Genomic DNA, 50,759 nt, shown 5'->3' on the forward strand with positions numbered 1-50,759 from the left:
CGCCCAGTCCTCCACCTTGATCACCCTCCAGAGTGACTGAAGGGGGGTCAGTTTTCGGCCGTCGCCACAGGGTCAGTTTTCACCCGTCGTCGACAACATCCTCAGCCCTGAAAAGCCCCAGCCTCAACACGTGATACCCACGGATGGTTCTCTGTGTGAGACCGCGTTGCCGTGTCCCGCTGCCGCACGGACAGGAAAGAGGCTTTCCGGAGGGTGCAGAGGGCTCCGACCTGCTGCGCGGCCGAGAAAACGCCTTCTGATCCGTAGCCGGTCCGAGAACGTCCGCCCGCGTCTACCAGTGTCAGAAACGCCTGCTCATTGATGCCTTCGCCGCAATCACGTTCTACGAACGTCCATCAGTGTCCAGGCCCGTCGTTGGCAACCGCGCCGGCGGGAGCGGCCGTCATCGTGGCGCGCATGCTCCGACTGAGGGCGCGGGCGGTGGAACTCGGCCGACAAACGCGAGACATCGGACTGCGCGCGCACGATAAGCACCGCCAACGATGCGAAATGCCCCTTCATCTACTGAGGAAGGCAAGGTCAGCCCGTGGGAGAGATTGGGTTAACCGAAAACACGAGAGCGGACGCAAGAACCACCCCGACCGCCTTCATCGAGGGCCGTCACCGCTTGGTGATCACCGTCCTGCAAAGATTGTTACATCATATCCCTTGTCTCATCTGCACCACCCTCTACTCTTTTCCCTGCTGTATCCCCCTAAGCAAGGACGTTGATGAAACTCTTCTTCGCAGGCCTCGTGGCGACAGCCGCGGCCGTGGGCACGGTGGCCGTACCCGCTCAGGCGGCATCCGCCACAACCGTGCAGGCCGCTCCGGTGGACCCGGTGAAAGCCCTGAAGGCCCAACTGGTCCCGGGCAAGGGCGTAAAGATCACCGAATCAGGTGGCATCACCCTCGATTTCACCGTCGACGACCAGGCCATGCAAGTACAGGTGAACACCAGCTCGACCGGCACCGTGGCTTTCGGCAAAGGCAACATAGCCGCTGCCGACCTCCGTGTCCGCACGTCCTCACGCCTGAAAGGGTCCAAACCTCCCTACCGCGTCATCACCGAAGGCAGAAACGCCTACGTGACCAACGCCGACATCGCCAAGGCACTGCCCTCCGGTCGTTCCTGGATCCAGTCGAAGACCAGTGAGCGCGAGAACACCATCCTTAATTTGGGCGTCACCCCAGCGGAATTGAAGTTCATGCTGGACAACGCATCAGAAGTGGCGACCGGCGAATATCAGGGCACCGCCAAACTCACCGACTTCCGGCACGACAAGTCCGCCGGGGAAGGCGACGTCGAGTTCCACCTGTACTTCGACGAACACAACCTGCTCACCCGCACGGTCGTCGACACGACGGCCTACCCGGACAGCGGCAGCTCGGCCTATGACCAGATGGCCTTCCACACCGACACCAGGTATTCGGGCTGGGGCGCCAAGGTGAAGATCTCCGCACCGGCAGCCGGCAAGGTCATCAGCGAAAAGAAACTCAACGCGAAGACCCGCAAGGCCGTCACAAAGGCCGGCTACCCGGAGGACGGCCCCTTCTGACCTACGCCAAGAAGGAGCCGACGTCGCCAGGCGAACCCGTGTACGTCCTTCCCATCTGAGCGGCGCCCCCTTCGGAGAGGCACTGAGCCTCCTCATCCATGGCTGAGCCAGTCCCTGCGGATCCGGCGAAGGTCAGCGAGACGACTCGGGGTACCGAGGACCACGCCTCACTGCCTGCCTCTCCGCATGGCTCAACGCGGGCATTCCGTCGAAGCAGGTCGGAGCGGACAGGCAACAGCTGGAGGCTCTTCATGGGGTTCCAGACAGGTCGGCCCGATCCCGTTGAAGCGGTGAATCACATCGCGGACAGTGTCGTCATCGGCGGCCACCAGGCGGGCGATGACCGAGACGGTGTTGCCGCCGGCCGAGGCTGGCAGCATCATCGCCCACCGGTAGCGCACCGAGCTGGTACTGCCCCGGCGCACGACCTGCTGGAGCTTCCACCCTTCCTGGTCGGTCAGCTTGTGGTTCTGCCGCTGCGCTCCCTGCGCCGAGCCGGAGCTGACGACTAACATCCAATCCGCTCAGGCTCAGCGACCGCGAGCAGCGACCCGATGACCCTTCCCTGTCACCACACCAGAGATGCTCGGAGAACGTCGTCCGCCTCACGACGTTGTGCTGGATGACCTCGCGCGTCTTCCGCTCAATGAACCAGTGCAACGCCTTGCGGCAAGACCACGCGGATCCCATCGCCCAAGACGCGAAGGCGCTCAACCGACTGAACAGCAACTGGACGGTGACGGCTGAACCCGTAGCTGTACGGACATGAAAGAGGCCCTCCGGGACGATCCCGGAGGGCCTCTGATCTACTGCGCGGCCCAGAGGACTCGAACCCCTAACCTTCTGATCCGTAGACCTAGGCACAGGGGTCGCCGACGCTCACCGGAGTACGTTTTCCCAGCTCACGGACTTCGGTGAACGTCGGTGGATAACGGTGAACCTCGCCGCGTTGCTACACGCGTTGCTACACGAAACCGCGCCCTGTACTGGGGAAACGTCACGCTTCCTGAAGGCGATCGGCGCGTCGATCAGACCCAGAAGATTCCCTTGAAAGAGGTCTCCAATGACCGCTCCCCGACACGCTGGACGTGTCACCGAGCCCGCCGAGCTGGCAGCCAGCCTCGCCCGCTTCTTCAAGACGATGGAGAACCACGCCGCCGACGACCCGGCGAACTTGGTCCTCATCGACGAGCTGACCGAGGCGCTCCGCCAGACGAAGCTGAGGGCCATCGCCCGCGCGGCCTCGGCCGCCAAGGAGGGCGGCGACTACTCGATCAACCACATCGCCGGAATCCTCGGCATCCGGAAGCAGTCACTGCACGAGCTGATGCGCAAGGGCCAGGCGCTCCTCGACGCCCAGCGCGCTCGGCTCGGCGTCATCGTCCTTCGGGAGCGGCGTCGGGCTCGTCTGGTCGAGGCGGGTGTGCCGGAGCGCCCGGCCGAGCGCCGCGCGAGCTGACCCCTGAACGCCGCAGCCCCGCGTCCCAGCTTGGGACGCGGGGCTGTGACGTATCCAGTCCACTTTTGGCTATATTGGATCGGGTTTTTGTCCGTCCTATATAGGCAGAATTACCGATGTCGTAATTCGCTCATCGCCCTACGGTTTTCTTGGCGAGGACGTACGAGCCGCGGCCGGACATGCCCAGGTGCCCCGGCCACGGACTCGTCGTCAGGCGTCGAAGACGCCCGTGCTCACTCGGCCGACGAACGAACGCCACTGGGCGGGGGTGAACGCCAGCACCGGGCCGGACTGGTCCTTGCTGTCGCGGACGGCGACGACGCCGGAGAGGTTGGTGGCGACCTCGACGCAGTTGTTGTTCGCCCCGCTCAGGCTCGACTTGCGAAACTCGGCACGATTCAGGTCAGGGGACATACTCGCTCCTCGCCGCAGCGATAAGCGCCGCGGACTCCTCGGGGGACAGGCACGCGCCGACGAGGCGCTCGAAGGTCAGCATAAGTCGCTGGATCTGCTCCTCGTCCTCCACGTACACCTCCCCGGCCGGGCACTCGGCGTATCCCAGGTCCGGATCGTCACCGTCGAAGAGCAACACTGAGAAGGCGCCCTCCATACCGCCATGCGCTCCGACGGTCAGCGGAAGGACCTGGACCGTGATGTTCGATTGCGCCACGGCACGAAGGATGTCGTCGAGCTGCTGGGCCATGATGCTCGGTGATCCCACGGGATGCCGCAGGACGGCCTCGGCGATGATGACGTGCAACGTCGGCGCCTGGGCACCAAGCAGGCTCGTCTTGCGCTGCATGCGCGCATCGACGCGCCGCGTCAACTCAACCTCTGCCCGATCAGGGTGGCCTGCCCGGATGACCGTGCGAGCGTAGTCCTCGGTTTGGAGAAGGCCCGGCACCAGCAGCGGTTCCCAGACGTAGATCTCCTTGGCCGCTGCCTCGAATTCGACGTACGAACCGGTGAAGATATCCGAGTAGGCCGTCCACCAGCCGCGCCGAGCTACTTCCCGCGTGAGCTGGACCATGGCCTCGGTCGTTGACTCTGTCACGCAGTACAGGTGACAGATCGCCGCCACATCGGTAGTCGTCGGCGCGCCCTTGCCGGTCTCGAAGCGGTTGAGTTTGGATCTGCTCCAGCCGAGTTGTTCAGCGGCGGCCTCCGTCGTCAGGCCAGTAGCCGCTCGCAACGTCCGCAGCTCACGAGCCAGACGGCGGAGCCGAACTGTCGAGTGCTTCATGTGGACAGTGTGCCGCACAGCTCCCCCTAAGATCTGGACTTATCGGCCATTCGCGAGATGGGATTGTCAGCGTGAGATTCTCACGACATCATAGGAGATCCGAATGATGCAGCCCTGAAAGGGGGTGCCATGCCTTGCTATGGGATCTCGATCTCCGTGTCGTATCCCGACAGGACACGTGTTTCTCCGTCGTCCACGACCAAGACAGGCATCCCCTCCGCCAGCCGTAGGCGCTTCCGTTCCGACAAGGTCGGGAGCCGTACCCGGATACGCGCCGGCCCTTCAACACGGACCACAACCGGCTCCACCTCTTCTCGGACATAAGAACCTTCACGGCTCACAGTCCGGACGAGGCCCTCGCTCCGGAGCACTGCAAGAGCATCACGCAGCGCGTCAATCCCCACGCCGTACTCATGCGCCAGGTCAGGCTCTGACGAAAGTCTCTGGCCAGGAGCCAGAGCACCGCTCGTTATCCGTTCACGCAGGTCACCCGCAACCTGTCGATACAGGGGCTCGTAAGAGTCAGGGTCTATGGGCACCGCACCATGCCACTAGGCCAATACGCCAGTCTCCCTACTGGCCAGCAACGCAGCAGGCCAGTACGCCAACAGAAATTGAACCCGCCATCGGTCGCACCAACGCATTGGTTCGCACACCAATGCACCGGATACCGCGTGCCGATGACGGGTCCTTGATCAGGAAGGTTCCTCCTGACATGAATAAGCGTAGTGCTCCGGCCCTTGACCGGAACACACCGCTCAACTGCGGTTGTTTCGCCGACGCCGCGCCCCTCCCGATGGGATGCGCCCTCTGCGGCCACTCCCCCTACGCCCACGGCTGCCCCGGCCAGAACGCGGATCACGAGTACGTCCAGCCGGACGGCGCGTTGATGAACGCCCGCCTGGAGGCCCGCCGTCACGGCGGCCCGGTCCGGCTGCCCGCGCCCCGACCCCCGGCGGAGGTCGCGCCCATCGAGGTCATCCCGCTGGTGCCCGCCCAGCGTCGTCCCGGCGTCGAGGTCGAGCTGCCCGTGAGCGCTCCGGTCGTGCCCTTCCCGGAACCGGTTCCTGCCGAACCGCCCGTCGAGGACGAGCCCGCTGTCGAGCCCGAGCAGCAGCCCGCCATCCGGCCCGCCCGTCCGCCGCTTCCCCGGAGAACCCGGCGTCCCCTGCTGCCGCCTGCCGCCACCAGGCCGCCGCGGCGCCGAGACGGTGACCGTCCCGCACCTGGTGGAGTCCGCGGCGCCGGCCGTACGGCTCCGCGACCTGCGCGCCCGCCGGTTGGCGCGCTCCAGAGTCTTCTCTCCCACCACATAGGGCGGACCTGCCCGACGTTCACGGCGCCGGAACAGGTCCTTGATCGCAAAAGAGGTGCGATCGTGAACGATGGTAAGGCCACCGAGCCTTCCCCGACCATCCCGGGCTGGCGCCTGCTCATCAGTGACAGGGGCCGGTTCTGGGCCTTCCGCAAGGAAGCCTTCCCCGACGAGGCGAAGCGGGCCGGTGCCGAGCCGGACGTGGTCGCCGACACCTTCGACGAGATCCAGGCCCTCACTGAGCGCCAGGAGGAGATCGCCCGCCAGGCTGCCGACCGAGGAGCGGCGTCGTGATCGGGCTGCCCCGCCGGTGCGGACGCCACCGCGACGGCCAGCCGTACACCCCGGTGTACCGGCGCGTCTGGGACGGCCCCGCCCGCGCCGAGGCCGAGCGCCTCGACCAGACGTGGGCGAACTGGACCGTCCTCTACAGCCTGGGACGACGCTCCTTCTACGCCGTCGCCGCCTGGGACGGCCCCCGGCCGGTGATGGTCGAGGACGCCACCGCCGACGGGCTGGAGCAGCGGATGCACGAGGCGGAGACGACCCGGATGATCCGGATCCGCACCGAGGCCGAGAGCCTCGCCACGAACAGGCGCGGCGGAAGCCACTCCCAGGTGTCAGCCGCCGCGCCGTCCTACTCCCCTCACCGGCCCGGGAGAAGAAGGAGGGCGGCATGACCCCACCGCCTTCTGCTCCGTCGCCCGGTCCGGACGCCGTCCAGCAGGACCATCCCGATTGGTTGGTGTTCTGCTCGCGGACCGGCCTGTGGAGCGCCTACCGCCGTTCCCTCCCGTGCGGAGACACGGCGCTGGTGCGGGCCATCTCGATCGAGGAGCTGGACCGCAAGCTGACCGCCCAGGACTGCGACCGGACCAAGACCCGGTCGCGGGCCTCGGGCGCCCTGCCCCGGCACCACCGCCGGGACACGGCCCGATGAGCCGGTACGGCGGGCGGGGAACTCATCCCGCCCCCGCCCGCCGTACCTCATGAACGTGCGGCTCAGGAAGGAGGGGCCTGAGCCGCACACCCACGACGGCTCCCGCGCGATCGGGGAAGGGGAGCCCGTCTGCGCCGGTCACAACGGAGTGACCGGCCCCCTTCAGGCGCCCGACCAGGCATCCCCGCTGGCCGGGCGCCCTCCATGCCATCCGCGTCATCCGTCACTGACAGGAGCCATGTGAACCCGTTGAGCACTCTGCTCGATCTGCTCTCCACGTTCCTGCCGGGCCTGCCGGGCTCCGGCTCTGTGGAACCACCACCTCCGAGGGAGCCATTGCGGCCTACGGAGCCCCCGCACGCGACGTCGCCGGAGAAGTGATCGTGTCCGACTTCCTCTCCGTACTCTTCGCGGTGTACGTCTTCATTGCGGCCCTCGGCGGCGGTGCGTTCCTGCTCAAGGCTGCCGCCGCCCCTCAGGTCGCCAAGCACTACTTCGAGCACGTGACACGAAACGCCCCGGGCACGCCCTGGAGCAGGTTCTTCAGGGAGCTTTCCTGGATGAGCATCCTGTGGCCCCTCCACCTGGTGATCATTGCCGCTCGAATATGGCGGCGGGCCAGGCTGGTGCAATCAGAGCAGATGCGGACTGACCCGCCGGGCTCCGAGATCGAACCGTCCCCGGCGAAACCTCCGCACGCGACGTCGCCGGAGCAGGACCATGTCTGACCTACTCTCCACGCTCTTCGCGGTATACGTCTTCATTGCGGCCCTCGGCGGGGGCTCGTTCCTGGTGAAAGTCGCCGCTACTCCGCAAGTGGCCAAGCACTACTTCGAGTCCACGACGCAGGGCACCGGCGTACAGCCCTGGACCAAGTTCTTCATCGAGCTGATGATGATCAGCCTGCTGTGGCCGCTCGGGCTGCCGATCATGGCCACCAGGAAATGGTGGGTTCCCAAGCTGGAAGAACAGATACGGAAGGAGCGGCTACGGAAGGAGCGGGCGCAGTCCGAGCAGGTGCAGACCGACCCGCCAGGCTCCGGGATCGAACCGCCCCTGGCGGAACCTTCGCACGTGGCGCCGGAGGAGCGGGACCGTGTCTGATCTGTTCTCCACGATCTTCGCGGTGTACGTCTTCATTGCGGCCCTCGGCGGGGGCTCGTTCCTGCTAGCGTCCGCCGTCAATCCGAGTGCCAATCTCCATTACTTCAAGCACGAGATAAAGGACAAGTTTCCGCCCTGGGTCCGGTATCTCATCGGTTTATCCATGATTAGCCTGCTGTGGCCAATCGTGGTGCTCGTCTTTTCCACTGAAAGATGGTGGTCACCCGAGAAGCGCAGGCGGAGGGACTCCTGACGTGGCCACCCTCTGCATATACGCCCTCGTCGGCGCGGACCTGGCGCCGATCACCGTGACCCGGGCCATCGCGCTCACCCCCGACATCGGGCCTCGCGCCACGGTCGCCGTCATCGTCGGATGCATCCTGCTGTGGCCGCTGGCGCCGGGCCTGATCCTCCTCTCACGGAGGTGGAGATGACCGCGCTCGACGAGTTGCTCACCTTCGCCTGCCTGTACGGCGCGGGCCTGCTCGCCTGCCTGGCCACGTGCGGCATGTACGTGGCCACCACCCCTGACGTCAACCGGTTCGTCCCGCAGGAGTTCGGCGTGCGCCCTGGCGTACTCGTCGCCCTGGCCGTGATCGGGTGCTCCGCCGTCTGGCCGGTGACCGCCGCCCTGGTGGGGGCCGACCAGCTACGAAGGGTCCGCCCATGACATATCCCGGGTACGAGCGTGAGCAGCAGCTCATCGAACTGCTGGGGTCGATCCATCGCGGCTGGAGGTATGAGGCCCGCGATGTGCCCGGCCTGCCTCGGTGGTGGGCGCACCGTTACCAACCGGTCACCCCCGCCCAGCACGCAGCGGGAGCGCGCGACGTCGTCGCCCGGACCAGCGTCTACCGCCTGGCCGAAGCCCTCGGCCTCCAGGACGAGATCACCGACACCATCCGCAACTAGCCGCAGGGACCCTCATGACCAGCATCATCGGCCCCAACGGCGCGTTCACCACCGAGACCGGCGTCACCGACCGCCTTCTCACCCCCGGCGAGGTCGCCCGGATCTTCGGCGTGGACCCCAAGACCGTCAACCGATGGGCGTTGACCGGAAGGATCTCGTCCGTCCGCACCCCCAGCGGGCAGCGCCGCTACCTAGAGTCCACCATCCGCGCCCTGCTGAACGGTTAGCCCATCTTCCCAAACGCGAGAGCGCCCCGCCGCACGATGCGACGGGGCGCTCTGCTGTCCGAACCATTGAGTGCAGCCCGAGAAACGAATAACCATAATTCGATTTAAATCGAAACCGAAAAATAAATTTAGTGGCGCATTGAATGTAAATTAAGTGACCACCTAACACTGCAACCGGTCACCAAAGGGGCACGAAAGGTAGGGGGCAACGCCCCCTTTAAAGAAATTCGGTCCCCAATTTCCAGGCAACACCCTTACGTCCTATGCCATAAGCGACATAGAGCAATCAGTACCCAGGGCGTAGCAGTCCGTAAAATTTCGCAGGTCAGACGGCCACAAATAAAAAATGGCCATCGATTCGTTCGACGGCCAAATACGGATACCATTCGACTTACTCGGGTCACGTATCATAAGACCCTAATCCATACAAGTCTTGAGTTGAATCATTGGGCATTGCCATGATTTATCTGCGGACGGAGAAATCCCTGGCAGGCTCATCCGCCCGCAGAGCACCGTTTCGATGCAAAAGGAGTATACTGCATGCACGCTCGATCCGCTCCATCTTCTGCGCCCAAAGGGGCACAAGGGGAAACACATCAGCGCAGCTCACGTCTGCGCACAGTTCGACGCTTCGGCGTCGGTCTTGTCGCGGCACTAGGGATCGTCCTCACGGCCGGCGTCCCTTCTGCCAACGCGGCTAGCCCTCAGAACGTAGACCCTGAGCTGTTCGTGGATATTAGTTGCGACAAGAACGCCAACACGTACAAGTACAAGATCTGGGGAGTGGACTTCCCTCACGGAGGGAAAGTCGAGATTGACTGGAAGATCACTGAGCAGCATAGCAACGGCACAGTTTTCCTCTTCTCAGGCGACAACGCTCTCTATGCAACTGGTTCTGGCTCCTGGAGCACTCCGACCTACGGCCCCGAATCCGCAGGTAGTGGATCCGGAACAGCTAAAATCAATGTAACAGTCAATTACGGTCTGTCCAACGTCAAGGGCTCCGACACTTGCACCTGGTAGCTGGTTAGCAAGAAGGGGTGTCTACTTAGACTAGACTGTATCAGGACTGAGTAGACGCCCCTTCCGGAGAAAATATGTCAAACCAGGCAGGGCTTTCTAAGCCATGGACATTAAACGAAGATTCAATCGGCGACGCAGCACTTCTATTCAAGCACTGTGGGCGCATCCCTTACGCCCAGGTAATCCTACACATCCTTGCGGACCACCCTGATCAGATATATTCGCTGCCCCAACTTGCGCGCGAAGCTGAAACCGATACGGACGGGATCTCGGAAGCGATCCGACTTGTTGACCGAGCAATCGATGCCTATGGCCGGGCGCCCCTCATCCAGAAAGTAGACGACGGATACTGGATCGCCGAGGGGGCGGCAAACGTATTGAAAGCCGCCTGGGAATCTTGGTCCTCATAGGACACCTTCGGAGGTCATCTGCCGACCTGAGCATCAAGGCTCTTGTCGTCCGTAGGAGGACGGGAGCTCTCTTTGCAGCAGAAGCTGAACGATGCAGCCTCGGTTCTCCGAAAAGAATCGGGGCTGCATCGTTCAGTCTGCTGGCCTACGACAAAGGTTGCGCAGCATCAACCGCGCGGACGGTTCGTGCGTTCTGGTAGACCGGCTGGAACTTGCTCCACAGCAGGAGCTGGCCGAGCCACGGATATCGACGCTCCGCCCATCGGGCTACAACGTAGTAGACGATCTGGGCGAGTATCACCACGGCGCCGGAGACCGCCACCGTGGCGGGCTCGGACAAGTCCGCGGGGACGGCGACGCCGACCGCGGCCCCGGCGCCGATCAGGCCGCCGACGAGCTTGGATGCGATGGTCCGGGCGATCGAGGTGAGCACGTTGGACATGACCCCTCCTTCGAGGATCAGACGTAGCGGTGCAAGATGGCCTTGAAGGCGGAGGTCGTCTCCATGGTCACCGTGCCCGAGCTGGCGTGCCGGACCGTGACCCGGCCGCGATTGGCCGCCGACAGCTTGAAGTGGCCGCCGATGTTGACCTCCACGCGGCCGTCGGCGTCGGCTCGGACGGCCATGAGCTGGCCGTTCGGCCAGGCCACGTCCACCAGGGAGCCGTCAGCCAGGTGCCGGGTGAACCCGACCTCGACCTTCTCGCCGGGGGTCAGACCGCGCAGCGCGATGAACGCCACCAGGTCGGCCCACACGTCGGCGTCCGGCGCGATGCTCTGCCCTCCGGCTGGGTGCCAGCCCGCGGTGTCCCGGTACTCCTCGGTCCACCAGGGCTGATGGGTGATGTTCGGCTTGACGGTAGCCTCGGCGGTCAGGCCGAGCGAGACGATCTCTGGCACTTCTTCCTCCTCGGTGGGCGGGACAGCAGGCGGGACGGTCGTCGTCGGACGGGGTGCTCCGGCCTGGACCCAGGCGTACAGCGCCTCTCCCGGGCAGTCGGTCGAGTAGCCGTCGCGGTGGCCCTTGATCTCGATTCCGGCGTCGCCCTCGGCGCGCAGGTACTCGATCGCGTCGCGGATGCCGTGCAGCATCGCGTCCGGCGGCGTGACCACGCCGGAGGTGCCGACGAGGCCGAGGACGGCATAGTGGCCGCTGTTGAGACCCGCGCCGTTGGCGGCGGGCAGGTGATGCAGGCCGCGACCGACGAAGACCTTCCGATGCGAGCAGACGACCAGCGAGTATCCGATGTCGATCCAGCCGTTGCCGTCCATGTGGCCACGCTGAATTCCCCGCACCGCAGCCACGCATCGGCTGTGATCGGTCAGGGTCTCCGGATCGACCCGGCCCCCGGTGTAATGGACCTTCACGCCCCGGGTCGAGGTGAGCTTGCCGTAGGAACCGCGCGGCTCCCGGGCACCCCACTCTCGGCGGGTAACAAGATCGATGGCCATGTCAGCCTCCAGGGTGGTTGCGAAGGTGATCGTCGAACCGCTGCGTCAACATGTCGATCTTTAATTCGGTGCGATTGACCGTGTCCTTGAGCGACTGTCCGTGGTTCGGACTGACCTCGGCGTGCACCTTGTCGGCGGTCTCCTGAACGGCGGCGGTGCTTTCCCGCACCGTGCCGACCTGCTCGGCCACCCACTTCTTCAGCGGGCGGACAACAGCCCAGCGGACAACCACACCGATCGCGGCCAGGGCAGCGGCCACGGCACCGAGGTAGACGACGAGGTCACCGAGGGCTCGGATCGTCACGACGCCTCGTAGAACCCGGAGATGGACAACTCATCCGGGGACGCCCAGGTGAACGGGGTGGTGTTGCTGTTCAGGACCCAGGAGCGGTTGGTGTTGCTCGCGTCTCCGTCAGCGGAGTCCACAAAGATCCGGTCGATCTGACCAGAGGAGCTAAGCGCGCGGAACGAGCCGGTCCACAGGCGTCCGGCGGAGCTGTCGAACACCGACGCTGAGCCGACGAAGTTCCGGGCTGCGGCCACCGGGATGGAGAACTGCCACTGTGAGCCCGGCGCCGTGGTGGTGCTACCCCAGGTGAGGAGGATCTGGAAGACGATCAGGCGGCCCGCCAGGCGCGTGTACCGGGCCGAGATTGTGCCGTTGCCGATCGCGCCGTTCCAGCCGGGGGCGTAGCTGGCCCAGGAGCCCATGGTCATCATCTCCGACCAGGCGCCGTTGGTGTAGCTGACGTACCGGTCGGTGTCGGTCTCGTAGACCGTCATACCCTCGACCGGGGACGCGGGCCGGGTGCCCGAGGTGCAGACGATGACGGCTTGGGCCATCAGGTAGTTGTTGACGTCGGCCGACGTCAGGACGTCTCCGGCGTTGAAGGTCTTGAAGACCACGTTCCCCCCTCAGTAGGCCAGGGCGTTGAAGTCCAGGCGGCCGGTGGTCGCGTTGTCGAGCGTCAGGAAGGAGCTGATCTTGGTTGCGGACTGGAGATACCACGTGGTCTTCCAGCGCTGGCCGTCCACCTCGTGCTCGATGCCGCGGATGAAGCTGTCGCGGATCACCGAGGGTCCGCCGGTCGGCGGGACGCGCACGCAGGTGATGCGGTCGCCGATCTCCCGGCCAAGGACCTGCGGCCACAACGCGGCCGGGTCGCGCCGCGGATAGATCACGATCTTGTCGAAGCGGGCTTCGGGCTCGGCCGAGATGTAGAGAATCCAGGCGGCGTAGTCGGCCGCTTCGGCGTCGGTGGCCATGAGCAGGTCTGAGCGCTCGAAGGTGTGCGGCAGGAACTCGTCCATGCTGCCGGGGTCGGTCGCGATCTGTTCGACGCCGTCCACCCGCGTGATCTTCACTTCGTTGTAGAGCTGGGCGTCGTCGGTGCTGATGGGCAGCTCGATCACGCCGGGCGTGGAACCGAACGTGGCCTGACTGGTCGCCGAACGGGCGTCGGTCAGTAGGGCCATGCGCCCCCGGAAGCGCACCCGCCCCTCGGCGTCGGCGTACAGCTCGCCGATCTCGGTGTCCGCGGCGAGCTGCGCCTCGGACAGCGGGTCCCCCTCCAGGGTGGTGGCCTGCAATGTGGTGCTGCCCGAGCCGATCAGCCGGTCCTCGGCCGGCCAGCTCGCCGAGTCGAGGATGCGGTGGATGCGGTCTTCGACCGTTTCCCCCGCTCCGACGGGAACGCCTTCGCCGCGCCGTTTGGCGGCCAGTGCCTTGAAGGCGTCCGTACACGGCACGGACACCGTGGCCGTCGTCGGTCCCCAGTCCAGATCCCAGGAGTCGGCGAAGCCCCGGAACAGCGGGTAGGCCACGCCGTCCCAGACGGCCCGGACGCGGACCGCCCGCATCGGGGTGACCTGACTCCGGCCGCCGGAGACGTACGGCCCGCTGGTGTTGGTCGGGTCGAACCTCCGGTCAGGGTCGTCCAGCACCACCGTGGCGGTGCCCGCTTCGTAGCGGACCAGCGGGGACTCCACGCGGGTGGAGCCGCGCCGGGTCGTGACGGAAGGAATCCGGATGCCGGCCGAGACCTCCACCCAGGTGTCGGCGGCGGCCAAGGTGCCGGTGTCCAGCCGTCCCCGGCTCGCGTCGTCCAGGTGAAACGCGGTCCCCAGGTTCGCGCCCAAGGTGAACGCCACCTCGACGATGATCCGCGGCATGTCCGGTGCCTGGGTCATGGCGTGGGCAGCTTCCCGCCGCGCTTCTTGTACTCGCGCAGGCCCTCGGCGAACTCGCGGCCCTTCTCGTACATGTTGCGGTCGTCGGCGAAGCGCAGTTCCAGCTTCTCGATCACGACGGTGCCGCCCATGCTGGCCATCTGCCGCTGGGTGAACACGTACTCGGGCCGCCGGGTGCCGTTGTAGACGGGAGTCACCCCGGGCGGCAGCACGCCGCCGGAGTCGTAGCCGACCCAGCTCTTGGGCGGCATCCCCCAGAACGGCGTGGGCCGCATCGGCACCTCGCGGACCCGCGCGCCGGTGTAGGGCGCCTCGATGATCCGGCCGTTCCCGGCGTACAGGTAGGTGTGGCCCGGGTGCGGCTGGCCGATCGCGCCGGGCACTGGCGAGGAGATCCTGGTCAGCCACGGCCGCTGCGTGTAGGTGGTGCGCGGCATCCCACCGTGGCCCACCGCTCGCTGCCACGCGCCCTGGGTCAGGCCCGAGCAGTCCAGTCCGCTGCCCCAGGCGGTGCCGCCCCACACGTACGGCACGCCGAGCTGCGTGCGGGCGAGCTGCACGGCGCGACGACCTGGCCCGCCGACCTCGTTCTCCAATGGCAGGAACTTCCGCAGGACGCCCTCGACCGTGTTCCGGACGACGCCGACGGCGAGCTTGCCGAACCCGGTCTGGCCGACCGTCCGATCCGCCAGGTCGATCATCGGGTTCAGGGCGACGCGGGCGGCCTTCTGCAGGCCCTGGAGGAAGAAGTCCTTGCCCTTCTTGATGAAACCGCTGACCCAGCCAACGATGCCGCCCTGTTCGAAGCCAGGGATACCGAGGGCGCCGGGGTCTCCGGCGATGCCGAGGAGCTGCGCGGCGCGGCCCTTGAGCCGGTTGGCGCGATGGACGAAGCCCTCGCCAAGGGAGCGGACGGCCTCAGGGACGAGGATTCCCTCGCCGGAGCGGGCCATGATGAGCTGGTCGTCGCGGCGGGAGTAGCCGGGCAGGATGCCTCCTCGTGCGAAGCCTTTGATCTCCGGGAGTTGGCCGAGCCCGACCTTGTCGGCCACCCAGTTCCAGACGCGCCTGATCCCGCCGTTGTAGATGGTGTTGACGACGAAGGAGACGGGCTTCTTGGCGACGTCCTGCACCTTGTCCCAGAACCGGCCGATGGCCGCGACTCCGGACTTGAAGGCGTTCGGCACGGTCTGGGTGATCGTCTTGACGAGGAAGTCGAACACCGGCTTCAGCACGTTGTTCCACATCCACTTTCCGGCCGCCGCGACGCCGCGCAGCGCGCCATCCACGATCGCGCGGAAGGTGGCGCTCTTCTTATAGGCCAGGACGAGGGCCGCGCCGATCGCGATCAGCAGGGTGATGACGATGCCGATGGGGTTGGCTCTCATGGCGGCGTTGACCAGCCACGTCGCGGCGGCCAGTGCCTTGGAGCCGACCGCCGCCGCCTTCTGCGCCACGGTGAAGGCCGCCGTCTTGATGGCGGCTCCCGCAGCCTGGAGGCCGGTCAGGATGTACTGGCCGACCATCTGCGACAGGTGGGCCACCATCTGCGCCGTGGCCGTGATGCCCTGCCAGAGGAACATGCCGAAGGAGCGGACGGCGGCCCCGGCACGGGCTGCGGCCGAGGCGTTCTCGCCCAGGGCTGCCCCGCCCTTGAGCAGACCGGCGCCGAACTGGATCGCCGCACCGCCCGCGCTGATCATCGCGCCGCCGACGCTCGTGACCACCCGGAACAGGAACGACAGTTTGCCGCCCAGTACGACGGCGACGACGGAGAAGGCCAGGAGTTGGACGGCCACGCCGCGCACCGGCTCCGGCAGCGCCGTCACGATCTTCAGGGTGGCGCCCAGCGGCCCGAGGAAGATCGGCAGGACACCGGCCACGGCGCGCAGGATGTCCAGCAGCAGCCGGAAACCCTCCGCCATCCGGGCCTGACCGCCCGCCGACTGGGAGAAGGTCGCCATGCGAGCGGTGATCTGCTCGATCGTGACGAGGACGCCGTCACCGACTCCTTGGGTGGACCGAAACACGCCGCCGAGGAACCTGCCGAGGTTGGCGGCGATGCGGCCGAGCTGGGCAAGGGTGTCGCCCGCGCGTTGCGCCCAGTCCGCCAGCTTGGCCGCGCCCCGCTCCGACGACAGGAAAGCACCTGCGGCCTTGACCCCGTTGATCGCCCACCCGGCCATACGCTCAGCCAGGGGCAGGCTCTTGACCGTCAGGGTCGTGACGCCGCGCAGCGCGGGCTGCACGGCCGTGGACACGTTCCCCATGACACGCGCGGTCGTACTGAAGACCTTGTTGACCAGGCCCTTGGCCATGGGTGTCTGGGCGAAGGTCGTCGCTTCCCGGGCGCCCGCGTTGAAGCCACCGGCCACGTCTTTCATGCCTCGGCTGACGCTCGGCAGGAGGTTGCGTGAGACCGGGCCGATCTGCTTGGCCAGGCCGTCGAACAGCTTGTCCTGGACGGCTGTCCGAACCGACTGGAATTTGATCTTGCTGGTCTCGCGGACCACGGCGCGGGCATTCGGGGAAAGCTTCTCCAGGGCCTCGTTCAGGGCCTTGGCGTCTCCTTCGGCCACGGCCGACATGGCGTCACCCATGCCGTACACGCCGACCTTGACCACGCCAGTAGCGATCTTGATGGTGCCCAGCACCGCGGGCATGGCCACCAGGGCGGCCGACGCCGGAGCCAGCGCGGCGCCCAGGGCGGTCACCCCACCGGCCAGGGACGCCAGACCGGCGCCCTTGGCCGCGACCCCGCTCACCCCGACGAGCCGCTTCTCGAAGCGGCCGATCGCCCGCTCGGCCTTCTTCAACCCCTTCTCGCTGAAGTCGATCCCGAGCCGGACAAGGAGATTACGGAACGTCGCCATCGTCGTCTCCTTCCGGCTCCCACTCGATCGGTGCGGGGGCGTCCCAGCGCGGCATGAAGTCGGCGACCTCGGGGGCTTTGCCCTTGGTCTCGGTGAGGCTGTTGGTGATGCGCTCGGCGATCAACGCCGCGGCGCCGTCCAGGCGCTCACGCGGGTCGATCGGGCCGGTGACCCGCTCGAAGGCCATCCACTGGCGTAGCTCCCGCGCCGAGATGCGCGCGAGCAGCTCGGCGGCGGTGCAGCCGAGGGCGAGCGCTAGTCGGAAGGCAAAGACCCGCTCGGGTCGTCGCTGAAATCCTCGACCAGCTCCCGCATGTCGTCATCGGTCAGGCCGTTCAGCTTCTGAGCGACGGCGAACAGGCGCTGGAGGGCGACGGCGCTCTTGCTGCTGAGCTTGAGCAGGTCCTTCGGCTCGAACAGCGGAGCGCCGTCCTCGTCGATCGCGCACCGGGAAACGAGCTTGGCGGTGGCGTTGCGCAGGTTCGCCTTCTGCGTGCCGTCCCTGGTCTGCACGACCAGGGACGCCTGGTACTCGTCCAGCTCCGCGCCGGTCAGGCCACGCAGCCGGACCTCTCCCCTCCACTCGGGAACGGGGACGTCCTCCACGGGCAGGTCGTCGGCCTGGAGGATCTGCTCGCGGCCCAGAAGTGCCATGATCTCTCGCTCTCGTAGGTCTTCAAGGAATCGGCCCAGATGCCGCAGGTTGGCCCAGATGAGCCGCAGCAGCCCGCGCACTCAGGCGGGAACGGTGACGTCCTCAGCGGGCTCAGCCGTGATGGCGAACTGGAACTGGCAGACGGGAACCGCGTCCATCTCGAAGGGCTTGGACACCGCCCCGACCTCGACCGGGAAAACGTCCATCTTCCGGCCAGGCACGTCCCCACCGCCGAAGCGCACGACGTTGCCCTCCGTGCCGCGTGACATCAGGGTGCGCGCGTCATCACCCGAAGGGTCGGCATACATGGTGAGGCTGGAGTCCTCAGCCTCGATGTCGCCCGCCACCTTGGAGACGAACCGCGAGTTCACGTCCGGCGCGTTCTCGAAGTTGGAGCTGGTGGTCCACCCCTCGTAGGCGGCGACCTCGCGCGACAGGTCAACGCCTGCGTCCAGCTCCGCCCGCGTAGGGGCGGTGATGTCCGCGATGGTCGGCACCCAGTACCACTTGAGAGTGCCCTTCGGCCAGTACCTCGTGACCTTCGCAATGGGCGTGGCGGCCATTACTCATCCCCCCTGGGTGCGCGCCGACGCCGCGGCGGCTGTTCGGTGCCTTCCGATGACGAAGCCCCGGGCTCTGCCGGGGCTTCGGTGTCCTGCTCGGTCGTGGGTCCGCCGTCGGGCGGCGGATCGGTCGGGGCCGAGGCCGCGTCCTTGACGGGCACCCCGTCAGCGCCCTCGGTGACCTGCTCCCATCCGGAGCGCTGATAGTGGCTCAGCGCCGAAACCCGGACCTCGATCACTCGCTGACCATCGTCGATCCGCGGATGCCGGATACGGACCTTCTCCAGCTCTGCCATCTGCCGTCCTCCTTACGACGCCGCGCCGATGATGACCACGTCGTAGGTGGCCGCCGTGCCGCCGGAGTTGACCGCGTCGAGCAGGTCGCCCGTTCCTGCCGTCACCACCACGCCTGCGGCCGACGGGTCGAACCAGACGAAGAGCCCGCCGGGCGTGACCGGGATGTATCCCGCCGCCGACAGCAGTGGCACGGCGTTGCTGGCCGGACGGGTGATGCGCACGTCGGTGGTGTTCGTCGTGCGGGCGGCGACGATCAGGCCCTTGATCCGGGCGAAGGTGAGCGCCTGGCCGAACGGGTCGGTCAAGCTGCCCGCGAGGTCGAGGCTGTCGGTCGCGCTGCCCGCGACCGTCCTAGTGTCGGACCACAACCTGTTCGCCTGTCCCGCCCCGGCGCCGTCGGCCAGGTTGAGCTGCCGAGCCCAGTTCAGCGGAGCGCTGACCGTGGTCAGGTCCAGCGAGCTGGTCAGGTTGGCGGCGAGCTGGACCAGCAGCCGCGCGTCAAGGGTCATCGTGTGCGTCCTCTCATCGGAAGCCGTGCTTACGGGCGGCCGTGGACACGGCCGCCGCGATTTCGGCGTTGATCGGCCGCCATTCCGCCTGCGCGGCCGAGAACAGGAAGGGCCTCGCGCGCTGGCTCACCCACCGTTCGCGGTCGCCGAACAGCGGGTGGCGGAAGGTGCCCTGCTTGCCGAGGTTCTCCAGCGGCCGAGCGTTCGGGGCTCGCCGCCCATCGACCCTCAGCGCGACGCCGGGCCGCCGCTTCGTGAAGGAGACGCTCAGTCGGATCGCGCCAGGGATGCGCCGCGACCAGGAGGCGTTCGCCTTCGCCCGGGTGCGCGCCCGCGTCCCGGCCTTGCGCAGCACGGGCCGCAGTTCCTTACGCACCTCGGCGGGCAGCTTCCCCAGGTCGCGCACCAGCCGCCGCAGATCGTCAGTGCCGCTCTGCTGCTTGGCCATCAGTACGTCCAGGCGTCCACGGCGATCACGAACCGGACGACGGCCTGGGCGCCCTTGGTGGTCTGCTCCTGGGCCAGGTCCTCGGTGGTGAGCTGTGTGCGCCCGCACACTCCGCCGAGGGTCGGGTCGGTGGCCAGCTCGTCGGCCAGGACGTTGACCATCTCGTAGACCAGGGCACGCACAGTGGCGGTGTCGGTCTCACCGCGCAGGACGGCGGCCAGGCAGGTGATCTCGTAGGACTCCCGGTCAGGGTCCAGCGTCACCTGCTCGCGGGTCCGGGTGGACTCGACCGCAGGTTCGCCGGGCTCCCCCGTGAAGCCGATGCACAAGATGTCCGGGCTGGCCGCGAGGGGCTGGCCGTCCACTACCTGCACGTCCGGCAGCACCCGGTGGGCGGCGGCCACCAGAGCCTCCAGAACAGCCGGGACGGTGCTCATAGTCTGCGGCATGGCCTACGCTCCCGCCGCCGGTCCGAGGTCAGGTTGAACCTGACCTGTCGCGGGGTCAGGTTCAACCTGACCTCCGGGCGGCGTCCAGCCGATCCGGGTCAGTAGGTCCCGGGTCGCCTCCGGCAGGAGCACCTGGACCTCCTCGACGTCGAGACGCTCGATCTCGTGAACACGGATCTCCAGCTCCAACGTGGGCACCCTGCTCGGGTCCAGATCGAGCACCGCCCGCCGGAGGCCATGGGCCACGTTGTGCCCGTCCAGCTCCAGCCGGTAGTCCGTCCGATACGGCATCCCGGTGATCGACAGCTTCATGTCACCTCACGCGATTCCTGAGACCTGGTCGCCCAGCAGTTCCAGCGCCCGGCGAGGGACGGCGAACCCGGCCCGCGGGTCCCACACCTCGTCCTCGGCGCCGAGCCGCGGGGCCACGGTTCCGCGCTGGGTCTCCCACAGATGGCCAATGATGATCAGCGCAGCGAGACGGACGTTCGCCGCCACCTCGGTCCGGCCTGCGGCGTAGATGACCTGGACCGGCCCGGCGATCCATCGGCCGTCGGCCCGGCGGACCACACCGCCGGTCATGTCGGCCGCCAGCTCGCCCACCGCCTGATCCGGCACGCCCGGCTGCGCTCCCGTCATCGAGGTGACGGCCAGCACCGGCCAGTGCCGGAGCGCGAGGGCGTACCCACCTGGATGCTCCTCGGTGTAGGTCCTGCGCACCACCGCCCCGGCGTGCCGCTCGACGACCGGCGTCACCGCGCGGATCACCTCGACCAGCTCGGCGTCATCGGCCGTCGAGGTGATGTTCAGATGGTTCTTCGCCTTGGCCAGAGAGACGATTCCGGCGTCCCACATCGGGGCGACGTCGAACGGCTCTTCGGTCGCGCCGGGCGGGTCGGTGGTGGTCCAGCGGGCGATGTGCCGTCCGGCCTGGGAGGAGGCGTAGTCGTAGTGGTAGAGGCCGACGCCGTCCAAGACCGGCGTCAGCGGGCCGTCGGTGGTGCCGTCCGGCCGCCGGATCGTGAGGCTGATCGAGGCGGGCGTCACGAGCTGGCCGCTGGAGCGGACGGTCGTGGTCAGCCGGGCGGCTGCGCCGAAGGTGTAGGTCACGCCTCACCTCCTTGGAGAGTGGCCAGCGGCTCCGAGCCGCCCGCCAGGTCGGCGACCGGGCGGGAGTCAGAGGCCAGCCGGGCGGGCGGGCGGCCGATCACTCCGGACGGGGGCAGGACCCGCCCGGACAGGTCAGCGGTGAGCGCGGGAAGCCGAGCGACCAGCGCTCCCGGTAGAGTCGCCCGCCCCGTCGCGACCACGGTCAGGTGCGGCAGGGTCATGGCGAGGCGGCCGGGGTCCTTGGCCGTACCCACCAGGTCCGCAGTGAGCGCGGGAAGCGTCAGGTGGGCCGTACCGGAGACGACGTCGGCGAGCGTCGAGGAGGACAGACCTGGCACGCCGTCCCAGACGGCGGAGGCCGAATCCCCGTCGAAGTAGTCGAGCAGGCTCGACGTCTGTTCGATCAACGTCTCCGTGATGTCGGCCGGGGTGACTGAGAAGTTGATGCCGTCGAGGATGCCCCTGCACGCGACCGCGCCGGAGGGGGCGGTCGCGGTGACGCTGACGCGGGACACGACTCCGGCGGTCAGGGTGAAGGGTGCGCTCGGGTATCCGAAGCCCGAACCACCAGAGGTGAGCCACTCGATATAGATCGTGCCGCTGTGCACGGGGAAGACGTTGCTCCGGACGGCGACGGCCACGGTGAAGGGAAGCCCTTCCACGATGGCGCCCGTGTCGGTAGCCGCCGTGGATGCGAACGACCCCGCGGTGTACTGAGCAGCCGTAGAGCGCTCGAACCCGGTGACGCTGACCCGGGTCAGGGTCCCGCCACCCCATCCGCTGGCGTCAACGCTCACCGCTGGGTTCACGCACAGGTTGCTGCGCATCAGCTCGCGGGCATCGTCATCGACCCGGCCGTGATCTCCACGGTCAGGCCGGTGGCGATGCTGGTGGTGGCCAGCTCCAGGTCTCCGCCGCCGCCGGTCGCGCTCACGCTGCCGTCCATCACGGCGGATCCGGCCGAGTCCTTGATGCGGCACCATCCGGCCGTACCGGACCCTGTGGCGGTCGCCGTCAGCGGCGTCCCAGAGAGCGCGGCCGTACCGTTGGCCACCGCGTCGAACGCGGGATCTGCCAGCGGCACCGTGGCCAGCAGCGTCCCCGTGGCGGCGTCGGCCGGGCTCGCAGGCTGCGCTCCGGTGCGGATCTCCACGACTCCCGGCCCTGATCCGGCGTCGGCCAGGACCGCGATGGCGCTGGCAGCGGCGTTGCGGGCGGTGCCGGACAGGCGAAGCGGCATCGCGACCTCCTACGCCCGGCGGCGCGCGGCCCGCTGGGGTGACGGCGCGTCAGCGTTGGAGGCGTCGGCGGTCTGCTTTCCTCCCGCCGTACGCCCCTTGGGCACCTCGACGGCTTCGGTGTGGCCGTAGTAGGCGAGTTGCTCGTCCACCTGGACTACCCGATCGGCATGGCCAGCGGCGACGTAGACGGCACGCTCTCGCAACAGCCCAGCGATCATGTTCTCGTTGGCAGGGTTCTCCACGGTCATGGTGCTCCTCACAGTGAAGGGCCGACGGTGAGCACCTCCAGGCCCCCGGGTGGCTGGGGACCTGGAGGGCCGCATCAGGAGCCGGTGAAGGTCGGGGTGATCAGACCCGTCCCTGCGATCTTCCGGACCTGGGTGTACCGAGCGTGGGTGTAGGCGAAGTAGCCGAAGACCACGAACAGGATCTGCACGTTGGCGGCCTTGGTCTCCTCGGCCCGGATGAAGAACGGGGCGTCGGGGTCCTCCCACAGGTGGCACTCGTCCCGGCTGAGGATGTAGACCTCATCCTCGTTGGTGCCGACACCGAGGCCAGTGGGCACGTTGGCGTCCACGATGACCGGTGTGCCATCGGGTAGCAGGCCGCGGAAGCCGTTGCCGTAGGCCTCGCCGTAGTTGAGGCCGCCGGAGCGGGCGTCCATTCCGGGCTGCTGGATCAGCGGCCACTTGGTGGTGAGGGCCTGGTTCATCCACCGCCACCGGCGCGGGTGCATGAGCGAGACGAAGCTGTCCGGCATCACCTGGTCCAGCAGCGCCGTCTCCACTCCGGCCAGACCCTCCTGGATCTTCGGCCAGAACTCCTCCACCGTCGGTGAGGCGTCGGTGTAGGTGACGGCGGTGGCCACGGCGCTCAGGCCGTTGGTGGCCTGGTTGATCAAGGTGGAGTCGAGCTTCGTCCCGTAGGAACGGAACAGGTCCTCAAGGGTGATGTCCAGCGCGCCCGAGGTGCGCTCGACCGCCTGCCGCGACATGGTCTGCTGCCCGGCGTTGGTCTGCACCGGGATGGTCAGCAAGGTGTCGTCGTAGTTCTGCTCGGTGGCCGCGTCACCCTGGTTGGCCTGCACGCCCGTGTCGGTGCCGGTGGTGCCACGCCCCAGGTAGACGTTCATGCCCTCCGGCGGCAGGACGTGCGGCCGGATCGCGTTGGCGAAGGGCCTGCCCGCCTTGGCGTGCTTGGCGAACATGTCGGTCAGGTACTGCGGGACGGTCAGGCCGTCGAAGTTGCCGGTGGTCGTCGCACGGTTGAGGTACTCACCGCGCTCGACCTGCTCCTCGCGCAGGTGCCTCATGAGCCGGTCGGTGGCCATGAAGTCGCGCATCACGAACGCCCTGGCCACGTCCTTCAGGAACACCTGCCCATTGGGGTCGGCGTCGGGCCGGTAGGTGCGCTCTTCGGTGCCGACTCGGGCGACCCGGTCGTAAGCCGGAAGGCGGGTCTCGGTCGGGGTGATGCGGGCCTGCAAGGCGGCGATCTCCTCCTCGCGGACCTGCTCGGCCTCCAGCTCGGCCAGCTCCTCCTGGCGGCGGGTGACCTCGGCGTCGGCGGCGTCGCGGGCGGCGGCCCGCTCGTTCACCAGCTCCTCGGTCAGGTTGGGGTCAGAGCGCAGCGCCATGAGGGCGTCCTGGGCCTGCTGGCGAGCGGTGATGGCCTCGGCCACACGGGCTCGGGCCTGCTCGATCAGTTGGGCGAGCGTCATGCTCGATCCCTCCGTTCTCGGTCGGATCGTGACGCCCTGTCGTTCAGGACAGACGGCCATCCGAGGCGGTGGCGCCGGATGGGCTCGTGCGCGCGAAGCGCAGGGCAAACCGCCCGGCGGTGCCGGGCGGACGTTCAACGGTGGAGCGCGAGCTCCAGGAGAGCGCGAGCGCGGGCCTGGCCCGCGGGCTCGGCGGCCTTCACACCGGCTTCGGCCCTCAGACCGGCGTCGGTCGCGGGGTTCGCCCCGTAGCCGACGATCGCGACGTCCCCACGGTGGATGTCGTACCGGGTGATGCGGTACTCCATGTAGTCCGGCGACCATTGGCCGGCCTCGATGCGGAACGCGAAGCTCATCTCGTCGATCAGCCCAGCGCGGAGCTTGGGCGCGATGTAGGCCACGTCGTAGTCGGCCGGGTCGAGGCTGGGCGCGTGCACCGACAGCCCGGTCTCGTCCTCGGCCAGGATCAGGCTGCCGGTGGTGGTGCGGGCCAGACGCCGAAGCTGGTCGTGGCCGAGCACCAGGGGCACGTCCAGGTCTGCGCGAGCCAGAGACTCCGCACCCGCACCGACCGAGACGATCTCGGTGTACGGGCCGTACCAGTCCCACATGGTGTAGCCGCTCTCATACGCCGAGGCGTGGCCGACGAACTCCAGCAGCCCCGTCTCCGGCGCCTCGCGCAGTTCGATGGTGGCAGGGACACGAGCGGTGGCCCGTGCCCCGGGCTGTTCCGCGCTGCGGCGCTGAGATGGCCGGTCGGCGCGCTGACGGACCTGCTGGGCGCGTGCCGCCGCGGCGGCCTCGCGAGTCAACCCGGTCAACCCGGTCATGGTGTCGCTCCCGATGTCGCAGTGGTCGGTGAAGTACGCGGGGACCCGAAGAGCCGCTCGAACTCGGCGATCTGCTCGGGCGTGAGCGGAGGCCGATCCTCCAGTTCGCGCGCCTCGTTCGGGGTGAGCATGCGGGCCTCGATCTGCGTCTTGAAGGTGGTGGCCCGTGCCGCCGGGTCCATCCGCAGCAGGGAGGCGGCGTTCAGCTTCACGAACTGCGGTCGGGGGGTGAGCTGGGTGAGCGCGGTCTCTCGGCGCACCACGGCCGGGCCGAGGTGCAGCACGAGGAACTCCAGGTTGCGCTGGGTGATGCTCGCGTAGGTGATGTTGCCGGTGGACACCGCAGCGTCGATCAGGTCGCCGGGGCAGTCGAAGAAGCGGGCGATGTCGGCGATGCCGTATTGCTTGCCCTCGATCCAGTCGCTGCCCGCCTGCTCGGCCTGGAGCATGTTGTACTCCCAGTCCGAGCCGGTCACGAAGACGTCCCCGTTGGCCACCGACGCCTTGAAACGCCTCTTGGTCTCATCGGCCTGTGGGGCGGTCAACGTCTTTGCTGTGTTCTTCAGGTGCGCGGCCGGAATCGCACCACCGGCGAACCAGTCGAGGGCGAAGTCCTGAATGCTGAGGTACTCGCCGATGGACCAGGCGGCGTAGGCGACCGGCGACAGGCCGACGTGTAGTCCGGCGACGGTGTACTGACGTTCGTGCCACACCTCGGAGGGGTCGTACTCGACGCCCGCGATGCGGTACTTGGTCAGCTCTCCTTTGCGGATGATCACGCTCACTTCGGCCAGTGGCACCAGGTCGATTCGCGCGGGCAGCCCCAGCGCGGTCTTCGCGGTGATCAATCCGAAGCAGTTGCCGCCCCGGTCCAGGTCAACCTGGGTGGAGTACAGCCACTCCAGCATCCCGACCCGCTCCCCGCCCGGGTTCACCAGCATCGGAGGCTTGGGGACTTCGAGCTGGACGCCGTTCCTCCGCCGGTACACATCCACCGGCATCGTGCTGATGAGGTTGGCGCGCAGTCGCAGGCACGCCCACACCGCCGAGTGCCTCAGCGCCGTGTCGTTGGTGACGACCGCCGTACCGCGTCTCGCCTCGGGCCGAGGCGGAATCTGCGACTCGTCCGCCGAGGCGCGCTTGGAGAACAGGCTCACCGCTCACCCCGCGCCGGTCGAGCCTGGCGGGCCGCCCACCACGAGCCGGCCAGCACCACGGCTCCCGAGGCGGTCAGCGCTCCCCACCCGATCCACGGCAGCAGGGCCGCCCCGGCACCGGCCGCGACCAGCAGCAGGCCCAGCACGTCCAGCAGGGTCGTCACCAGCTCGCGCACCCCGACCCCCTATCAGTAGACCGAATCCAGCACGTCGTAGTCCGCCACCAGGTGCGCCCGGGTCGCATGCCCCCACCGGGCGAGCGTGATGCCGACCAGCGGCGAGATGTCCACGCTGGCGCCACGGCGAGCCCAGGCCCACAGATCCGCCAAGTCGCGTTTCGTCGCTCCGGCCAGCGCCGCGTTCAGCGGCGCCTGGTCAAGGTGGCGCAACGTTGATCTCCAGTCCTCCGTGGCGTTCGCGGGCGGCACTACCGCGTCATAGAGAGATACGCACGCCTGCGCGTACTCGCGCGCCGAGGGCTTGACCACCTCGACCCCGGCGGCCTCCAGCGGCGCGATGAGCGAACCTGCCGGACCGGCGCCGTCCACCACCACGGCGCACGGCCGCCAGCGCTCCACCAGCTCCAGCATGCGGGCCACCATCCACCCTGTGCCGGGCCGATGGTCCACGACCTCGGCATGGTCCAGGCCGTCAGCCCGCCGCCCAACCACACCGATCGCGCCCATGCTCCGGTCCGGGGTCGCGTCCAGGGCGAAGGCCACCGGATCGACCAGCCTTGAGGCCGGGTCGGCAATCGAGGTCCAAGGGTCCTGGGGAATCACGGCCCACTCGGGGATCAACGACTCGACCCGCTGGCACAGCACCTCGGTCCGGAAGATCGCCTCCGGGTCCGTAGCCAGCGCGGACGCGATGGCCTCCTCGCTGATCGTGTAGCCGAGGCTCGGGTTGGCCTGCGCCCACGCGGCACGATCCCGAAGCCGACACGTCGCGGTGTGCTTGTTGCCCGGCCGACCGCAGGTGCATTTCACCTCGTCCGGGGCTGACCACTCAAACAGGCCCATCGTCGGATCGAGGGCCGGGTCCGCGGCGACCAGGCGGCCGGTGGTCAGCAGCTCGTTCAGGACGATGCTCTTGTCGTCACCCGCGTTGGAGTAAGCCCACACCTGCGGGTTCGGCCGGGCCATCGTGGTCTTGGTGACCGCGCCCCAGGCGTCCCAGGTCTGATGCTCGCGCAACTCGTCCAAGTTCACGTCATCGCCCGACAGCCCACGACCACCGCGACGCGACGCCGCCTTGATCTTCCACCGGGAGCCGTTCGCGAGCCGCAGCGACTTCTTGCCGTTCGTCCGGTCAACGGCCAGCAGCTCGGCCGCCAGCTCCGGCGTCCCCTCGACGATCTCAACGGCCTTGTCCCACGACTCCTCGGCGGTGTCCAGGTCCTGCGCGGTGCCGACCACGAGCGGCACCGAGAGAACGAACATCTTCCACAGGTTCTTGACCTCGACAATCGTGGTCTTGCCGTTCTGCCGCGCGACCAGGACAAGCACCGTACGGAACCGGAACCGGCCGTCGGGACGCAGTTCCAGCGCGTGGATCAGCAGCCAGCGTTGCCACGGGATCGGCCGTACTCCGATGACGTCCTGGCCGAAGTTCACCGCCGAGAATCCGCGCGAGGTCGCCGGCGTCAGGGCGCACCCGCACCCGCATGGCCCCGGCGGGCCGGTCACCAGCGGAGGCGTCCAGATCCTAGGAGCCGTGCTCCCCAGCAGCATCGGCGCGGAGCTGAGCAAGCCTGCCTCCGATCGGCTTGTCCGTCTTCATCGCCTTGCGGGCCGCCGGAGTCCCGCCGAGGTCACGCAGTACACCCTGGAGCTGCGGCCCCAACCAGCCCACCGTTTTCGTGACCTCGCACATCGACTCCAGCGCCCGCAGCCTTCGCAGCGCGCCCTCGTCCCCGGCCAGGTCCCGGCGCAACTCGGCCAGCTCCTCGGCCCGGTCGATGGCCTTCTCGATCTCCTCTGCCTGCCGCAGCGCCAGCGTCTTCATCGCCTGGTCGGAGTCGGTGAGCCAGTCCATCGCCTCGACGGCCGCGCGTACGGCGTCGCGCAGGTCCGGCGCACGCTCTCGCGCAGGCTGTTCGGGGGCCGCGGCGAGCCGACGACGGCGAGGGGGCATGGTCACCTCCGACCGGGCACCCCCAGGGCCGGGGGGAGAAAAAGGGAGACTGGGGCGCGGGTCGCCCACTGGCCTTGATCAAAAAACTAGACGGCAACGTTTTCGCAGTTCAGAGGCTTACCAGCGTCGCGAGGTGATGGGCTGACGTGCGCGGATCCGGTTGCCGCGGGAGCTGTTGCATCGGTAGTGGGCGGCCCTCGCGTTGCTCGGGTCGAGCGGATCACCGCCGCGTGAGAGCGGCACGAGGTGGTCGAGGGTCCAGCTCAGGGGGTGGCGAGGGGGAAGTCCGACGTCGATCTCGTGCCCGCAGATCCAGCAGACGCGGGAGATGGCACGGACCTGATCACGGAGGCGGCGGTAGGGGCGACCCGTTCGCCCTTTGCTTCTGGCCACCCAGATCACCACCGCGCTGAGGAATATCTGTGTTTTCCCTCGGGACATGAAGCCAAATGGGAGGATGACTTACCGCGAGGCCCTCCAACTCGCATGAGGGCCAGTCGCAGCCACGGCTCTGACCATTGCAAGACCAACCGCTATTGGCGTGAGGTCGAGCCATCGTCGGATTGCTTACCGCGTGCTGGCTCGACCTCGACTTGGATAGAGAGTCGAGTGAGCATGACCCCCCTCAAGGCCCTGCTTGTCTTCGTAGCCATCCTCATCGGGATCATCGTCGCCCTGGTGGCGGGCATCCTCGCGCGGAGCGTAGGGGACTCTCCCCCTACCGCGATCACCAAGGGCGGCGTGGCCTTCGCTGGAGCGGTGACAGTGTCTCTGCTCATCATCGGAAGCTTGGGCCTGCTCTGACCCGCACCTCTGAGGGTCAGACCGTAAGGCGGCAAATAGGTCTGGGCTAAATCTGGCATTCGTGTTCTAATGCGAGTTCAGCACATGTTTAGGTAGGTGACCGCGCATGTTCACCGATGAGAGACAGGCCATCCAAGTCACGCTGCGGGACGGTTCCCGCCTGTTCTTCACGATCCCCCGGAAGCTGAGAGGGAAGGCCAAAGCTGAGGCGATCGAGGTGGCGGTGGAGCTGGCCGAGAGGCTGGCGAAGCGTCCGCATTCCGTCTGAGGACATGGGGAACTTGCCTCGAATTATGCGGCCCGAATTCGGGCAAGGTCAACTCGACCCCGCATGACCAGGGCATGGGCGTGTTGCAGGACGGTCGGGTCGTACGTGGGGGCCGGTCGTCCACGGCGGCCGGTGCGGCGGGAGCCGTACGGCTGGAGGTGGAGGAGGTCGATCATCTCCCGCACCTCCGCTGCGGTGAGCGGCGGATGGAGCAGGGCGACGGCGTCCTCCACAGTCCAGGCGTCCATGCCCCCATCATGCGGGACGGTGCGGGTTGAGGTCACGGAGTGCCGCCAGGAAGCGGGGCGTCGGCGCCGGAACCGGAGTGACCAAGCCCGGCCTGCCGGGCTGAGACCGCGAGGGACCCCCTCACGCCGACTCAGCCCGTGGTCGTTGGTCGTTCAGGTCAGGCGTGATCGGTACTGCTCAAGTTCCTTCGCGGCCTGCGGTGGCCAGGCGTCGGAGATGGACTTGGTTTCGTCGCTAACGGTCCACTCGATGAGCATGGTCCCGTCGAGGCGTTCCAGGACGTAATCATCCGCGCGATACCAGACCGCCTCGGAGACTCTGATGCCCTGGGCGTAGGTGCGGCTGATCTCCCGCTCTGCCCAGGTCTCCGTGATCTCCTGGTTGGTGACGGTCACCTTCATCTGCTTGGCGAAAGTCTTGCTGATGGAGGAGGCGAACCCCTTGAACCCGAACGACGCTTCGGCACTCACCGATGTACTGGTGGTTTCCTCCACCTGTGTGGAGTTGAGGCTCGTAAGTCCGACGTGGGTCGTCTGCTTCTCCGTGAGCTCCGAGGCGCCTCCGTGCTCGTACTGGAAGACGCGGTTCCAGTAGCCGTACCTGCGCAGGATGTAGTATGGGTTCCGCTGTGCCTGGCTCCGCCGGTCGTAGGCCTGGTCGGTGATGACGGGGAACGGGTAGGCGAAGTTGGCGACCTCGACGGGATCGGTGGTGCCCCTGTCCGGGTGCTCAAAGCTGGTCAGCCGGTGGATGTCACCGATAGTCACCCCTTCGAAGGTGGGCAGGTTCAGCACGCGCTCGAACTTGTCCCTGACGTTGAACTCCCACTGCCGCGACCTAGCGCTGGCTGGGTCGTCATCTGAGGACTGTTCGGCGTTCGCCCCTTTTATCACGGAGGAATTCCTGATGCTCAGGAAGAGTTGACTGTTCTGATTGCGCACCCGGTAGGTGTTATCGGAGACGTGCTCAACGAGCCAGGTCTGACTCGGGGCTCGATCGGGCGAGTCCAGTTCGAACTGATACACCCCCTCCCCCGGCGCGGTGCTGTCGTCGTAGATCTTCATGACGAGGCCGCTGTTCTTGTTCGCGAACAGGTGGAACTCGTTGTCCAGAGGGAAGACGTGCCAGGTCTGCGCGTCACACTCCGCGCCGTGGATCTTTATGGCCTCCTGGTCCAGGGATACCCTGCTCTCCGTGCGGGCGCCGGTGACGTTGAGGTAGTAGGGGCTGTACCCGTTCCCGATCAGGTAGGACTGACCGGCCTTGATGATGGACATGGGTGAAGCATCCCCTCGCTCAATGATCACTACAATACGAATCCAATCAGGAACACTGTGTGATCGTCCATGGGCGCGCCCGCCCTCCCAGCAAACCCCACCCGCCCTACACACCCCCAGGCCGCGACCGCGAACTTCTGATCATCCCGTTCCTTGATGTCGCCCCAGCTCACAGGGCGGCCATCCCCCATCCGTTGTAGACCGACGCGGTGGTCGGCCACGGCCGGTCGAGGAGTCCGGCCTCTTCCAGCCGGTGATGGTCGCCGGGCGCCAGGCCGGGGACCTACCGGACATCCTGTCCTCCTTGGGCAGGCCGCCGGCCTCGCCCTTCTCGCCACGAAGGCGGTAGATCTGGACGCTGTGCAGCTCTACGCCGAGGCACTCGGCGATTTCGGCCATGGTCCAGCAACTGGCCCTTGAGGCGAACTGCACTCCATCACGCATGAGAATCAGCCTGCCCATCCTCCTTCCCTATAAGGATCGGAGGTGTCGGCTCGGTACCAGCTCGCTGGAGCAATGCGGAGCCATCCTGCTGTCGAACAATCTCCCACCCAACTGGCCAGATATGTTCCCAGCTGTGCTCAGGGTCGGGCTTTATTATCCGAGCACTATCAAACCTTTCATCTCCTTCAAAAGCTACCTCACGAAACCAGGCACCCCCTTCAAAAGCCGCCTTATCGAAGTGGGCATCTCTTTCAAAAAGGGCTTTGTTAAAATTGGCATGGCTCGCAAATATTACTTCTTTGAACCGCGCATCTCCCCTGAAGATTGCTCCATTAAATCGACCCCCTTCCTTGAAAACCACTCCGCCAAACTGAGCGCCATTATCGAACGCCACTCCATCAAACCAAGCGTCAAATCCAAAGTTTGCCCGGCTAAACACAGCGTTTCCCTCGAAGGCAGCCTCGACAAACCCGGCTTCGTTCTTAAACGATGCCTCAGCAAACATGGCATTTCCCCTAAAAACCACCCCACCGAACCAGACGTATCCCTCAAAGGTTGCTCCGTTAAACTCGGCATCTCCTTTAAAGACCGCCTCGATGAACTGAGCGTGTCCTGTGAAGATTGCTCCGTCGAACCGGGTATCACCTTTGAAAGTCGCCCCGTCGAACCGAGCATCTGTAAGCCAGCAACCAGTGAAGTCGAGGTCGATAAGGGTGGCACCAGTCAAGTCGATACGCATCCCCTCCCAAAACCGGGACCCGGCCAGTGTTGCCATCAGCCGTTCTGCCGTCTGATCGTTACGCAAATGCTCGGTCAGGATGCGCTGGGCGGTGAGACGAACCTGTCGTTCTTCCTCGGCCTCCTTGGAGGGGGTCACGTCCTCAGTGAAAGCAGTCAAGGCGGCTGCGGGCTTCCTACCTCGGGCGGCATTTCGGGAAGCGTGATGACGGCGGTGGGCTGCGCGCAGGGCCTCGGCTCGTTCTCGGGTGAGGTCGATCGGCTTGGGCAGGGCCGGTGGGGAGTACGGCATTCGCAAGTAAGCGCAGATCACGTTGACGATGGTCTGCCGATGGGCAGGATTGTCCTGAGCCAGACGCTCCAGGGCGTACAGCCCGCCCAACCTGACAGCGGCCGTGGTGTGTCCGAGCTGCTCGACAGCCTTGGTGTAAAGCTCGGTGACCCGGCGTTCGGTGGCGTCCTGGCGGTTATGTTCGGCGACCTGCTCGGCCAAGCGGGCATTACGCTCGGCGATCTGCTCAGTCAGTTGGGCGTTGCGTTCGGCAAGGTAAGCCGTCACGTGCGCGGCGTGCTCCTGGTGGCGCTGGCGGCGGAAGGCGAGCATCAGCGTGATCGCCGCACCGATCCCGGCGGCCAACGCGAGGGCGATCTGAATTGCCCCCTGACGGGCGGTGACTTCCTCTGCCGTGGTCGGTAATGACGGCAGACTTCCCAGCAGCCACCACGCCATCCCAGAGGCCGCACCACCGACCAGTAGAGCGGCCGGGATAATCCACCACGCCGCCGCCCGCGGCGTACGTAACGGCGGCGGCACCACAGGTCCCGGGATGCGCAAAGGTAGATCAGGATCAACGGGCTCAGGGGAAGGTGCGGAGACACGGCGTAATCGTGCGGACAAGCGCATGCCGCCATCCCAGCCGACCCTCACCACCGCACGCCTGCTCTTCTTGAGATCGTTACATTCCGTCGCCAGCAGTACCGCTTTCCAACGGCGAAGACCTCGCGCCGAAATCGATTCCTTGTATGACCAGCCAGTGCCGATACTCGACCAGGGCGCAGATCATGCGCCTTCCGCAGTAGGCCGGCGCGGGGGACGGCCGCGGCCGGTCGAGGAGTCCGGCCGCTGCCACCCAAGGATGGTCGCTGGCTTCCAAGCCGGTGAGCGGCCGAACATCCGGTCTTCCGCGGGTAGCCCGCCAGGCTCGCCCTTCTGTCCGCGGAGGCGGTAGGTGTAGACGGTCCGCACCGCGACGCCGAGGTAGTCGGCGACGTCCTCTGCTGTCCAGTAGTCGGCTTCCGGGTCGGGTGCCACGATCGTCTCCTTGTCTAAGTCAGTTAGACAAAGGTTACGGCCGTACCGTCGGGCGAGTACCGTCACCCTTCCTCTTCTTAGACACGGCCCGCCTGGGTTACTTGGACGAACCACCCACCGAACCATTTCATGAGAAGGAGTGTAAACATCTTGACTAAATCACTGCCATCCTCTTTACTTGCAGAGTGGATCTTTACGACAGCGACAAGAGCCTGCGAGAGCAGGCCGAACGACTTCGCATCTCCGTCGGCGAGACCTATAAGCGCGCCGCCGAGGCAGACCTTATGGAGGATGTAGAAGGGGCCGCGAGGCTACGAGAACAAGCCATACGGCAAACCCGCAGAGCAGATCTTCTTGAACGCCTCATTGGGTACGAAAACCTAAAACAGAGCAGGATGAAGCTGCTCTCATTCGACGTAGAAGACGCGCACAAGCTACTCAATCGCTTCGACAGAAACCCTATCGAAACAGTCCTAAGTCGTACCGATCTTGATGAACACGCCAAAGGTCGCACTGACATCATCCTGAACAAGGCATGCGACTGGACGTTCGGCAACGCAGTCCGCACCGAAGCGTTGGCAGAGATCGTGAGGATGACTCTACTGATGGAGCGACAAGGAGTTGAGGTTAATATCGCTGCACTTGCGCGCCTGACTGGCATCTCACGCCAAACACTTCACGCTCGTCTACGCGAAGCTCGCAAGATCTGATCACCGCCAATTGCTCCGTCAAATAGCTCACCTCTCACAGGAGTCAGCGAGGCGGCCCGACCCCTGAACGGGCCGCCCCGGAAAGGCAGTCACCGGCGAATCAGCAGCATGAGCCGCTTGTGCGCCTTGCTCTTCAGGTCGTCGTCGCTGCCCTCCAGGAGAGCGGTGGCGCGGGCGATCTCCTCGGTCATGGTGCGACCGGGACGACGCGGGGCCACGTGGTCGAGGTAGTCGGTCACGGACCGCTCGGCGGCGTAGGAGGTACGGCCGAGCCGCTCGGCCTCGCTGCGGAACATCGCGTCGAGGCGCTCGGTCCGGCGGGTGGCGATGCCCCGGACTCGGTCGTTGGCGTCCTCCTCGATGGGCCACAGGTCCGTGATCACCCGGTGGAACTCGTCGATGGCCAGGGCGGTGTGGGCCAGCGCGGTCTCCTCTGCCGCCCATGCCTCGCCGTATCGGAGGGTGAGGCCGAGACTGCGCCGGGCCTCCTCTAGCCGGTCGAGCGCTCCGGCGGTGTGCCGGATGCCCCACCGGGTCACGGCGTCCCGCACGGCGAACCGCTCGGTGTTGGCGCAGATCGGCCGCCACGGGGTGACCACCGTCTCGGCGCGTGAGCTGCCGTCGTGGCTGTTCATCGCGGCGATGAACAGGGTGACCTCGTCGGCGATGCCGCCCGCGTCGATCACGATGTTCTCCGGGACGCGCATGCTCACGAACACCCTGCGTCCGCCGCGCAGCGATCCGGCTGACTCCCAGACCACACCCTGCCGCACGAGGTCCTCCAGGAACTCAAAGAGCTTCCTGTTCTGGATCGGGGTGTACTTGTTGCCGACCACGCCGAGGGCCTCGCCGGTGTCCTCGCGAACGGTGACGTGGTGGCCGGGCGCGGTGCGCAGCGTGGGCCGCTCCTCGCCGTCGAGCATGAAGCTGTAGCGGACCTCGCGGCGGGCAACCTCCCAGTCGATCCCGCCGAGGCGAAGCACCTCGTCGATGTTGTCGATGCCGCCGGGGATGATCTGGCCGAGGCCGTGCCAGGCCGGGACGGCGGAGTACAGGGCAACGGTGCCGTCGGCGGCGATGTCGAGGCCGTGGTTGGCCACGATCTCGGCGATCTGGCCGGTCGCCAGGTCACGGCGGACGGTGAAGGTCTCGCCCCGGTCCCATCCGGAGGTGACGCGGTAGCGGTCAGGGGCGATCTGGACCATGCGGCCCGAGGCGACCTCGCCCGCGATCCACGCGGCCTTGTTCGTCTCACGCTGAATCGCGGCGTCGCGCCGTGCCCGCCGGTCGGCGAGCTGGGTGGTCTTCTCGGTGGCGAACGCGGCGTTGACGTCGGTGATGGTCATTGCAGTTCCCTTCGGGGGTTGGGCCGGGCGGCGGGAGTGCTGCCCGGCAAGGGGGTCAGAGGGCGAGGACGGGGCTGTCGGGGGTCCAGCGCATCTGGTCGCCGAAGTAGCCGGGGCTGATCTCGGCGATCTCGGCGCGGATACGGGCGAGAGCCATGCGCTCCAGCTCGGCGGCGGGGCGGTCGAGGTGGAAGCCGCCGGGCAGGACGTCGAGGTACTCGATGCGGTCCACGCGGAAGGTGCGCGGCTCGCGGCGAAGGCGGTCCATCGCGCGGACGATGAGGTATCCGGCGTGGGTCCAGGCCAGTTCGTACGGCTCGATGGTGCGGGTGGTCCACGTGCCGTCCCCGGCGACGTAGGTGAGCATGATCGGGGTCGTGTCGGCGATGGCCCGCTCCAGCTCGGTGTGGAAGCGGGCGCCGTCCTCGGCGGGGCTGATGCTCGCGTGCCGGACGTGGTGGAGGACGCGGATGCCGTCGAGGGTGTATCGGTCCCCGTCATGACGGATGACGGTGAAGGTCACGCCGTGCAGAGCCTCGATGCTGCCGTGGTAGGTGACCTGGGTTCCGATCGCGTACATCTCACCCTCCTTTTTGTCTAACTCACTACTACAATGGTGCGCTTCGTCCCACACTTTGTCAATATGAGTGCGACAAATTTGAGAGGAGATTTCCCAGGTCAGAGCACCAATCGGGCTCGGCTACGCGTTATGGCCGTATCCCATTTGGAACAGTCGGCGAAGATGCGCCCACCTAGCGGCCCGGCCACCTCGACCATGCTTCACACCGCCCGAGGGCTATCCCTCGCCTCCCATCACCGCTTCCGAATAAAGGGAGCAGAGATCACTAACGACTGCGCATAAATTGCCATGACATCCAAGGGAGGTATCGGTAAAATCGGGAAACAAGATCGCCAATATGCCAGCTTCAACGAAGCGAAGGAAGTGCAGATCCAGCGCCCATCTCAAACGGCAAGAAAGGATCATGCTCTATGAAGACAAAGTTCTCCATCGCGGCGCTCCTCATACTGACCGCCGTAGGCACAATCGGAACTCCTGCGTCCGCCGACGCCACGCCCTCGCCCGCTCTCCTGGCTGGCTGCACCGCGATTTCAAAAACCCCGACCTACTCTCAGCCCAAGGTTTGGGCCGAGGGAACCGGCAGGTGCAGCGGCGTAACCCAGGCGAACATCATCGTCAAGCTAACCAGAGACGGCACGGTCGTAAGGCAAACCTCCCCAGCCATCTGCGTACCCAACGGAAACTGCACCGAAGTGTCCACCAGTGGAAATAACCAGTCGGGAAACCAGTTGTGGTGCTCCGTGACAACGATTGCGTTCCGCTTCGGCAACAGCGCCGCCCAGTACGTCACAGATCGAAAGTGTGAGACGGCGGGCTGGTTCACTCAGCCATAAGATTATGGCTTAAGAAGGCTACCGCCATCCCCGTTGGAGGGTTTCACTTAATTTCGAATGCATAGATCGCAGATTAAGAAACCTCTCCGTAATAGATGACCCGGCCGTCCGCCCAGGCGAGCATGGCGTCCCCGTTCAACCGGTTCTTGTCGATCGTCGCGACCGGCGGCCATCCGTTGCTGTCCAAGCACCGCCGGTTCGCGCACCTGACCCGCCCTTCCCGACGGCCGATCCGCAAGCTGTACGTCTTGCAGTACGGACAGGCGGGCGGAAGCTCCCCGGCCGGGGCACGCAGCGGTTCCCATCGCTCGGCCTCGCCGATGTCGCGCACCTCCTCGGCCCGGCGAATCCAGCCGCCGAGGATGCGAGCCGTATGACGGGCGGCCTCCTCAGGCACGGCGTGAACGAGGCGGGCGATCGAGGCGAGGGCCGCCGCGGTGTTGGCGTCGGACCCGCCACGGCGCTCCCCGAGGTGCCCGGCGACCTCGCGGCGCAGGCTCGCCTCCAGACGGCGGACGCCCTCATGGATGTCCATCAGGATCGGTCCGGCCTCGGCGTGCCAAGGTGCGGGCGAGCCGGTCACCTTGTGATGGCTCATCGTGCCCGTGGTCGGGTCGGCGACCGGCTCGGCGAGCAGCTCGGCGAGGCGCTCCAGCAACTTGGCCAGCTCGGCGACCAGAAGTGTGACCTCCGCAGCGGGGCCAGCATTCACGGCCCCTCCGGAGGCATCGAATTGAGAAGCACGGTGTACGGCTCACGCCGGGCGACCCTGCAACCATCGGCGTCGAGCTGGTGGTCGTGATGACGCGGGCAGTAACGGAGCCCTTCTCGTCATGGTCGTACTGGAAGACCCGGGCGAACAGGGTGTCGATCAGGCGGACCTCGATCTGGTACGTGTCCCGGGCCTTGATCCCGTGCTGCTCGGCCCACTCTCGCAGCGCCTCCACCCACCCCTCTGGCGGCCAGGGCTGCCAGTCGCGGACATCGATCACCACGACCGGAGGCATCTCGTCAGCCATGGCCGCCACCTGTGTCCAGCCATCGCAGGATGGGCAGGACGCTCGCGACGTGGAGGCCCTCGCCAGCCTCGATCCGGGAGATCGTGGCGATGGAGACACCGATCTGTTCAGCCGCTCGACTCTGGTTCAGACGGCGGGCGCGACGGGTCTCACGCACCAGCAGCGGCAGCTCGGTCAGCACCTCGGCCAGCTCGCTGTAGGAGGTCGGTTCATCGGTCATCGGCGTCCTCCACCAGGTGGACCTCGGCGATCCGGTAGGTCTCACGGAGAGCGTGCGCGCGGGCGGTCATCTCCAGGTTGTGCCGCTCGTACCGGGCGCCGACGAGATCACTGTGGATCTCACCGTGCGGGTTGCAGTCGGGCCACGTCGAGTCGGGCGGGTACTCCACGACGACGTAGCCGAGCAGGTCAGCCACCGGAGGCCACCTCCTCGACGGCGTGCTCCAGCTCGGCGAGGCGCTTCTCCGCCTGGTCGGCCACCGTGCGCAGGTCGGCGATGACGGCGCGGGCCAGGTCCAGGGCGTCGCCCGCGTCGGCCGGCGACGGCTGGCCGACGGCCGATGCCGTCCCGTCGAAGCGGAATCCGACGCCTCGCACGGTCGTGATGTAGTACGGCCGGGCGGGGTCGTCGCCCAGCTTGCGGCGCAGCCACGAGATGTGCATGTCCAGGGTCTTGCTCGACCCCCACCACTCGACTCCCCACACCTCGTGCATGATCCGGTCGCGGGTGACCACCTTCCCGGCGTCGCGGATCAGGACGCGCAGCAGGTCGAACTCCTTGGCCGTCAGGTGGAGTTCCCTGTCGCCCTGCCAGGCCCGGCGGGCGTACGGGTCGATACGCAGGTCAGTCATCCGTCTCCTCTTTCTTCTGTTCGTGGTTCACGCATCCGGGCCACCAGGCGCGGCAGTCGGTCGCGGCGCTGTGGCTCACCCGGGCGCCATCGGCGACGGTGCACTTCGGGTGGCGGTCGTTGTGGTGGCTGAACACCTGGCGGAAGGTGCAGTTGCCGCAGCGGCGACCGGGCGCCTGGAGGTCGCCGTACGGCGCGGCCTCGGGGTGGACGCGCAGCTTGCCCGCCACGGCCGACAGTGGGTGGATGCCTGCGGCGAGCATGGCGGCCTGCCTCCGGGTCCGGCGTACTGTCTGTGACTCCGGCGGTTGCTCGGGCTCGGGAGGGTCGGGTGCGCCGAACAGCACCAGGCCCTCAGCCATCGCGGCCGACCAGGCGCAGGCCGGACGGTTCCCCGCCGGAGTCATACGGCACCCGGTCTACCGTGACGATCGGCTGCACCTGGCACCACAACGCCCGCACGCCCTGACCGTCCGGGCCACTGCCGAGCGCCTGGTGGGCCTGGTCGGCGAGCAGCGCGGCGGCCTCCATCGCCTCGGCGTCGTTCACCGGCTCCTCGTCGAGCACCGGAGCGCCGAGGAGCCAAGACAGCAGCCGGAGCAGGTCGCGCGCCTCGGCGGTGTTCACGGCCCGTTCCGCAGGTCGGTCTGGACGTAGCCGGGCATGGTCTCGGCTACCTGCTGGAGCGTTTGACGGGCGTCGGCCGTGGCCAGAACCTCGTCAAACGGCGGGCCAAGCTGCGCGGCCAGGTGTTCGGCGCAGTGCTCGCATGTCAGCCAGAGGCGGGAGACCATGCTGCCGTCGGCCTGCCGGATCGCGATCGTCAGGGACGCGGTCCCGTGGTGGCCGTGGCCGCTCACGGCAGCCTCGGCATCGGCAAGCCGTGCAGCGTGGCCCTGGTGGTCGCGGCCACCTCGCGTAGCCCATGGATGAAGCTGCCTCCGATGGGCGTGCGAGCCGGGTCCGGGTAGTAGTGCTGCTCAACCTTCCCGGTGTCGCGCCGCTTGCTCCCTGCCCACAGACGGCCGTGGATGTCCACGAGGTAGACGCCCAGGATCTCGACGGCGTCGGGTCGCTGGTGGAAGCAGCGCTCCACCCGGTCCCGCAGATACCGCGCGTTCTCCTCAGCCGTGGCCTTGTCCGGGTCGTGCATGACGGCGTGCGCCTCGAACCGCAGGCTGAAAGCGCACAAGGTGCTCTCGCCCTTCTCCTGCTGTTTGCGGGTCTCGCCCTCGACGACATCGGTCATCAAGCCGGGGTAGGCGTTCGGCGGCACGCTCGGGACGATCGCGGCCAGGGTGCCGATGGTGAGCTGCTCGCCGTCCCAGTGCAGCGTTCTGAACTCGTGCAAGGCATCCCACTCGGTGTGCTCAGCGACCTGACGGGCGACCTCGGCGGCGAACACGGACGGGTCGATCACGACTCCTCCTCGGGGGCGTTGTTCAGCAGCGCGGCCAGGCCCTGGGCGACGGTGTCCAGCTCGTGCTGCATCTCCGAGACCGTGAGACCGGTCAAGGAATTGACCCGGGCGGCGTAGGCCACCCAGTGGCGCAGGCCCGCGCGGAGCCGGGCCACCTCGACCTCGTGCAGCAGCCCGCCGATGTGCTTCATCGTGGACTCGGTGAGAACGAGCTGGCCGTCGTCGTCGAGCGTCCCGGCGGCGGTGCGCTGGAGGAACAGCGCCCGCTGGGCTTCTCTTACGAAACCCTCCTGATCGCGGTTCGGAACCTCCATGTGCGCGATCCGGACCTTCACCGAGGGCTCCTTGTCCGCCTCGGGCGCAGGCTGTACGCGCTCGACGTGCACCAGCTCGACGATGGCCATCACCCGGCAGCCGGGCCGGTCGTAGATCGGCCTGACGTGCGGCTCGATCGCCGCGGCAGCGGCCGATCCGACCTTGGAGTCGAACTTGAGCGAGGTGGTCATGCGTTCCCCCAGATGCGGATGACGGCGCCGGGCTCGCCCAGCGCGTGCTCGTGGACGTACGGGAAGGTCTTGATCAGGCGGCCGTCGATCACCTGGGAGTCGTCGAGGTAGACGACTCCGGTCAGGGCGTCGCCGATCGCGCGGGCGTAGTGGTCCCAGTCCGAGGAGGACCGGGTGATCGGCCAGGTGCCGGTCACGGTCTTCGGCTTGGTCACGGTGACGACGGTCTCCAGGCGGACCGGACCGAGCAGCTCGGCGTGCTCCTTCGGCCCGACGGAGCAGAAGATGCACGGCTGCTTGCCGGTGGCGACCCATTCGTGACGGCCGAGGGCGTCGAGGGCGGCCCTGCGGACTCGCTCGCGCCAGTCGCGCAGCTCGGAGCCGTTGGCGTGGTAGCTCTTGCCGTGCTTGCCGGTGCGCAGGTTGCCCTGCCCGGCCGGGGTGCCCTTCACGGTGAGGATCAGCAGCGGGGCCGTCATGACGTCGCCGATCCCAGCCGGGCCAGCATCGCAGCGGCCGTACCGGGGGTGACCAGTTCGGCCGCCGCGATGCCGGTCAGCAGCGCAGCCAGGGCCTCGCCGCTGTGGCGGCCGGGCCACTGCACAGCGTCGCCGAGGTGGCCAGCCTCCTTGCCGCAGCGGGCCGCCATCGCGGCGAGTTGCTCCGGGGTGTGGTCGTGCTGGCGCAGCTCCGCCACGGCCAGAGGCAGCAGGGCCTCCAGATGGATGCGCAGCGCGTCGAGAGCTTCGCTCATGCTCCCGCCTCCACGGCCTCGGTCGGGACGTGCTGCTGACGGCGATGCCACAGCCGGTGCAGGCGAGCGTCCTCAGTGGCGTCGGCCTTGTGAACGCGCGGCTCGCCTTTCCAGCGCTTGCCGTGCAGAGCGGTGCAGTCTTCGGTCCGGCATACGGCTTGAGCCCAGCCACCGACCACCAGCTCGACGGCGACGATCACGCAGAACATCAGGCACTCCTTCCGGGAGCGGTGGTTTTGGGGACGTAGCGGGTACAGCCGGTGTCCGCGCATCCCGTGCGGCGTCCGGCGTCGAGCTGGTGGGCGATGACGGCAGCTCCGCACACACACGGCGGGCGGCCATCGAGGGCGGCCCGGCGCGCGGCGTACTCGGCGCGGCCGGAGCCGTCTCCGTTGTCGGCGGCTCGCTCGGGCGTCTGGAGCGCCTGAACCCGGCGCCAGCCGTGACCCCGGACGATGGCTACCAGGTCAACGGCCAGTGACTCCGGGGCGGTGCCCGCGGCCTCACGCAGACGCCGGGTGAAGACGCGGACCAGGCGGCGGGTGTCGGTCTCGAAGGGGTCGCTGCTCACGGCTTGCTCCCGTCGATGAGCACGGCCTGCCTCTGGCCGTTCACCTCGGTCCACTCCGCCAGCCCGGCGGCGACGAGGCGGGCGTCGTGCGCGGGCACGGTGGTGAGCGGTCCGCCGAAGGCGTCCACGCACCGGGCGCCCGGTACGGCGCCGCAGCGCGGGCAGGCCATCGGGGCGACAGCGACGCGCAGTTCGCGGTGTGGATCCGCGCGTTCGGCCAAGTATTCGGCGTTCGGTGGGGTCGGAGCGGATCGTCCGAGGGCATGCTGAACGCTCCGCCCCCCGGCGATCTGGTCGATGGCCGCACGCAGTCCGGCGCGGTAATTCTCCGCTGGTGGTGCGGGGACGGGCTGGCGGGCGAGCCGCTCCTCACGGACCGCCTTGACGCGCTTGCGCACATCAGCGGGCATGATCCACTCGCGGTTGTCGCGGTAGTGCGCCACGACGGCGTCCCGGGCGTCGGCGAAGTCCAGATCGCCGACGGCGGCATGCCAGGCCATGACATCGGCTCGGCCCACGGTGCGCCGATCGAAGCTGGCGGCCAGACTGAGCAGGTCGATGGTCTCTTCAGGAGTCATGGAGGATCTCTCCTCGGGTGATCGGGTTTTGCCTGCCCAGGTCGGCTTTCAGGGCTTGGGCCTGGGCGACACGCTCATCGGTGGTCGAGCGCAGTGAGGTACGCGGGTGAGGGCGCCGGGCGGCCAGGCGGAGCTGGTCGTAGCGCTCACGGAGCTTGGGCATCGACAGGACGTTGCCGCGCCAGAACTCATCGGCCTGGCACCAGTCGATGCAGGCGATGACCTGGTCAACGGTGCGACCATCCTTGTCGAGCAGCAGCCGGGCGGCGTCTCGCCATCGTCTGGTGACGGACGGCCGCTTGCTGCCGTTGGCCTCGATGCGGTCGGCGAGGTAGGCGCAGATCCGCTCGACGTCAGCACGAACCTCATCGCCGCCGTCGTGCGACTCCGTCGCCGACGAAGAAGAAGTACGAAGTACTTCTTCACTGGGAATGGGACTGGGAATGGGAGGAGCGGGACTCCCGTGAGACTCCCCGGGGGATTCCCCCTGAGTGTCCCCGGGGGACATCTGCCCCTCTACCTGCGGGTCTTCTCCGGCGCTCTCCTTTCTGGTGCGTTGCTTGGCCTTCTTGGTCCGCCACTCTTCGCGCTTCTTCAACCGGGCCTCGCGCGACTCCTGATACGTGGCCCAGTCGTGGAAGCGGTATCCGCCCCGGGCTCGTCTCCACAACCCGACGGCGACCAGCTTGGGAGCCAGTTCCCTCGCGCCTTCGGCCAAGCGCGGCAAGGCATGGTCGGGCACAAACCCATCCGTGAGGTTTGCGCAAGACCAGGCCCCAGCGATGACCCACAGCCCGAGGGCAGCCGGATCCGCCGCCATCACCTTGGGATGGGAGTGGAACCCGTCGTCTACTGCGAACCACGTCATGTGCAGGCCGCCGTACCTGTGGCAGCCCACGAACACAAGATCATGAACGTTCCCCCGTACTCCCAGCACCTCAAGCCCCACGTCGTTCGCCTTCCACCCGAGCGCCCTTGGCGCTGTTGCAGGAGCGGCAGAGCGTCTGGAGGTTGTCCGGCTCGTCGCTGCCTCCGCGCGAGTACGGGTGAACGTGGTCAAGAGACAGATCGGTCGTCGCTCCGCAGCGCAGGCAGGCGTGCCCGTCGCGCTCATAGACCAGGGCTCGCACGGAGTCCGGGATGTGCGGTCGCGCGGCGAAACGGGTAAAGCGAGTGCGATCGACGATTGAGGCGATCAGCACCGGACCACCGCCGTAACAGGAACGGCCCAGCGGCTCGACGGTGATCTCACCAAGGCGGACCAACTCATCCCGCCAGAGCGCCACGGTGCTCGCGGGAACCTCTCCCCACTGCCACCAGAACAGCCGCTTGAGGAGATATTCGTCGGCGAAGTACCGACCATGGTTGTCGGCTCCGTGAACCAGGGCCGCGAGCAGGCCGGCCGCGTCCGTCACCAGCTCGGATCGCTCATCTGGGAACTCCATCGCGCTCAGGCGCGCGACCAGCTTGTATGGGTCGGTCATCCCGCCGCCTTGGCCTGCCGGTTGAGCAGCCTGCGGCGCTGGCCGGGGGTGAGACCGCCCCACATGCCGTATCGCTCGTCTCTGTCGAGCGCGTAGGCACGGCACTCCGGCCAGACCGGGCAGCGGGCACACACCTGCCGGGCGGCGGCGTAGGCCCTGGTCTCGGCCCCTTCTCCGCCCCGCGTATCAGTGCTGGGGAAGAAGATCTCGGGATCGACCGACTGGCAGTCAGCCCGGTCTCGCCAGTTCTCGACGCGCGGGGTGTCGATCCCCCACGCGCCGTACCGGTCACGCAGCCTCATCACGTCCTCCTCGGCGTCGAGAGGGAGAGCCGCCGCGGCCCCCGCGTTCCACGGCGGCTCTCCGGCCCGGCCGGACGGCGTCGCGCACGCCGTCCGGCCGGGGCTTAGGTCCAGGCCCGGGGCTCCCCAACCCCGGGCCTGGACGGGTGCCCGTTCCGCCCCCACCCCCCAGAGGGGGCGGAACGGGCATGGCCCGGCGGTGGTGGCGCGTCCACCGCCGGGCCTCGCCACGGCCGGAGCTGGGCTCAGACGGCAGCGTGGCGAGTCTGGAAGTCATGACGACCGCCGCCCGAAGATGCCGAACAGGCCACGCCGTATGGGCGCGACGCTCTCGGTCTTGGGGACCTGCGCGGGCTGTTCCACGGGCAGCGTCACGGCTGGCGGTTCAGGCGCTGGCCGTACGGGCTGCTCCGTGACCGGCCTCGTCTCGCCTCTCGGCCAGTAGCGATCCGGCTCCAGGTCGGCGGCCAGGTGCAGCAGCTTCAACGTGATGTCGGTCGGTCGCTCCCGGGCGAGCATCCGCAGTTGAGCGGCGAGGCTACGTCGGTTCATAGCGTCCGCCTCCCTCCGGGAAGGAGTGGATGGTCAGGGCGGGCACTGGACAGGTGCGGATCCACTCGATGGCGGCGCGGATGTCGTCGGCTACCTCTCCCGCCTGCCCGGCGAGAGCGGCATGGATGTCTCGGTGGATGCCGAGCAGGCCCTGGACCTGGTGGTCGACGAGGTCGCACATCTCGATGCCGGGAGGTGGGTCCCAGCCAGTGAGGACGACCGGCCCGGCGTATGGCTGCTCAGCAGCACCGAGCGTCATGAGCACGAGCGAGCCGACGAGGTTACGCGGGTAGCGGTCGGGCAGAGACAGGCCGCAGTCGTTGACCCAGCCGCAGAACAGCTTGGGCGTCACGATCGGCGAGATGTTCACCCGGGCCGGTCCCTCGGGGCCGACGTCGGCCCGAACGGCGGGCCACTCCGCGTCCTTGATGTGCAGCTCGCCATCGGTGGTGATCAGGGCGTACTTCATGCCGCATCTCCTGTCGGGCGCGGCAGAATCCGCACCGTGCTGGTCGGGCCGACGGTCATCCCCCAGGTGCCTGCGCACGCCACACGGGTGCCCTCGCCCAACTCCGCCCGGAGGCTGCCGGTGTAGGGCTCGAAGCGGTCGATCCGGTGGTGGTCGCCGAGGAACACGATCACGTCACCGATCTCCAGGTCGGCCCCCTCGATGGGGACGCCGATCTCCGGCCGGTCAGGGAGTTGAGGCGGGGGTGGCACCGGAAGCAGCACCGGAGTGGCCGCCGTAGCCGCGTCGAGTTCCTCGGCCGCTTTCCTGCGGGAGGTCCGCTGCGGCTTGGCCCGTTCGGGACGCTCTCCTCGGCGTGCGGCGGCCCGGTCATCGCGCAACGCCTTCTTGCAGGCGTCGCACGCCGGGATCTGCCGGTAGCGGTGCTGCTTGTAACCCCTGACGGTGCCGTGCTCGATGCCCTCGGCCTGGCCGATGACGCTCACGACGCAGCCCCCGGGCACTCGTCCTCGAAGTGCTGACCGACGGCCTGGCACCGCTCGCACACATAGTCCGGCGCGGGCCTGGCGGGCTCCTCGGCCGTCTGGCCGGGCGGTACGTCGGCCGGTGTCTCGGGCTCCTCGCTCTCTCCGACGACCTCACCCTCGAAATCGAAGTCGGGCAGCTCGCTCTCGCCCGCCTCGTTCTCCCGGGACAGCAGCTCGACCAGCTCCGGGCTCTGCGGCACCCAGTCGGCCAGCCTCCGAACTGCCGACTTGCGCCACATCGCGTCGAACTCGGTATGCCAGGTGGAGTTGAACCACCCCTTGGCGGGGTTGAGGGCGAAGTCCTCGGGGTCCTCGCGGCGGTGCTGCTCGGCCAGGGCGTACGCCTTGCTGTAGCGGTCGCGGATCTCCACGGCCTGCCAGCGGTTCAGCGTCACGATCTTCGACCGGCCGCCGCCCTTGATCTCCGCGTAGGCGTAGACCAGCAGGATCGGGCCGCGCTCCTCGGCCGGGGCCAACAGGTCGGGCTCATGCCAGAACCCGCCGCCGTCACCGATCCGGTAGCTCCACTCGTCGTTCTCATGGATGAACTCCGCCGTCACGTTCGTGACCTGGCCGGAGCGATACATCAGCTCCACCAGGCCCTGCCACTGGGCGATGAACGTGGCCTGCTTGCCGTAGGGCACGATGGCGGCCTGCTTGGTGCCGGGCTCCAGCCCCAGCCGCGCCGACTCCAGCAGCGCGGCCAGCAGGCTCTCCGGTGTGCAGTCCAGCAGCTTCGGCGTCTTCTGCACGGCCGTCAGCGCCACGCGCAGGAAGCGGTCCACGGTGACGTGACGGGGCAGCGCCATCTCGAACTGCGGCTTCATCTTCTCGAAGAGCTGGCGGACGTCGCGGACCTTCGCCTTGACGACCAGTTCCTTGTTCGCCTGCCGGTTGCCGGTCGCGCGCTGGGCGACCCGGCCTCTGAGGTTGGTGGTCATGATGATCCCCCGGGGGTACGAAACACGCGGGCGCGATGCCGCGCGTAGACGTCGGGCTTCTCGGCGGCCAGGCGCTCGCGGTCGATGGCCTCGACGCGGTGGACGTACTCAGCGGCCAGCTCCGGCTCGGCCTCGCGGAAGCGGGCGGAGGCGAAGTTGCCGTTGCGGCGCCAGGAGTACAGCTCCCGCCCCGGGGCCAGCGCGACCTCGGCGACCTCGTTGGGGCCGAGCTTGGCCTTCAGCCGGTTCTCGATCCGGCCGAGGTCGCGCTTCAGCTCCTTGCGCTGCTCCTTGATCGCCTCACGCTCGGCAAGGAGGACGTCGATCTCGGCGGCCTCGGCCCCTGCGAAGAACTTCACCGCGTCGGGCTTCACGTCCCACAGGTGACCGAGCAGTTCGTCCGTGCTCTCCAGGTCGCCGGGGTCCGGTTCGACTCCGGCGAGCACGTGCCGCTCCCAGAACTCGGTGACCAGCGTGACGAGGTGGCCGATCAGCTCCTCGTCGCGCTCCAGCCGGAACCACGTCAGGTCGTCGTCGATCAGGCCCGCGACGTAAGCGCGCGGGTAGCCGGTGACGGCCAGGTACCAATACGCCTGGAGAGCCGGGCCGTCCGGCGGCTCCTCGCCGCGCCAGTCCTCCCGGCGGGCCGAGCGCCAGGTGCGGCTCTTGCACTCCAGGACGGCCGTGGCGTCGGGGTATCCGGGGCCGAGCGGGATGTCCGTGTGCGGCTCCAACCAGGTGGCCAGGGTGGTGGACTCGACCACCAGGCGGTCGCAGTTGGCGAGCATCCACGGCCGGTCGGCGTGCTGGAGCGTTCCCGGCGACTGGAGAACCCCGTGGCCGGACTCCTCCTCGAACAGCTCGGCCACGAGCCCTTCCAGCCGGTGACCGCGCCGAGCGGCCCTGTCCAGGCGCGGGACACGGCGCTCGGCCAACTCCCCGCGCTTGTCCAGGTAGACATGCAGCGGTCCTCGATCACGGTCCATGCCGAGGATCGCCGCCACGTCGCTCCCACCGACGCCAGCCCGGCGGACCTCCAGCCACTCCTCACGAGACAGGCCAGCGGGAGCGAGCAGGCGCGCGGTAGGCGTGATCAGATCGCTCACGATGTGCTCACCAGGTGATCCCCGGCCAGCAGGCCAATGGCGACGTACGTGCCCGGCTCGACCGGGGCGGACTCCATACGGATGAGGCCGCCGAGGTGGGAGGCCGCCCGGAGGGTGATCCAGCCGACCAAGCCCGGCTCGACGTCGGGAAACTCAGCGCGCAGTTCCTCACCGATGTACGCGGCGAGGTCCTGCAACGCGGTACGGCTCTCCTCGGGCAGCTCCTGGAAGAGGTCCAGCGCTTCCCGAGTCTGGTCGGCCCAGCCGGGCCACAGCGGGCTGTAGCTCATCACCGGCCGCCCTTCGCCAGGGCGCGACGCAGGCGGCGGGCGCGGCGGCCGACCCGGCGGGCCAGCAGCAGCCCGCGCTCGGCGAGCGTCTGCCGGATGCGCCGCTCGGTCCGGGCACCGCCGGTCCGCAGCGGCGCCACCCAGGCGGCCGGGTCCTTCTCCTGCCAGACCTCGGCCCACTCGGCGAGATCATCGCGCGTATGACGGCCCATCACTGACCGCCCCTGTGACCCCGGCGGTGCGTCTCCGGGGTCTGCATGAAGGCGGCCACCTTGGCGTCCAACTCCGCATCCTCACTGGGCGCGGGCTCGGCGGCCGGGGTCGGCTGGGCGGTCGCGGTCTGCTCGGCCGCCGTCAGCACCTCCTCCAGTGCCGCGAGGTCCTTGTCCCAGAAGTCGGCCTGAGCGGCGATCGTCCGGGCGAGGACCCGCGCGCCCCGGATGCGGGTGAGGTCGCCGCTCGGGATCTGCACCCGCAGGGGACCGAAGTCGAAGCTGCTCCAGCCGTCGTCACTCAAGGTCTTGCGGATCTGCTCCGGCGCGACCTGGACATAGATATGGCCGGTCAGGGGGAGGTTCATCACCCCTCCTCGGGGGTCGTGGTGGTGGGGATCGGCTCGCCGCGCTCGGCAAGGACCTGCTCGATCGCGGCCTTGAGCGGCGGCCAGGGGTGGCCGAACCGCTCGCCCCGGGCGTAGGTGTCACGGAGGTAGTCGGTGCTGTGGCGCCGGGCCTCGACCAGCAGGGCCTCGGTGAGAACGTCGGGCTCCGGCTCGACGCGCACGGCCGTACCGGTGAGGTGATCGGCGATGCGCCGCAGGTCCCGGGCGATGGAGACGGTGGCCAGCCGCCGAGCCTGCTCGGCGGCAGCGACCACACGAGCGGGGAAGCCGCGAATCGCCGCCTCCATCGGGTCGCGGGTGGTCTGCTGAGCCAGGCCCCGGACGGCGGCCACGAGGTTGTTCGCTATCTCCAGCGGGTCGTCCGGGATCTGGGTCTCCGGCGGGGTCTCGGTCATCGCGTCGCCTCCGCCATGTCCAGTAGGGCGGCCAGCTCGGCGCTGCTCATCCCGACGACGCGGGTCTCCCACCCGGCGGCGTGGATCGCGTCGGCCAGGACCGCGCGCTCCCCGGCGAGGGCTTGCCAGGGCTGACCGGGGTCGTGGCGGAAAGACAGGTAGGTCGGCCGGTGTGCGTGGTCGTACGGCGTGACCAGCGCAACCGCCTCGGCTCGGCCGGTCATCAGGTGGCCGATATGAGCGAGCTGGTAGGCGGCGTACTCACCGAGCACGGTCCGGCAGGCGGGCAGGAGGATCACGGCAGGACCTCCAGGCGTGGGGTCGTGATGTGCCGGGCGGCCCACGCGGTCAGGGCCTCGCGGGTGCGCTGCGCGATGGCGCACAGCTCGTCGATCGCGGCCTGCGACAGGCCAGGCGGGAGTGCGTCGGGGTCCACGGTCGCGAACCCGGCGGAAGGGATCTCCAGGAAGATCAGCCCACCGGGCGTCGCGGCCGTGATGACCGGTCCGGCGGCCGAGGTCGTCGGCGCCGAGGAGGGGAGGATGGAGAGGGTTCCCATCACCGCCCCCGTCCCCGGCTGTGGAACTCTCGGATGCGGATCTTCTGGAGCCAGCGGGGCCGCACCCAGCAGCCGGGCCGGTCGTCCCAGCGGACCCAGACCACGCCGGGGTCGGACCCGTTGAGCAGCAGGTGAGCCGTCGGGCGGGCGCGGCGGTCGCGGGCGATCGGGTCGCCCAGCGGACAGGCGGTGATCTCACCGGTCGCGCCGGAGTCCCGGTGCCGTACGGCGGTGCGTTCCGGCCAGATCAGGCGGAGGTCGTCGAGGCGGCCCATCGCTACTGGCCCGCGTCCTGCGCGCCGATCTCCAGCAGCAGCCGGACCTCGGACTCGCGGTAACGGCGGTGACCGCCCAGCGTGCGGATGGACGACAACTTGCCCGCCTTCGCCCACCGGGTGACGGTCTTGGGGTCAACCCGGAACATGGTCGCGACCTCGGCCGGGGTCAGCAGGGATTCGATCTGGACGCCAGGGGCCGGAGGCTGCGTCGGGCGCTCGGGCGCTGCGGGGGGTTCGGTCGTGATGACGGTTCCACTGTCATCGGTGATCTTGAAGCCTTGCACGGGGGTCTCCTTCGAGGAGTGATCTAGGACTCGCCGTCCTGCGGCGCGAGAAGGTCGTCGATCTCCACTTCCAGCGCCAAAGCCATGGCCTTGAGCAGGCCCGGCATCGGCCGAGTGCGTGCGTTCTCCAGCTGGGAGATCCGCGACTGATGCACATCGACGATCCGAGCGAACTCGGTCTGCGACCACCCACGCCGCTCACGCAGTTCTCGGAGCCGCTTGCCGGAGAAGGGAAGAGAGAGAACCTGACCCATGGACCAAGGTTACGGCTCATTAAGGCTCACGGCTAGTCGTCATGGCTAACCAAAAGGTTAGAGCCTTGTTCGCGAACTGGACAGTTCATCAGCGCTAATGTTGGCTAATGACAGCTCTCGGACACATGACGAAAGGCGAGGACATGGAGCCCGAGGACGACGCCCGGCAGCGCCTGGCGGAAGCGATGGACGACCGCCGCCAGGACCTGCGGCTGAAATGGCAGGACGTGGCCGCGAAAGCCAACATCTCCGTGCCCACCCTCAAGCGCATCCGCAGCGGCCCCGGCCTCATCACCGACTGGGCCGCGCGAGGGCTGGAGAAAGCACTGGAGTGGCCACAAGGGGAAGTGGCCCGCATCTTGGCCGCCGACGAGACATCGGCCGAACACGCCGAGGAGGCCCCCCGCTACTCCGACCCCGGTCTCCAGGCGATCTGGGAAGCACCCGGCCTGACCGAGACTGAACGACAGGCGGCCATCACGCTCATCGAGGCGATGCGGTCCGTCTCCCAAGCTCCCCAGGCTCAAGGAAGAGGCTGGGGAGACCAGCGCGCCAACCGCGCCGGGTGACCATAGTCGCTAGCTATATAACGATCAGATCTCGGACCGTATGAA

Annotated in this window: 80 protein-coding genes and 2 pseudogenes; 17 read left to right on the top strand and 65 right to left on the bottom strand. The window is 67.6% G+C overall.

Annotated elements, in window-relative coordinates; genetic code table 11:
- The first annotated feature begins 731 nt into the window (after window positions 1-731).
- On the top strand, window positions 732-1,559 hold the full coding sequence (locus ABZ463_RS35345; RefSeq protein WP_362783147.1) for a hypothetical protein: 828 nt from the start codon (window positions 732-734) through the stop codon (window positions 1,557-1,559).
- Window positions 1,560-1,813: 254 nt separating this feature from the next.
- On the opposite strand, the pseudogene ABZ463_RS35350 reads toward ABZ463_RS35345, so the two are convergent.
- Window positions 1,814-2,074 (bottom strand): annotated as a pseudogene (locus ABZ463_RS35350) (helix-turn-helix domain-containing protein); the annotation flags it as partial.
- A gap of 548 nt (window positions 2,075-2,622) precedes the next feature.
- Here ABZ463_RS35350 and ABZ463_RS35355 point away from each other — a divergent pair.
- Window positions 2,623-3,018 (top strand): hypothetical protein, encoded by a 396-nt coding sequence (locus tag ABZ463_RS35355; protein WP_362783150.1) that lies wholly within the window; start codon window positions 2,623-2,625, stop codon window positions 3,016-3,018.
- Window positions 3,019-3,228: 210 nt separating this feature from the next.
- Here the strand turns inward: ABZ463_RS35355 and ABZ463_RS35360 are convergent, their stop codons facing one another.
- From ABZ463_RS35360 to ABZ463_RS35370, 3 genes are all read right to left on the bottom strand, one after another.
- Window positions 3,229-3,432 carry a DUF397 domain-containing protein gene (locus ABZ463_RS35360; RefSeq protein ID WP_362783153.1) on the bottom strand — a complete coding sequence of 68 codons (204 nt, stop codon included), beginning with the start codon at window positions 3,430-3,432 and terminating at the stop codon, window positions 3,229-3,231.
- Window positions 3,422-4,261 (bottom strand): helix-turn-helix transcriptional regulator, encoded by an 840-nt coding sequence (locus ABZ463_RS35365; RefSeq protein WP_362783156.1) that lies wholly within the window; start codon window positions 4,259-4,261, stop codon window positions 3,422-3,424. Before ABZ463_RS35365 ends, ABZ463_RS35360 begins: the two co-directional genes overlap by 11 nt.
- 137 nt (window positions 4,262-4,398) lie before the next feature.
- Entirely contained in the window at window positions 4,399-4,800 is a 402-nt protein-coding gene (locus tag ABZ463_RS35370) for a winged helix-turn-helix domain-containing protein (protein WP_362783160.1), read from the bottom strand.
- Between the two features lie 176 nt (window positions 4,801-4,976).
- Here ABZ463_RS35370 and ABZ463_RS35375 point away from each other — a divergent pair, with 176 nt between their 5' ends.
- The 11 genes from ABZ463_RS35375 (at window position 4,977) to ABZ463_RS35425 (ending at window position 9,782) form a co-directional block, all read left to right on the top strand.
- Window positions 4,977-5,870, top strand: coding sequence for a hypothetical protein (locus ABZ463_RS35375; RefSeq protein ID WP_362783163.1), 894 nt, complete (start codon window positions 4,977-4,979; stop codon window positions 5,868-5,870).
- Window positions 5,867-6,256: a hypothetical protein gene (locus ABZ463_RS35380; protein WP_362783166.1), complete on the top strand. Its 390-nt coding sequence runs from the start codon at window positions 5,867-5,869 to the stop codon at window positions 6,254-6,256. The genes ABZ463_RS35375 and ABZ463_RS35380 overlap by 4 nt, the downstream gene beginning before the upstream one ends.
- Window positions 6,253-6,516, top strand: a complete 264-nt coding sequence (locus ABZ463_RS35385) for a hypothetical protein (protein ID WP_362783169.1) — start codon at window positions 6,253-6,255, stop codon at window positions 6,514-6,516. The genes ABZ463_RS35380 and ABZ463_RS35385 overlap by 4 nt, the downstream gene beginning before the upstream one ends.
- Window positions 6,517-6,899: 383 nt before the next feature.
- The gene (locus ABZ463_RS35390) at window positions 6,900-7,244 is read left to right on the top strand and encodes a hypothetical protein (protein ID WP_362783172.1); all 345 of its coding nucleotides are present in this window, start codon (window positions 6,900-6,902) and stop codon (window positions 7,242-7,244) included.
- Entirely contained in the window at window positions 7,237-7,620 is a 384-nt protein-coding gene (locus ABZ463_RS35395) for a hypothetical protein (RefSeq protein WP_362783175.1), read from the top strand. Before ABZ463_RS35390 ends, ABZ463_RS35395 begins: the two co-directional genes overlap by 8 nt.
- Entirely contained in the window at window positions 7,613-7,873 is a 261-nt protein-coding gene (locus ABZ463_RS35400; RefSeq protein ID WP_362783178.1) for a hypothetical protein, read from the top strand. Before ABZ463_RS35395 ends, ABZ463_RS35400 begins: the two co-directional genes overlap by 8 nt.
- 1 nt (window position 7,874) lies before the next feature.
- Window positions 7,875-8,054 (top strand): hypothetical protein, encoded by a 180-nt coding sequence (locus tag ABZ463_RS35405; protein ID WP_362783181.1) that lies wholly within the window; start codon window positions 7,875-7,877, stop codon window positions 8,052-8,054.
- Window positions 8,051-8,290: a hypothetical protein gene (locus tag ABZ463_RS35410; RefSeq protein WP_362783184.1), complete on the top strand. Its 240-nt coding sequence runs from the start codon at window positions 8,051-8,053 to the stop codon at window positions 8,288-8,290. The genes ABZ463_RS35405 and ABZ463_RS35410 overlap by 4 nt, the downstream gene beginning before the upstream one ends.
- The gene (locus ABZ463_RS35415; RefSeq protein ID WP_362783187.1) at window positions 8,287-8,532 is read left to right on the top strand and encodes a hypothetical protein; all 246 of its coding nucleotides are present in this window, start codon (window positions 8,287-8,289) and stop codon (window positions 8,530-8,532) included. Before ABZ463_RS35410 ends, ABZ463_RS35415 begins: the two co-directional genes overlap by 4 nt.
- A gap of 14 nt (window positions 8,533-8,546) precedes the next feature.
- Entirely contained in the window at window positions 8,547-8,759 is a 213-nt protein-coding gene (locus ABZ463_RS35420; RefSeq protein ID WP_362783190.1) for a BldC family transcriptional regulator, read from the top strand.
- 540 nt (window positions 8,760-9,299) lie between these two features.
- On the top strand, window positions 9,300-9,782 hold the full coding sequence (locus tag ABZ463_RS35425; RefSeq protein WP_362783193.1) for a hypothetical protein: 483 nt from the start codon (window positions 9,300-9,302) through the stop codon (window positions 9,780-9,782).
- A 555-nt stretch (window positions 9,783-10,337) separates the two neighbouring features.
- On the opposite strand, the gene ABZ463_RS35430 is transcribed toward ABZ463_RS35425, so the two are convergent.
- The 25 genes from ABZ463_RS35430 to ABZ463_RS35550 all read right to left on the bottom strand — a co-directional run bounded on the left by ABZ463_RS35430 (window position 10,338) and on the right by ABZ463_RS35550 (window position 28,215).
- Complete coding sequence (locus tag ABZ463_RS35430) at window positions 10,338-10,634, bottom strand: hypothetical protein (RefSeq protein ID WP_362783195.1); 297 nt, start codon at window positions 10,632-10,634, stop codon at window positions 10,338-10,340.
- Between the two features lie 17 nt (window positions 10,635-10,651).
- A complete protein-coding gene (locus ABZ463_RS35435) occupies window positions 10,652-11,644 on the bottom strand; it encodes a hypothetical protein (RefSeq protein ID WP_362783198.1) in 993 nt (330 codons plus the stop codon).
- Between the two features lies 1 nt (window position 11,645).
- The gene (locus ABZ463_RS35440; RefSeq protein WP_362783201.1) at window positions 11,646-11,948 is read right to left on the bottom strand and encodes a hypothetical protein; all 303 of its coding nucleotides are present in this window, start codon (window positions 11,946-11,948) and stop codon (window positions 11,646-11,648) included.
- On the bottom strand, window positions 11,945-12,550 hold the full coding sequence (locus tag ABZ463_RS35445; protein WP_362783204.1) for a hypothetical protein: 606 nt from the start codon (window positions 12,548-12,550) through the stop codon (window positions 11,945-11,947). The genes ABZ463_RS35440 and ABZ463_RS35445 overlap by 4 nt, the downstream gene beginning before the upstream one ends.
- A 9-nt stretch (window positions 12,551-12,559) precedes the next feature.
- A complete protein-coding gene (locus tag ABZ463_RS35450; protein ID WP_362783207.1) occupies window positions 12,560-13,834 on the bottom strand; it encodes a hypothetical protein in 1,275 nt (424 codons plus the stop codon).
- Window positions 13,831-16,707: a C40 family peptidase gene (locus ABZ463_RS35455; RefSeq protein ID WP_362783210.1), complete on the bottom strand. Its 2,877-nt coding sequence runs from the start codon at window positions 16,705-16,707 to the stop codon at window positions 13,831-13,833. Before ABZ463_RS35455 ends, ABZ463_RS35450 begins: the two co-directional genes overlap by 4 nt.
- Window positions 16,691-16,894 carry a hypothetical protein gene (locus tag ABZ463_RS35460; protein ID WP_362783213.1) on the bottom strand — a complete coding sequence of 68 codons (204 nt, stop codon included), beginning with the start codon at window positions 16,892-16,894 and terminating at the stop codon, window positions 16,691-16,693. The genes ABZ463_RS35455 and ABZ463_RS35460 overlap by 17 nt, the downstream gene beginning before the upstream one ends.
- Window positions 16,895-16,962: 68 nt before the next feature.
- Entirely contained in the window at window positions 16,963-17,361 is a 399-nt protein-coding gene (locus ABZ463_RS35465; RefSeq protein ID WP_362783217.1) for a hypothetical protein, read from the bottom strand.
- Between the two features lie 81 nt (window positions 17,362-17,442).
- A complete protein-coding gene (locus tag ABZ463_RS35470) occupies window positions 17,443-17,925 on the bottom strand; it encodes a hypothetical protein (RefSeq protein ID WP_362783220.1) in 483 nt (160 codons plus the stop codon).
- Window positions 17,925-18,221: a hypothetical protein gene (locus ABZ463_RS35475; protein ID WP_362783223.1), complete on the bottom strand. Its 297-nt coding sequence runs from the start codon at window positions 18,219-18,221 to the stop codon at window positions 17,925-17,927. Before ABZ463_RS35475 ends, ABZ463_RS35470 begins: the two co-directional genes overlap by 1 nt.
- Window positions 18,222-18,233: 12 nt before the next feature.
- Window positions 18,234-18,731 (bottom strand): hypothetical protein, encoded by a 498-nt coding sequence (locus ABZ463_RS35480; protein WP_362783226.1) that lies wholly within the window; start codon window positions 18,729-18,731, stop codon window positions 18,234-18,236.
- 13 nt (window positions 18,732-18,744) lie between these two features.
- Window positions 18,745-19,179, bottom strand: coding sequence for an HK97 gp10 family phage protein (locus ABZ463_RS35485; protein WP_362783229.1), 435 nt, complete (start codon window positions 19,177-19,179; stop codon window positions 18,745-18,747).
- Window positions 19,179-19,628 carry a hypothetical protein gene (locus tag ABZ463_RS35490; RefSeq protein ID WP_362783232.1) on the bottom strand — a complete coding sequence of 150 codons (450 nt, stop codon included), beginning with the start codon at window positions 19,626-19,628 and terminating at the stop codon, window positions 19,179-19,181. Before ABZ463_RS35490 ends, ABZ463_RS35485 begins: the two co-directional genes overlap by 1 nt.
- Before the next feature lie 3 nt (window positions 19,629-19,631).
- Complete coding sequence (locus tag ABZ463_RS35495; RefSeq protein WP_362783235.1) at window positions 19,632-19,940, bottom strand: hypothetical protein; 309 nt, start codon at window positions 19,938-19,940, stop codon at window positions 19,632-19,634.
- 6 nt (window positions 19,941-19,946) lie between these two features.
- Entirely contained in the window at window positions 19,947-20,738 is a 792-nt protein-coding gene (locus ABZ463_RS35500) for a hypothetical protein (protein WP_362783238.1), read from the bottom strand.
- Entirely contained in the window at window positions 20,735-21,535 is an 801-nt protein-coding gene (locus ABZ463_RS35505) for a hypothetical protein (RefSeq protein WP_362783241.1), read from the bottom strand. The genes ABZ463_RS35500 and ABZ463_RS35505 overlap by 4 nt, the downstream gene beginning before the upstream one ends.
- A gap of 29 nt (window positions 21,536-21,564) precedes the next feature.
- Window positions 21,565-21,978 (bottom strand): hypothetical protein, encoded by a 414-nt coding sequence (locus ABZ463_RS35510; RefSeq protein WP_362783244.1) that lies wholly within the window; start codon window positions 21,976-21,978, stop codon window positions 21,565-21,567.
- A 9-nt stretch (window positions 21,979-21,987) separates the two neighbouring features.
- A complete protein-coding gene (locus tag ABZ463_RS35515) occupies window positions 21,988-22,227 on the bottom strand; it encodes a hypothetical protein (RefSeq protein ID WP_362783247.1) in 240 nt (79 codons plus the stop codon).
- 74 nt (window positions 22,228-22,301) lie between these two features.
- The gene (locus ABZ463_RS35520; protein ID WP_362783250.1) at window positions 22,302-23,699 is read right to left on the bottom strand and encodes a hypothetical protein; all 1,398 of its coding nucleotides are present in this window, start codon (window positions 23,697-23,699) and stop codon (window positions 22,302-22,304) included.
- Between the two features lie 134 nt (window positions 23,700-23,833).
- On the bottom strand, window positions 23,834-24,529 hold the full coding sequence (locus ABZ463_RS35525) for an HK97 family phage prohead protease (RefSeq protein ID WP_362783253.1): 696 nt from the start codon (window positions 24,527-24,529) through the stop codon (window positions 23,834-23,836).
- Complete coding sequence (locus tag ABZ463_RS35530; protein ID WP_362783256.1) at window positions 24,526-25,686, bottom strand: phage portal protein; 1,161 nt, start codon at window positions 25,684-25,686, stop codon at window positions 24,526-24,528. The genes ABZ463_RS35525 and ABZ463_RS35530 overlap by 4 nt, the downstream gene beginning before the upstream one ends.
- Window positions 25,683-25,862 carry a hypothetical protein gene (locus ABZ463_RS35535; protein WP_362783259.1) on the bottom strand — a complete coding sequence of 60 codons (180 nt, stop codon included), beginning with the start codon at window positions 25,860-25,862 and terminating at the stop codon, window positions 25,683-25,685. The genes ABZ463_RS35530 and ABZ463_RS35535 overlap by 4 nt, the downstream gene beginning before the upstream one ends.
- 12 nt (window positions 25,863-25,874) lie before the next feature.
- Window positions 25,875-27,302: a hypothetical protein gene (locus ABZ463_RS35540; protein ID WP_362783262.1), complete on the bottom strand. Its 1,428-nt coding sequence runs from the start codon at window positions 27,300-27,302 to the stop codon at window positions 25,875-25,877.
- A gap of 91 nt (window positions 27,303-27,393) precedes the next feature.
- On the bottom strand, window positions 27,394-27,822 hold the full coding sequence (locus ABZ463_RS35545; protein ID WP_362783265.1) for a hypothetical protein: 429 nt from the start codon (window positions 27,820-27,822) through the stop codon (window positions 27,394-27,396).
- Between the two features lie 117 nt (window positions 27,823-27,939).
- The gene (locus ABZ463_RS35550; protein WP_362783268.1) at window positions 27,940-28,215 is read right to left on the bottom strand and encodes an HNH endonuclease; all 276 of its coding nucleotides are present in this window, start codon (window positions 28,213-28,215) and stop codon (window positions 27,940-27,942) included.
- A gap of 222 nt (window positions 28,216-28,437) precedes the next feature.
- Here ABZ463_RS35550 and ABZ463_RS35555 point away from each other — a divergent pair, with 222 nt between their 5' ends.
- Both ABZ463_RS35555 and ABZ463_RS35560 read left to right on the top strand, forming a co-directional pair.
- The gene (locus tag ABZ463_RS35555) at window positions 28,438-28,626 is read left to right on the top strand and encodes a hypothetical protein (RefSeq protein ID WP_362783270.1); all 189 of its coding nucleotides are present in this window, start codon (window positions 28,438-28,440) and stop codon (window positions 28,624-28,626) included.
- 106 nt (window positions 28,627-28,732) lie between these two features.
- A complete protein-coding gene (locus ABZ463_RS35560) occupies window positions 28,733-28,894 on the top strand; it encodes a hypothetical protein (RefSeq protein ID WP_362783273.1) in 162 nt (53 codons plus the stop codon).
- Window positions 28,895-28,917: 23 nt separating this feature from the next.
- Here ABZ463_RS35560 and ABZ463_RS35565 read toward each other — a convergent pair whose 3' ends face one another.
- The 3 genes from ABZ463_RS35565 to ABZ463_RS35575 form a co-directional block, all read right to left on the bottom strand.
- Window positions 28,918-29,142: a hypothetical protein gene (locus ABZ463_RS35565; protein WP_362783276.1), complete on the bottom strand. Its 225-nt coding sequence runs from the start codon at window positions 29,140-29,142 to the stop codon at window positions 28,918-28,920.
- 153 nt (window positions 29,143-29,295) lie between these two features.
- A complete protein-coding gene (locus ABZ463_RS35570; protein WP_362783279.1) occupies window positions 29,296-30,420 on the bottom strand; it encodes an RICIN domain-containing protein in 1,125 nt (374 codons plus the stop codon).
- Between the two features lie 436 nt (window positions 30,421-30,856).
- Entirely contained in the window at window positions 30,857-32,332 is a 1,476-nt protein-coding gene (locus tag ABZ463_RS35575; protein ID WP_362783282.1) for a pentapeptide repeat-containing protein, read from the bottom strand.
- 767 nt (window positions 32,333-33,099) lie between these two features.
- On the opposite strand from ABZ463_RS35575, the gene ABZ463_RS35580 reads away from it, so the two are divergent.
- Window positions 33,100-33,624 carry a hypothetical protein gene (locus ABZ463_RS35580; protein WP_362783285.1) on the top strand — a complete coding sequence of 175 codons (525 nt, stop codon included), beginning with the start codon at window positions 33,100-33,102 and terminating at the stop codon, window positions 33,622-33,624.
- Between the two features lie 89 nt (window positions 33,625-33,713).
- Here the strand turns inward: ABZ463_RS35580 and ABZ463_RS35585 are convergent, their stop codons facing one another.
- The 33 genes and pseudogenes from ABZ463_RS35585 to ABZ463_RS35745 all read right to left on the bottom strand — a co-directional run bounded on the left by ABZ463_RS35585 (window position 33,714) and on the right by ABZ463_RS35745 (window position 50,145).
- Complete coding sequence (locus ABZ463_RS35585) at window positions 33,714-34,970, bottom strand: DUF932 domain-containing protein (protein WP_362783288.1); 1,257 nt, start codon at window positions 34,968-34,970, stop codon at window positions 33,714-33,716.
- Between the two features lie 55 nt (window positions 34,971-35,025).
- Entirely contained in the window at window positions 35,026-35,550 is a 525-nt protein-coding gene (locus ABZ463_RS35590) for a WYL domain-containing protein (RefSeq protein ID WP_362783291.1), read from the bottom strand.
- Between the two features lie 906 nt (window positions 35,551-36,456).
- The gene (locus ABZ463_RS35595; RefSeq protein WP_362783294.1) at window positions 36,457-37,095 is read right to left on the bottom strand and encodes a hypothetical protein; all 639 of its coding nucleotides are present in this window, start codon (window positions 37,093-37,095) and stop codon (window positions 36,457-36,459) included.
- A gap of 299 nt (window positions 37,096-37,394) precedes the next feature.
- Entirely contained in the window at window positions 37,395-37,622 is a 228-nt protein-coding gene (locus ABZ463_RS35600) for a helix-turn-helix transcriptional regulator (protein ID WP_362783297.1), read from the bottom strand.
- Window positions 37,612-37,818, bottom strand: a complete 207-nt coding sequence (locus tag ABZ463_RS35605) for a hypothetical protein (RefSeq protein WP_362783300.1) — start codon at window positions 37,816-37,818, stop codon at window positions 37,612-37,614. Before ABZ463_RS35605 ends, ABZ463_RS35600 begins: the two co-directional genes overlap by 11 nt.
- Before the next feature lie 148 nt (window positions 37,819-37,966).
- Window positions 37,967-38,245, bottom strand: a pseudogene (locus ABZ463_RS35610) (winged helix-turn-helix domain-containing protein); the annotation flags it as partial.
- Between the two features lies 1 nt (window position 38,246).
- Window positions 38,247-38,615: a hypothetical protein gene (locus ABZ463_RS35615; RefSeq protein WP_362783303.1), complete on the bottom strand. Its 369-nt coding sequence runs from the start codon at window positions 38,613-38,615 to the stop codon at window positions 38,247-38,249.
- Window positions 38,608-38,880 carry a hypothetical protein gene (locus tag ABZ463_RS35620; protein WP_362783306.1) on the bottom strand — a complete coding sequence of 91 codons (273 nt, stop codon included), beginning with the start codon at window positions 38,878-38,880 and terminating at the stop codon, window positions 38,608-38,610. The genes ABZ463_RS35615 and ABZ463_RS35620 overlap by 8 nt, the downstream gene beginning before the upstream one ends.
- Window positions 38,877-39,113, bottom strand: coding sequence for a hypothetical protein (locus ABZ463_RS35625; RefSeq protein WP_362783309.1), 237 nt, complete (start codon window positions 39,111-39,113; stop codon window positions 38,877-38,879). Before ABZ463_RS35625 ends, ABZ463_RS35620 begins: the two co-directional genes overlap by 4 nt.
- Window positions 39,110-39,673 (bottom strand): hypothetical protein, encoded by a 564-nt coding sequence (locus ABZ463_RS35630; RefSeq protein WP_362783312.1) that lies wholly within the window; start codon window positions 39,671-39,673, stop codon window positions 39,110-39,112. Before ABZ463_RS35630 ends, ABZ463_RS35625 begins: the two co-directional genes overlap by 4 nt.
- On the bottom strand, window positions 39,670-40,179 hold the full coding sequence (locus ABZ463_RS35635; RefSeq protein ID WP_362783315.1) for a hypothetical protein: 510 nt from the start codon (window positions 40,177-40,179) through the stop codon (window positions 39,670-39,672). Before ABZ463_RS35635 ends, ABZ463_RS35630 begins: the two co-directional genes overlap by 4 nt.
- Complete coding sequence (locus tag ABZ463_RS35640) at window positions 40,176-40,658, bottom strand: RusA family crossover junction endodeoxyribonuclease (protein ID WP_362783318.1); 483 nt, start codon at window positions 40,656-40,658, stop codon at window positions 40,176-40,178. The genes ABZ463_RS35635 and ABZ463_RS35640 overlap by 4 nt, the downstream gene beginning before the upstream one ends.
- Window positions 40,655-40,933: a hypothetical protein gene (locus ABZ463_RS35645; RefSeq protein ID WP_362783321.1), complete on the bottom strand. Its 279-nt coding sequence runs from the start codon at window positions 40,931-40,933 to the stop codon at window positions 40,655-40,657. The genes ABZ463_RS35640 and ABZ463_RS35645 overlap by 4 nt, the downstream gene beginning before the upstream one ends.
- Complete coding sequence (locus ABZ463_RS35650) at window positions 40,930-41,142, bottom strand: hypothetical protein (RefSeq protein WP_362783324.1); 213 nt, start codon at window positions 41,140-41,142, stop codon at window positions 40,930-40,932. The genes ABZ463_RS35645 and ABZ463_RS35650 overlap by 4 nt, the downstream gene beginning before the upstream one ends.
- Window positions 41,142-41,504: a hypothetical protein gene (locus tag ABZ463_RS35655; protein WP_362783326.1), complete on the bottom strand. Its 363-nt coding sequence runs from the start codon at window positions 41,502-41,504 to the stop codon at window positions 41,142-41,144. The genes ABZ463_RS35650 and ABZ463_RS35655 overlap by 1 nt, the downstream gene beginning before the upstream one ends.
- Window positions 41,501-42,082, bottom strand: coding sequence for a hypothetical protein (locus ABZ463_RS35660; protein WP_362783329.1), 582 nt, complete (start codon window positions 42,080-42,082; stop codon window positions 41,501-41,503). The genes ABZ463_RS35655 and ABZ463_RS35660 overlap by 4 nt, the downstream gene beginning before the upstream one ends.
- Window positions 42,072-43,031: a hypothetical protein gene (locus ABZ463_RS35665; RefSeq protein ID WP_362783332.1), complete on the bottom strand. Its 960-nt coding sequence runs from the start codon at window positions 43,029-43,031 to the stop codon at window positions 42,072-42,074. The genes ABZ463_RS35660 and ABZ463_RS35665 overlap by 11 nt, the downstream gene beginning before the upstream one ends.
- Window positions 43,021-43,566, bottom strand: a complete 546-nt coding sequence (locus ABZ463_RS35670) for an HNH endonuclease (RefSeq protein WP_362783335.1) — start codon at window positions 43,564-43,566, stop codon at window positions 43,021-43,023. Before ABZ463_RS35670 ends, ABZ463_RS35665 begins: the two co-directional genes overlap by 11 nt.
- Window positions 43,563-43,868: a WhiB family transcriptional regulator gene (locus ABZ463_RS35675; protein ID WP_362783338.1), complete on the bottom strand. Its 306-nt coding sequence runs from the start codon at window positions 43,866-43,868 to the stop codon at window positions 43,563-43,565. The genes ABZ463_RS35670 and ABZ463_RS35675 overlap by 4 nt, the downstream gene beginning before the upstream one ends.
- Before the next feature lie 273 nt (window positions 43,869-44,141).
- The gene (locus ABZ463_RS35680) at window positions 44,142-44,420 is read right to left on the bottom strand and encodes a hypothetical protein (protein WP_362783341.1); all 279 of its coding nucleotides are present in this window, start codon (window positions 44,418-44,420) and stop codon (window positions 44,142-44,144) included.
- The gene (locus ABZ463_RS35685; RefSeq protein WP_362783343.1) at window positions 44,407-44,889 is read right to left on the bottom strand and encodes a hypothetical protein; all 483 of its coding nucleotides are present in this window, start codon (window positions 44,887-44,889) and stop codon (window positions 44,407-44,409) included. The genes ABZ463_RS35680 and ABZ463_RS35685 overlap by 14 nt, the downstream gene beginning before the upstream one ends.
- Complete coding sequence (locus ABZ463_RS35690) at window positions 44,886-45,374, bottom strand: hypothetical protein (RefSeq protein WP_362783346.1); 489 nt, start codon at window positions 45,372-45,374, stop codon at window positions 44,886-44,888. The genes ABZ463_RS35685 and ABZ463_RS35690 overlap by 4 nt, the downstream gene beginning before the upstream one ends.
- Window positions 45,371-46,357, bottom strand: a complete 987-nt coding sequence (locus tag ABZ463_RS35695; RefSeq protein WP_362783349.1) for a recombinase RecT — start codon at window positions 46,355-46,357, stop codon at window positions 45,371-45,373. The genes ABZ463_RS35690 and ABZ463_RS35695 overlap by 4 nt, the downstream gene beginning before the upstream one ends.
- A complete protein-coding gene (locus ABZ463_RS35700) occupies window positions 46,354-47,463 on the bottom strand; it encodes a lambda-exonuclease family protein (protein WP_362783352.1) in 1,110 nt (369 codons plus the stop codon). Before ABZ463_RS35700 ends, ABZ463_RS35695 begins: the two co-directional genes overlap by 4 nt.
- The gene (locus ABZ463_RS35705) at window positions 47,460-47,756 is read right to left on the bottom strand and encodes a hypothetical protein (protein WP_362783355.1); all 297 of its coding nucleotides are present in this window, start codon (window positions 47,754-47,756) and stop codon (window positions 47,460-47,462) included. The genes ABZ463_RS35700 and ABZ463_RS35705 overlap by 4 nt, the downstream gene beginning before the upstream one ends.
- Window positions 47,753-47,965: a hypothetical protein gene (locus tag ABZ463_RS35710; protein ID WP_362783358.1), complete on the bottom strand. Its 213-nt coding sequence runs from the start codon at window positions 47,963-47,965 to the stop codon at window positions 47,753-47,755. The genes ABZ463_RS35705 and ABZ463_RS35710 overlap by 4 nt, the downstream gene beginning before the upstream one ends.
- Window positions 47,965-48,333 carry a hypothetical protein gene (locus ABZ463_RS35715; RefSeq protein ID WP_362783361.1) on the bottom strand — a complete coding sequence of 123 codons (369 nt, stop codon included), beginning with the start codon at window positions 48,331-48,333 and terminating at the stop codon, window positions 47,965-47,967. Before ABZ463_RS35715 ends, ABZ463_RS35710 begins: the two co-directional genes overlap by 1 nt.
- On the bottom strand, window positions 48,333-48,770 hold the full coding sequence (locus ABZ463_RS35720; RefSeq protein WP_362783364.1) for a hypothetical protein: 438 nt from the start codon (window positions 48,768-48,770) through the stop codon (window positions 48,333-48,335). Before ABZ463_RS35720 ends, ABZ463_RS35715 begins: the two co-directional genes overlap by 1 nt.
- Complete coding sequence (locus ABZ463_RS35725) at window positions 48,767-49,069, bottom strand: hypothetical protein (RefSeq protein ID WP_362783367.1); 303 nt, start codon at window positions 49,067-49,069, stop codon at window positions 48,767-48,769. The genes ABZ463_RS35720 and ABZ463_RS35725 overlap by 4 nt, the downstream gene beginning before the upstream one ends.
- Entirely contained in the window at window positions 49,066-49,329 is a 264-nt protein-coding gene (locus ABZ463_RS35730; RefSeq protein ID WP_362783370.1) for a hypothetical protein, read from the bottom strand. Before ABZ463_RS35730 ends, ABZ463_RS35725 begins: the two co-directional genes overlap by 4 nt.
- Window positions 49,329-49,604: a hypothetical protein gene (locus tag ABZ463_RS35735; protein ID WP_362783372.1), complete on the bottom strand. Its 276-nt coding sequence runs from the start codon at window positions 49,602-49,604 to the stop codon at window positions 49,329-49,331. The genes ABZ463_RS35730 and ABZ463_RS35735 overlap by 1 nt, the downstream gene beginning before the upstream one ends.
- Window positions 49,605-49,606: 2 nt before the next feature.
- Window positions 49,607-49,789, bottom strand: coding sequence for a BldC family transcriptional regulator (locus tag ABZ463_RS35740; protein ID WP_362783428.1), 183 nt, complete (start codon window positions 49,787-49,789; stop codon window positions 49,607-49,609).
- Window positions 49,790-49,914: 125 nt separating this feature from the next.
- Window positions 49,915-50,145: a helix-turn-helix transcriptional regulator gene (locus tag ABZ463_RS35745; RefSeq protein WP_362783375.1), complete on the bottom strand. Its 231-nt coding sequence runs from the start codon at window positions 50,143-50,145 to the stop codon at window positions 49,915-49,917.
- Window positions 50,146-50,252: 107 nt separating this feature from the next.
- On the opposite strand from ABZ463_RS35745, the gene ABZ463_RS35750 reads away from it, so the two are divergent.
- On the top strand, window positions 50,253-50,714 hold the full coding sequence (locus ABZ463_RS35750) for a hypothetical protein (protein ID WP_362783378.1): 462 nt from the start codon (window positions 50,253-50,255) through the stop codon (window positions 50,712-50,714).
- Window positions 50,715-50,759 lie beyond the last annotated feature (45 nt).

Origin of the sequence: Streptosporangium sp. NPDC020145 (assembly GCF_040631275.1) — a bacterium.
GTDB lineage: Bacteria > Actinomycetota > Actinomycetes > Streptosporangiales > Streptosporangiaceae > Streptosporangium.

Bases quoted from the DNA above. Each gene is read 5' to 3' on its own strand.
- ABZ463_RS35645 (WP_362783321.1), bottom strand. From the start codon at position 40,933: ATGAGCGAAGCTCTCGACGCGCTGCGCATCCATCTGGAGGCCCTGCTG.
- ABZ463_RS35565 (WP_362783276.1), bottom strand. From the start codon at position 29,142: ATGGACGCCTGGACTGTGGAGGACGCCGTCGCCCTGCTCCATCCGCCG.
- ABZ463_RS35695 (WP_362783349.1), bottom strand. From the start codon at position 46,357: ATGACCACCAACCTCAGAGGCCGGGTCGCCCAGCGCGCGACCGGCAAC.
- ABZ463_RS35490 (WP_362783232.1), bottom strand. From the start codon at position 19,628: ATGCCGCAGACTATGAGCACCGTCCCGGCTGTTCTGGAGGCTCTGGTG.
- ABZ463_RS35660 (WP_362783329.1), bottom strand. From the start codon at position 42,082: ATGACTCCTGAAGAGACCATCGACCTGCTCAGTCTGGCCGCCAGCTTC.
- ABZ463_RS35615 (WP_362783303.1), bottom strand. From the start codon at position 38,615: ATGGCTGAGGGCCTGGTGCTGTTCGGCGCACCCGACCCTCCCGAGCCC.
- ABZ463_RS35560 (WP_362783273.1), top strand. From the start codon at position 28,733: ATGTTCACCGATGAGAGACAGGCCATCCAAGTCACGCTGCGGGACGGT.
- ABZ463_RS35465 (WP_362783217.1), bottom strand. From the start codon at position 17,361: ATGGCACTTCTGGGCCGCGAGCAGATCCTCCAGGCCGACGACCTGCCC.
- ABZ463_RS35425 (WP_362783193.1), top strand. From the start codon at position 9,300: ATGCACGCTCGATCCGCTCCATCTTCTGCGCCCAAAGGGGCACAAGGG.
- ABZ463_RS35650 (WP_362783324.1), bottom strand. From the start codon at position 41,142: ATGTTCTGCGTGATCGTCGCCGTCGAGCTGGTGGTCGGTGGCTGGGCT.
- ABZ463_RS35640 (WP_362783318.1), bottom strand. From the start codon at position 40,658: ATGACGGCCCCGCTGCTGATCCTCACCGTGAAGGGCACCCCGGCCGGG.
- ABZ463_RS35460 (WP_362783213.1), bottom strand. From the start codon at position 16,894: ATGGCCTTCGAGCGGGTCACCGGCCCGATCGACCCGCGTGAGCGCCTG.
- ABZ463_RS35365 (WP_362783156.1), bottom strand. From the start codon at position 4,261: ATGAAGCACTCGACAGTTCGGCTCCGCCGTCTGGCTCGTGAGCTGCGG.
- ABZ463_RS35420 (WP_362783190.1), top strand. From the start codon at position 8,547: ATGACCAGCATCATCGGCCCCAACGGCGCGTTCACCACCGAGACCGGC.
- ABZ463_RS35475 (WP_362783223.1), bottom strand. From the start codon at position 18,221: ATGGCAGAGCTGGAGAAGGTCCGTATCCGGCATCCGCGGATCGACGAT.
- ABZ463_RS35525 (WP_362783253.1), bottom strand. From the start codon at position 24,529: ATGACCGGGTTGACCGGGTTGACTCGCGAGGCCGCCGCGGCGGCACGC.
- ABZ463_RS35600 (WP_362783297.1), bottom strand. From the start codon at position 37,622: ATGACCGATGAACCGACCTCCTACAGCGAGCTGGCCGAGGTGCTGACC.
- ABZ463_RS35750 (WP_362783378.1), top strand. From the start codon at position 50,253: ATGACAGCTCTCGGACACATGACGAAAGGCGAGGACATGGAGCCCGAG.
- ABZ463_RS35470 (WP_362783220.1), bottom strand. From the start codon at position 17,925: ATGGCCGCCACGCCCATTGCGAAGGTCACGAGGTACTGGCCGAAGGGC.
- ABZ463_RS35555 (WP_362783270.1), top strand. From the start codon at position 28,438: ATGACCCCCCTCAAGGCCCTGCTTGTCTTCGTAGCCATCCTCATCGGG.
- ABZ463_RS35510 (WP_362783244.1), bottom strand. From the start codon at position 21,978: ATGCCGCTTCGCCTGTCCGGCACCGCCCGCAACGCCGCTGCCAGCGCC.
- ABZ463_RS35345 (WP_362783147.1), top strand. From the start codon at position 732: ATGAAACTCTTCTTCGCAGGCCTCGTGGCGACAGCCGCGGCCGTGGGC.
- ABZ463_RS35670 (WP_362783335.1), bottom strand. From the start codon at position 43,566: ATGACCGACCCATACAAGCTGGTCGCGCGCCTGAGCGCGATGGAGTTC.
- ABZ463_RS35745 (WP_362783375.1), bottom strand. From the start codon at position 50,145: ATGGGTCAGGTTCTCTCTCTTCCCTTCTCCGGCAAGCGGCTCCGAGAA.
- ABZ463_RS35520 (WP_362783250.1), bottom strand. From the start codon at position 23,699: ATGACGCTCGCCCAACTGATCGAGCAGGCCCGAGCCCGTGTGGCCGAG.
- ABZ463_RS35410 (WP_362783184.1), top strand. From the start codon at position 8,051: ATGACCGCGCTCGACGAGTTGCTCACCTTCGCCTGCCTGTACGGCGCG.
- ABZ463_RS35430 (WP_362783195.1), bottom strand. From the start codon at position 10,634: ATGTCCAACGTGCTCACCTCGATCGCCCGGACCATCGCATCCAAGCTC.
- ABZ463_RS35590 (WP_362783291.1), bottom strand. From the start codon at position 35,550: ATGTACGCGATCGGAACCCAGGTCACCTACCACGGCAGCATCGAGGCT.
- ABZ463_RS35715 (WP_362783361.1), bottom strand. From the start codon at position 48,333: ATGAACCTCCCCCTGACCGGCCATATCTATGTCCAGGTCGCGCCGGAG.
- ABZ463_RS35515 (WP_362783247.1), bottom strand. From the start codon at position 22,227: ATGACCGTGGAGAACCCTGCCAACGAGAACATGATCGCTGGGCTGTTG.
- ABZ463_RS35480 (WP_362783226.1), bottom strand. From the start codon at position 18,731: ATGACCCTTGACGCGCGGCTGCTGGTCCAGCTCGCCGCCAACCTGACC.
- ABZ463_RS35675 (WP_362783338.1), bottom strand. From the start codon at position 43,868: ATGAGGCTGCGTGACCGGTACGGCGCGTGGGGGATCGACACCCCGCGC.
- ABZ463_RS35570 (WP_362783279.1), bottom strand. From the start codon at position 30,420: ATGTCCATCATCAAGGCCGGTCAGTCCTACCTGATCGGGAACGGGTAC.
- ABZ463_RS35680 (WP_362783341.1), bottom strand. From the start codon at position 44,420: ATGAACCGACGTAGCCTCGCCGCTCAACTGCGGATGCTCGCCCGGGAG.
- ABZ463_RS35360 (WP_362783153.1), bottom strand. From the start codon at position 3,432: ATGTCCCCTGACCTGAATCGTGCCGAGTTTCGCAAGTCGAGCCTGAGC.
- ABZ463_RS35385 (WP_362783169.1), top strand. From the start codon at position 6,253: ATGACCCCACCGCCTTCTGCTCCGTCGCCCGGTCCGGACGCCGTCCAG.
- ABZ463_RS35710 (WP_362783358.1), bottom strand. From the start codon at position 47,965: ATGGGCCGTCATACGCGCGATGATCTCGCCGAGTGGGCCGAGGTCTGG.
- ABZ463_RS35585 (WP_362783288.1), bottom strand. From the start codon at position 34,970: ATGACCATCACCGACGTCAACGCCGCGTTCGCCACCGAGAAGACCACC.
- ABZ463_RS35720 (WP_362783364.1), bottom strand. From the start codon at position 48,770: ATGACCGAGACCCCGCCGGAGACCCAGATCCCGGACGACCCGCTGGAG.
- ABZ463_RS35635 (WP_362783315.1), bottom strand. From the start codon at position 40,179: ATGACCACCTCGCTCAAGTTCGACTCCAAGGTCGGATCGGCCGCTGCC.
- ABZ463_RS35575 (WP_362783282.1), bottom strand. From the start codon at position 32,332: ATGGCGTGGTGGCTGCTGGGAAGTCTGCCGTCATTACCGACCACGGCA.
- ABZ463_RS35735 (WP_362783372.1), bottom strand. From the start codon at position 49,604: ATGGGCCGCCTCGACGACCTCCGCCTGATCTGGCCGGAACGCACCGCC.
- ABZ463_RS35435 (WP_362783198.1), bottom strand. From the start codon at position 11,644: ATGGCCATCGATCTTGTTACCCGCCGAGAGTGGGGTGCCCGGGAGCCG.
- ABZ463_RS35375 (WP_362783163.1), top strand. From the start codon at position 4,977: ATGAATAAGCGTAGTGCTCCGGCCCTTGACCGGAACACACCGCTCAAC.
- ABZ463_RS35450 (WP_362783207.1), bottom strand. From the start codon at position 13,834: ATGACCCAGGCACCGGACATGCCGCGGATCATCGTCGAGGTGGCGTTC.
- ABZ463_RS35730 (WP_362783370.1), bottom strand. From the start codon at position 49,329: ATGGGAACCCTCTCCATCCTCCCCTCCTCGGCGCCGACGACCTCGGCC.
- ABZ463_RS35545 (WP_362783265.1), bottom strand. From the start codon at position 27,822: ATGCCCCCTCGCCGTCGTCGGCTCGCCGCGGCCCCCGAACAGCCTGCG.
- ABZ463_RS35355 (WP_362783150.1), top strand. From the start codon at position 2,623: ATGACCGCTCCCCGACACGCTGGACGTGTCACCGAGCCCGCCGAGCTG.
- ABZ463_RS35685 (WP_362783343.1), bottom strand. From the start codon at position 44,889: ATGAAGTACGCCCTGATCACCACCGATGGCGAGCTGCACATCAAGGAC.
- ABZ463_RS35415 (WP_362783187.1), top strand. From the start codon at position 8,287: ATGACATATCCCGGGTACGAGCGTGAGCAGCAGCTCATCGAACTGCTG.
- ABZ463_RS35455 (WP_362783210.1), bottom strand. From the start codon at position 16,707: ATGGCGACGTTCCGTAATCTCCTTGTCCGGCTCGGGATCGACTTCAGC.
- ABZ463_RS35485 (WP_362783229.1), bottom strand. From the start codon at position 19,179: ATGGCCAAGCAGCAGAGCGGCACTGACGATCTGCGGCGGCTGGTGCGC.
- ABZ463_RS35395 (WP_362783175.1), top strand. From the start codon at position 7,237: ATGTCTGACCTACTCTCCACGCTCTTCGCGGTATACGTCTTCATTGCG.
- ABZ463_RS35495 (WP_362783235.1), bottom strand. From the start codon at position 19,940: ATGAAGCTGTCGATCACCGGGATGCCGTATCGGACGGACTACCGGCTG.